The organism is Sphingomonas guangdongensis (assembly GCF_900199185.1).
Lineage (GTDB): Bacteria > Pseudomonadota > Alphaproteobacteria > Sphingomonadales > Sphingomonadaceae > Sphingomonas > Sphingomonas guangdongensis.
On the sequence record NZ_OBMI01000003.1, the window covers coordinates 114,007 to 169,404 of the forward strand.

The 55,398-nt window shown below is 68.8% G+C and carries 57 protein-coding genes (2 of these 57 cut by a window edge); 42 read left to right on the forward strand and 15 right to left on the reverse strand.

From position 1 onward, the window contains the following. Positions 1-77, forward strand: the 3' end of a protein-coding gene (locus tag CRO12_RS12465; RefSeq protein ID WP_097064415.1) for a DUF6445 family protein. 625 nt of this gene lie to the left of the window's left edge; only the last 77 of its 702 coding nucleotides appear in the window; its start codon lies off the left edge, out of view; the stop codon is at positions 75-77. Between the two features lie 68 nt (positions 78-145). Here CRO12_RS12465 and CRO12_RS12470 read toward each other — a convergent pair whose 3' ends face one another. The 4 genes from CRO12_RS12470 to CRO12_RS12485 form a co-directional block, all read right to left on the reverse strand. After that, on the reverse strand, positions 146-3,718 hold the full coding sequence (locus CRO12_RS12470; protein WP_097064416.1) for a TonB-dependent receptor: 3,573 nt from the start codon (positions 3,716-3,718) through the stop codon (positions 146-148). A gap of 120 nt (positions 3,719-3,838) precedes the next feature. After that, positions 3,839-5,518: a cation acetate symporter gene (locus tag CRO12_RS12475; RefSeq protein ID WP_097064417.1), complete on the reverse strand. Its 1,680-nt coding sequence runs from the start codon at positions 5,516-5,518 to the stop codon at positions 3,839-3,841. Beyond that, positions 5,515-5,823 carry a DUF485 domain-containing protein gene (locus tag CRO12_RS12480; RefSeq protein ID WP_097064418.1) on the reverse strand — a complete coding sequence of 103 codons (309 nt, stop codon included), beginning with the start codon at positions 5,821-5,823 and terminating at the stop codon, positions 5,515-5,517. Before CRO12_RS12480 ends, CRO12_RS12475 begins: the two co-directional genes overlap by 4 nt. Before the next feature lie 74 nt (positions 5,824-5,897). Continuing rightward, a complete protein-coding gene (locus tag CRO12_RS12485) occupies positions 5,898-7,289 on the reverse strand; it encodes a helix-turn-helix domain-containing protein (RefSeq protein ID WP_097064419.1) in 1,392 nt (463 codons plus the stop codon). Positions 7,290-7,651: 362 nt separating this feature from the next. Between CRO12_RS12485 and CRO12_RS12490 the strand changes: the two genes are divergently transcribed. From CRO12_RS12490 to bioB, 3 genes are read left to right on the forward strand one after another with little or no spacing between them, the layout of a single operon-like run. Then, positions 7,652-8,017: a lysozyme inhibitor LprI family protein gene (locus tag CRO12_RS12490; protein WP_245858493.1), complete on the forward strand. Its 366-nt coding sequence runs from the start codon at positions 7,652-7,654 to the stop codon at positions 8,015-8,017. Next, positions 8,014-8,370, forward strand: coding sequence for a hypothetical protein (locus CRO12_RS12495; protein WP_097064420.1), 357 nt, complete (start codon positions 8,014-8,016; stop codon positions 8,368-8,370). Before CRO12_RS12490 ends, CRO12_RS12495 begins: the two co-directional genes overlap by 4 nt. Continuing rightward, complete coding sequence (gene bioB / locus CRO12_RS12500; protein WP_097064421.1) at positions 8,367-9,368, forward strand: biotin synthase BioB; 1,002 nt, start codon at positions 8,367-8,369, stop codon at positions 9,366-9,368. The genes CRO12_RS12495 and bioB overlap by 4 nt, the downstream gene beginning before the upstream one ends. Positions 9,369-9,373: 5 nt before the next feature. Here bioB and CRO12_RS12505 read toward each other — a convergent pair whose 3' ends face one another. Next, a complete protein-coding gene (locus CRO12_RS12505; protein WP_179641022.1) occupies positions 9,374-10,687 on the reverse strand; it encodes a methyl-accepting chemotaxis protein in 1,314 nt (437 codons plus the stop codon). A 118-nt stretch (positions 10,688-10,805) separates the two neighbouring features. On the opposite strand from CRO12_RS12505, the gene CRO12_RS12510 reads away from it, so the two are divergent. Further along, positions 10,806-12,302 carry a CoA-acylating methylmalonate-semialdehyde dehydrogenase gene (locus tag CRO12_RS12510; RefSeq protein WP_097064422.1) on the forward strand — a complete coding sequence of 499 codons (1,497 nt, stop codon included), beginning with the start codon at positions 10,806-10,808 and terminating at the stop codon, positions 12,300-12,302. Position 12,303: 1 nt separating this feature from the next. Here the strand turns inward: CRO12_RS12510 and CRO12_RS12515 are convergent, their stop codons facing one another. Beyond that, on the reverse strand, positions 12,304-12,696 hold the full coding sequence (locus tag CRO12_RS12515; protein ID WP_144033607.1) for a hypothetical protein: 393 nt from the start codon (positions 12,694-12,696) through the stop codon (positions 12,304-12,306). 55 nt (positions 12,697-12,751) lie between these two features. Here CRO12_RS12515 and CRO12_RS12520 point away from each other — a divergent pair, with 55 nt between their 5' ends. The 7 genes from CRO12_RS12520 (at position 12,752) to mmsB (ending at position 18,220) form a co-directional block, all read left to right on the forward strand. Then, positions 12,752-13,147: a RidA family protein gene (locus CRO12_RS12520; RefSeq protein WP_097064424.1), complete on the forward strand. Its 396-nt coding sequence runs from the start codon at positions 12,752-12,754 to the stop codon at positions 13,145-13,147. Further along, entirely contained in the window at positions 13,144-14,085 is a 942-nt protein-coding gene (locus CRO12_RS12525) for a polysaccharide deacetylase family protein (RefSeq protein WP_097064425.1), read from the forward strand. The genes CRO12_RS12520 and CRO12_RS12525 overlap by 4 nt, the downstream gene beginning before the upstream one ends. Continuing rightward, positions 14,082-15,227: an acyl-CoA dehydrogenase family protein gene (locus CRO12_RS12530; RefSeq protein ID WP_097064426.1), complete on the forward strand. Its 1,146-nt coding sequence runs from the start codon at positions 14,082-14,084 to the stop codon at positions 15,225-15,227. Before CRO12_RS12525 ends, CRO12_RS12530 begins: the two co-directional genes overlap by 4 nt. After that, positions 15,224-16,267, forward strand: coding sequence for an enoyl-CoA hydratase/isomerase family protein (locus CRO12_RS12535; protein ID WP_097064427.1), 1,044 nt, complete (start codon positions 15,224-15,226; stop codon positions 16,265-16,267). Before CRO12_RS12530 ends, CRO12_RS12535 begins: the two co-directional genes overlap by 4 nt. Next, complete coding sequence (locus CRO12_RS12540) at positions 16,264-17,034, forward strand: enoyl-CoA hydratase (RefSeq protein WP_097065051.1); 771 nt, start codon at positions 16,264-16,266, stop codon at positions 17,032-17,034. Before CRO12_RS12535 ends, CRO12_RS12540 begins: the two co-directional genes overlap by 4 nt. Before the next feature lie 102 nt (positions 17,035-17,136). Then, entirely contained in the window at positions 17,137-17,337 is a 201-nt protein-coding gene (locus CRO12_RS12545; protein WP_097064428.1) for a hypothetical protein, read from the forward strand. A gap of 1 nt (position 17,338) precedes the next feature. Then, the gene (gene mmsB, locus CRO12_RS12550; protein ID WP_097064429.1) at positions 17,339-18,220 is read left to right on the forward strand and encodes a 3-hydroxyisobutyrate dehydrogenase; all 882 of its coding nucleotides are present in this window, start codon (positions 17,339-17,341) and stop codon (positions 18,218-18,220) included. 103 nt (positions 18,221-18,323) lie between these two features. Here the strand turns inward: mmsB and CRO12_RS12555 are convergent, their stop codons facing one another. Beyond that, entirely contained in the window at positions 18,324-19,955 is a 1,632-nt protein-coding gene (locus tag CRO12_RS12555; RefSeq protein WP_245858495.1) for an alkaline phosphatase family protein, read from the reverse strand. A gap of 73 nt (positions 19,956-20,028) precedes the next feature. Between CRO12_RS12555 and CRO12_RS12560 the strand changes: the two genes are divergently transcribed. From CRO12_RS12560 to CRO12_RS12585, 6 genes are all read left to right on the forward strand, one after another. Continuing rightward, a complete protein-coding gene (locus CRO12_RS12560) occupies positions 20,029-22,041 on the forward strand; it encodes a protein-disulfide reductase DsbD family protein (RefSeq protein ID WP_097064431.1) in 2,013 nt (670 codons plus the stop codon). A gap of 12 nt (positions 22,042-22,053) precedes the next feature. Beyond that, on the forward strand, positions 22,054-22,656 hold the full coding sequence (locus tag CRO12_RS12565) for a thioredoxin family protein (RefSeq protein WP_097064432.1): 603 nt from the start codon (positions 22,054-22,056) through the stop codon (positions 22,654-22,656). After that, positions 22,653-23,090: a YybH family protein gene (locus tag CRO12_RS12570; protein ID WP_245858498.1), complete on the forward strand. Its 438-nt coding sequence runs from the start codon at positions 22,653-22,655 to the stop codon at positions 23,088-23,090. The genes CRO12_RS12565 and CRO12_RS12570 overlap by 4 nt, the downstream gene beginning before the upstream one ends. An 88-nt stretch (positions 23,091-23,178) precedes the next feature. Beyond that, a complete protein-coding gene (locus CRO12_RS12575) occupies positions 23,179-24,660 on the forward strand; it encodes a circularly permuted type 2 ATP-grasp protein (RefSeq protein WP_097064433.1) in 1,482 nt (493 codons plus the stop codon). 12 nt (positions 24,661-24,672) lie between these two features. Continuing rightward, positions 24,673-25,608, forward strand: coding sequence for an alpha-E domain-containing protein (locus CRO12_RS12580; protein ID WP_097065053.1), 936 nt, complete (start codon positions 24,673-24,675; stop codon positions 25,606-25,608). Beyond that, positions 25,605-26,411, forward strand: coding sequence for a transglutaminase family protein (locus CRO12_RS12585; RefSeq protein ID WP_097064434.1), 807 nt, complete (start codon positions 25,605-25,607; stop codon positions 26,409-26,411). Before CRO12_RS12580 ends, CRO12_RS12585 begins: the two co-directional genes overlap by 4 nt. 177 nt (positions 26,412-26,588) lie before the next feature. Here CRO12_RS12585 and CRO12_RS12590 read toward each other — a convergent pair whose 3' ends face one another. The 3 genes from CRO12_RS12590 to CRO12_RS12600 form a co-directional block, all read right to left on the reverse strand. Continuing rightward, on the reverse strand, positions 26,589-27,371 hold the full coding sequence (locus CRO12_RS12590) for an arginyltransferase (RefSeq protein ID WP_097064435.1): 783 nt from the start codon (positions 27,369-27,371) through the stop codon (positions 26,589-26,591). A 218-nt stretch (positions 27,372-27,589) separates the two neighbouring features. Then, positions 27,590-28,837 (reverse strand): threonine ammonia-lyase, encoded by a 1,248-nt coding sequence (locus CRO12_RS12595; protein WP_097064436.1) that lies wholly within the window; start codon positions 28,835-28,837, stop codon positions 27,590-27,592. A 38-nt stretch (positions 28,838-28,875) separates the two neighbouring features. Further along, the gene (locus tag CRO12_RS12600; RefSeq protein ID WP_179641024.1) at positions 28,876-29,703 is read right to left on the reverse strand and encodes a DUF4163 domain-containing protein; all 828 of its coding nucleotides are present in this window, start codon (positions 29,701-29,703) and stop codon (positions 28,876-28,878) included. Positions 29,704-29,746: 43 nt separating this feature from the next. Between CRO12_RS12600 and CRO12_RS12605 the strand changes: the two genes are divergently transcribed. Beyond that, the gene (locus tag CRO12_RS12605) at positions 29,747-31,420 is read left to right on the forward strand and encodes an amidohydrolase (RefSeq protein WP_425443025.1); all 1,674 of its coding nucleotides are present in this window, start codon (positions 29,747-29,749) and stop codon (positions 31,418-31,420) included. A gap of 13 nt (positions 31,421-31,433) precedes the next feature. On the opposite strand, the gene CRO12_RS12610 is transcribed toward CRO12_RS12605, so the two are convergent. The 3 genes from CRO12_RS12610 to ctrA form a co-directional block, all read right to left on the reverse strand. Further along, entirely contained in the window at positions 31,434-32,159 is a 726-nt protein-coding gene (locus tag CRO12_RS12610) for a Crp/Fnr family transcriptional regulator (protein ID WP_097064439.1), read from the reverse strand. A gap of 158 nt (positions 32,160-32,317) precedes the next feature. Beyond that, complete coding sequence (locus CRO12_RS12615; protein ID WP_097064440.1) at positions 32,318-32,560, reverse strand: DUF6894 family protein; 243 nt, start codon at positions 32,558-32,560, stop codon at positions 32,318-32,320. A 239-nt stretch (positions 32,561-32,799) separates the two neighbouring features. After that, a complete protein-coding gene (ctrA, locus tag CRO12_RS12620; protein WP_097064441.1) occupies positions 32,800-33,519 on the reverse strand; it encodes a response regulator transcription factor CtrA in 720 nt (239 codons plus the stop codon). A gap of 302 nt (positions 33,520-33,821) precedes the next feature. Between ctrA and CRO12_RS12625 the strand changes: the two genes are divergently transcribed. Further along, on the forward strand, positions 33,822-36,851 hold the full coding sequence (locus CRO12_RS12625; protein WP_097064442.1) for a TonB-dependent receptor domain-containing protein: 3,030 nt from the start codon (positions 33,822-33,824) through the stop codon (positions 36,849-36,851). A 10-nt stretch (positions 36,852-36,861) separates the two neighbouring features. On the opposite strand, the gene CRO12_RS12630 is transcribed toward CRO12_RS12625, so the two are convergent. Then, positions 36,862-37,779 (reverse strand): LysR family transcriptional regulator, encoded by a 918-nt coding sequence (locus tag CRO12_RS12630; protein ID WP_097064443.1) that lies wholly within the window; start codon positions 37,777-37,779, stop codon positions 36,862-36,864. 104 nt (positions 37,780-37,883) lie between these two features. Between CRO12_RS12630 and CRO12_RS12635 the strand changes: the two genes are divergently transcribed. From CRO12_RS12635 to CRO12_RS12665, 7 genes are all read left to right on the forward strand, one after another. Continuing rightward, positions 37,884-38,615, forward strand: a complete 732-nt coding sequence (locus tag CRO12_RS12635) for a pirin family protein (protein ID WP_097064444.1) — start codon at positions 37,884-37,886, stop codon at positions 38,613-38,615. A 19-nt stretch (positions 38,616-38,634) separates the two neighbouring features. Next, positions 38,635-39,237, forward strand: a complete 603-nt coding sequence (gene wrbA / locus CRO12_RS12640) for an NAD(P)H:quinone oxidoreductase (RefSeq protein ID WP_097064445.1) — start codon at positions 38,635-38,637, stop codon at positions 39,235-39,237. A 46-nt stretch (positions 39,238-39,283) separates the two neighbouring features. After that, positions 39,284-39,931, forward strand: coding sequence for an RluA family pseudouridine synthase (locus CRO12_RS12645; RefSeq protein WP_097064446.1), 648 nt, complete (start codon positions 39,284-39,286; stop codon positions 39,929-39,931). Continuing rightward, entirely contained in the window at positions 39,928-40,323 is a 396-nt protein-coding gene (gene arfB, locus CRO12_RS12650) for an alternative ribosome rescue aminoacyl-tRNA hydrolase ArfB (protein WP_097064447.1), read from the forward strand. The genes CRO12_RS12645 and arfB overlap by 4 nt, the downstream gene beginning before the upstream one ends. A 154-nt stretch (positions 40,324-40,477) precedes the next feature. Further along, the gene (locus tag CRO12_RS12655; protein WP_097064448.1) at positions 40,478-40,966 is read left to right on the forward strand and encodes a GAF domain-containing protein; all 489 of its coding nucleotides are present in this window, start codon (positions 40,478-40,480) and stop codon (positions 40,964-40,966) included. 129 nt (positions 40,967-41,095) lie between these two features. Then, positions 41,096-41,725 (forward strand): hypothetical protein, encoded by a 630-nt coding sequence (locus CRO12_RS12660; protein WP_097064449.1) that lies wholly within the window; start codon positions 41,096-41,098, stop codon positions 41,723-41,725. A gap of 21 nt (positions 41,726-41,746) precedes the next feature. Next, positions 41,747-42,385 (forward strand): glycine zipper 2TM domain-containing protein, encoded by a 639-nt coding sequence (locus tag CRO12_RS12665; RefSeq protein WP_097064450.1) that lies wholly within the window; start codon positions 41,747-41,749, stop codon positions 42,383-42,385. 26 nt (positions 42,386-42,411) lie between these two features. Here the strand turns inward: CRO12_RS12665 and CRO12_RS12670 are convergent, their stop codons facing one another. Next, complete coding sequence (locus tag CRO12_RS12670) at positions 42,412-42,867, reverse strand: universal stress protein (protein ID WP_097064451.1); 456 nt, start codon at positions 42,865-42,867, stop codon at positions 42,412-42,414. Positions 42,868-43,019: 152 nt separating this feature from the next. On the opposite strand from CRO12_RS12670, the gene CRO12_RS12675 reads away from it, so the two are divergent. The 15 genes from CRO12_RS12675 to rplD form a co-directional block, all read left to right on the forward strand. After that, positions 43,020-44,405 (forward strand): pyruvate dehydrogenase complex dihydrolipoamide acetyltransferase, encoded by a 1,386-nt coding sequence (locus CRO12_RS12675; RefSeq protein WP_097064452.1) that lies wholly within the window; start codon positions 43,020-43,022, stop codon positions 44,403-44,405. A gap of 16 nt (positions 44,406-44,421) precedes the next feature. Beyond that, a complete protein-coding gene (locus CRO12_RS12680) occupies positions 44,422-44,634 on the forward strand; it encodes a hypothetical protein (protein ID WP_097064453.1) in 213 nt (70 codons plus the stop codon). Then, positions 44,627-45,007, forward strand: a complete 381-nt coding sequence (locus CRO12_RS12685; protein WP_097064454.1) for an acyl-CoA thioesterase — start codon at positions 44,627-44,629, stop codon at positions 45,005-45,007. The genes CRO12_RS12680 and CRO12_RS12685 overlap by 8 nt, the downstream gene beginning before the upstream one ends. After that, positions 45,004-45,423: a hypothetical protein gene (locus tag CRO12_RS12690; protein ID WP_097064455.1), complete on the forward strand. Its 420-nt coding sequence runs from the start codon at positions 45,004-45,006 to the stop codon at positions 45,421-45,423. The genes CRO12_RS12685 and CRO12_RS12690 overlap by 4 nt, the downstream gene beginning before the upstream one ends. A 15-nt stretch (positions 45,424-45,438) precedes the next feature. Then, positions 45,439-46,839: a dihydrolipoyl dehydrogenase gene (lpdA, locus tag CRO12_RS12695; RefSeq protein WP_097064456.1), complete on the forward strand. Its 1,401-nt coding sequence runs from the start codon at positions 45,439-45,441 to the stop codon at positions 46,837-46,839. Between the two features lie 64 nt (positions 46,840-46,903). After that, positions 46,904-47,152 carry a hypothetical protein gene (locus CRO12_RS12700; protein ID WP_097064457.1) on the forward strand — a complete coding sequence of 83 codons (249 nt, stop codon included), beginning with the start codon at positions 46,904-46,906 and terminating at the stop codon, positions 47,150-47,152. A gap of 12 nt (positions 47,153-47,164) precedes the next feature. Then, positions 47,165-47,512: a DUF3140 domain-containing protein gene (locus CRO12_RS12705; protein WP_097064458.1), complete on the forward strand. Its 348-nt coding sequence runs from the start codon at positions 47,165-47,167 to the stop codon at positions 47,510-47,512. A gap of 451 nt (positions 47,513-47,963) precedes the next feature. After that, the gene (rpsL, locus tag CRO12_RS12710) at positions 47,964-48,335 is read left to right on the forward strand and encodes a 30S ribosomal protein S12 (RefSeq protein ID WP_029936467.1); all 372 of its coding nucleotides are present in this window, start codon (positions 47,964-47,966) and stop codon (positions 48,333-48,335) included. Between the two features lie 39 nt (positions 48,336-48,374). Next, positions 48,375-48,845, forward strand: coding sequence for a 30S ribosomal protein S7 (rpsG, locus tag CRO12_RS12715; RefSeq protein WP_097064459.1), 471 nt, complete (start codon positions 48,375-48,377; stop codon positions 48,843-48,845). A gap of 215 nt (positions 48,846-49,060) precedes the next feature. Beyond that, positions 49,061-51,154, forward strand: coding sequence for an elongation factor G (gene fusA / locus CRO12_RS12720; RefSeq protein WP_097064460.1), 2,094 nt, complete (start codon positions 49,061-49,063; stop codon positions 51,152-51,154). 190 nt (positions 51,155-51,344) lie between these two features. Further along, on the forward strand, positions 51,345-52,541 hold the full coding sequence (gene tuf / locus CRO12_RS12725) for an elongation factor Tu (RefSeq protein WP_097064461.1): 1,197 nt from the start codon (positions 51,345-51,347) through the stop codon (positions 52,539-52,541). A 126-nt stretch (positions 52,542-52,667) separates the two neighbouring features. After that, positions 52,668-53,429, forward strand: coding sequence for a hypothetical protein (locus CRO12_RS12730; RefSeq protein ID WP_097064462.1), 762 nt, complete (start codon positions 52,668-52,670; stop codon positions 53,427-53,429). 157 nt (positions 53,430-53,586) lie between these two features. Then, a complete protein-coding gene (gene rpsJ / locus CRO12_RS12735) occupies positions 53,587-53,898 on the forward strand; it encodes a 30S ribosomal protein S10 (protein ID WP_097064463.1) in 312 nt (103 codons plus the stop codon). A 328-nt stretch (positions 53,899-54,226) separates the two neighbouring features. Beyond that, positions 54,227-55,084, forward strand: a complete 858-nt coding sequence (gene rplC / locus CRO12_RS12740; protein WP_097064464.1) for a 50S ribosomal protein L3 — start codon at positions 54,227-54,229, stop codon at positions 55,082-55,084. Between the two features lie 4 nt (positions 55,085-55,088). After that, positions 55,089-55,398 carry the start of a 50S ribosomal protein L4 gene (gene rplD, locus CRO12_RS12745; protein WP_097064465.1) on the forward strand. 320 nt of this gene lie beyond the right edge of the window, so the window shows 310 of its 630 coding nt (coding positions 1-310); the start codon lies at positions 55,089-55,091; its stop codon lies off the right edge, out of view.

The following is a 55,398-nucleotide window of genomic DNA, read 5'->3' on the forward strand; positions in this document are numbered from 1 at the left end:
CGCCCGAACGGCTGTCGGCGGATCCACGTCGCGGCCGCCTGACCGCCAACATCTTCGCGACGTTCCGCCGGGCCTAATCAAGAAAAACCCGCCGGCTGCGCTGAGGCAACCGGCGGGCGAGGTGTGACCGCGAGGAGAACGACGGTCAGAAGTTGAAGCGGACGATCGCGGAGATCCGGCGATCGTTGATGAACCAGCCACGCGGGATGATGCGGATATCGTCCACACCGTCCGGGCCCTGCACCGCGACCGAGGTCTTGGTGAGCGAACTCGTCAGGTTCACGCCCTGCACGCCCAGGCGCAGGTTCTCCGTGACCTGGTAGAAGATCGAGGCGTCGAGCTGGCCGTAGGCCTCCTGGAACACCGGATCGAAGGGCGTGATCACGTCACGCGTGGTAAGCAGATACTGCGAGCGCCACGCATAGGAGGCGCGCAGCGACAGCCCCTTCCAGTCGTAGAAGGGCGTGATGTTGAAGTTGTGCTTCGACAGCCCCTGGAGCGGGAAGCCGGACACGTCGACGTTCGACACCAGGTCGCCCGCCACCGCCGGATCGCCCGCCGCCAGCGTCGGCTGCGACACGCCCGAGCTCTTCACATAGGTGTAGTTCGCCTGGAGGCCGAGCCCGGCGAGCGCGCCCGGCAGGAAGTCGTACGTCTGCTGGTACGCCGCCTCGAGGCCGTAGACTTCGCCGGTGTCGGCTGAGTTGAGCTCGCGCGTGAACACCGTGTCGAACGTCTGCCCGGCGTTGGTGAAGCTCTGCCGCTGCGTGTCGAAGACGACAACGCCCTTCACCCGCTTGTAGAAGCCCGACAGGGTCAGCGAGCCGACCTTGTTGAAGTACCATTCCGCGGTCAGGTCGAAGTTGTCGGAGGTGACCGGCAGCAGGTCCGGCGCACCCCCGCGCACGCCGCGGCCCTCGATCACCACCTGGTTCTCGCCCTGAATGATGCCGTCGTTCGGATCGGCGGTGTTCGTGTTCGGAACCACCGTAAGGAGCGCCCCGACCGGCACCTGAGCACCAATCGTCACGGGCGTGTAGTTGCGGATGTCGCGGGTGTTGGGCGGCGAGATGCCCTTGAAATAGGCGGCGCGGAATTGCAGCCCGTTGCCGACCTCCAGGCGGAGGTTCACCGCGGGTAGCCAGTAATCGTAGTTCGTGTTGACGTCGTTCGCGACCGATGCCGAGTTGGCGAAGGCGCGGGCGTTCGCGCGCAGCTGCGGATTGCTGTACAGGAAGGCGCAACCGGCAGCGATGGTGGGCTGTGCCGGCGGAGTCTCGCCGGCCGCAGGATTGACGATCTGGCGGATCGTCTCCACGCAATTTGCGTCCGGGGTCAGCGGATCGGTCGTCGGGAACTGGACAAAGCCAGTGCTGGTGCGCCGCGTGTCGCTGTAGCGAACGCCGACGTTGCCGTTGAAGCGCATGCCGTTGCCGAACTCGGTATCGAACCGCGCCATGATGTAGGCGGCGTGGTTGGTTTCCTCGATCGGGTTGACCTCACCGGGCAGGTAGTAGGTGCCCTGGATCACGCCGGGCCGCTCGGCGAGCGGCACCCAGCCGGTCGATCCGCCGGTCGGGGTGGGGACGATGCCGGTGGTCGCGTCCGGCGCGAGCCACTCGTCGCGGATCCGCTTGGAAAAGTTGATCAGCTCCTGGTAGTTCGACGCCGGGCGTCCGCCGTAGAACAGACGACCAGTGCCCTGCGCCGGGTTGACGGCCTGACCGCGGAAGAAATTGTCCCAGAAATACGGGCGGTAGGTGCCTTCCTGAGACTGGTTGCCCTGCTGATCGCCGCCGACGCCGCCGGTCGGCTCGTCGAGCCAGACCGGACCGCCGTTGCCCCACTGCTCGGAGAGCACACCCCAATTGTAGGTCGAGTTGCGCGCGACCTGCTTGCGGTTGGCGTAGCGGTAGCCGACCCGCACCGACTTCAGGAACGTGCTCTCCGGGAACGCGTAGTCGGCATCGATCCGGAAGGCGTCGGAGTTGCCCTCCGACTCCTCGACGTGATCCATCGTGTTGCGCCAGAAGCTGTTGGCCGGATCGGTGAAGCTCTGGTTCGCGCCGGTGAAATAGGTCGGGAAGTTGCCGTCTAGGCCAGGCGTGCCCTGGCAGACGCCGGCCGCGTTGGTGAGCGACGTGTCGCAGTTCTGCGGCGGCACGAAGCGGACGATCGGCGTGTCGCTGCCGCGCACGTCGATGAAGGCGTCCTGGTAGGTCGTGGTCCAGAGCGTGTTGTCGACGACCTCACCAGTCGATTCGACGTGGCTGTAGTCGAACACCAGCCCCAGCCGGTCGCTGACGTCCCACTTAAAGTTGAAGCCGTAGTCGTCGGTGACGCTCTTCTCGAGGTGCTCGCGGAACTGGTTGTTCGACTGGAGACCGAAGGCGGGCGTCCGGCGGCCCGCGGGCAGGGTCGCGTTGCCGTTGGTGCCGACGCCGCCGATCGGGCCGGGCTCGTTCTGCTGATCCGCGCGCCAGCCGGTCGGGCCGGTGATCAGGCCCTGGTCGAAGATGTCGTCCTCATCGAAGCTGACCGAGGTACCGGCGCGCGCACGGCTGTCGCCGGCCGCCGTCACGTTGTCGGTCGCGATCTCGATGACGTTCTCGGTCCAGGCGAGCCGAGCGTCCGAGCGGAGGAACTGGAACGCCGCCTCCATCGAGCCGTCGTTGGAGCGCCACTGGAGCGCACCGGCGTAGCCGTAGCGCTCACGATTGCGGTCGTCGCTGCCCATCACGGCGCCGCGCGGGAACAGCCCGGTGCCGCGCTGGGTCGCGCCGTCAAAGGCGACCACGTCGGTGCGGGTGCCGTTGGAGAAGATCGGGCGGTTGCGGAAGCTCGACAGCTGGATGCGGTCGCTGCGGGTGAACAGCTGCGAATAGACGATGCTGCCGAGGATGCCGATGTCGCCGATCCCGGTCTTCCACCTCGTGCTGCCGAGCAGCGACAGGGTCGGTGCCGACTTGCGGACGAAGTCGCCGTAATTGTTCTCGATCGTGCCGGCGATATAAGTGCCGGCGGTGTCGAACGGCTTGCGGGTGCGCAGGTTGACGATGCCCGAGATACCGCCCTCGATCCGGTCGGCGGTCGGCGACTTGAAGACGTCGACGCCGCCGAGCAACTCGGAGGGCACGTCCTGGAAGCCGAGCGAGCGGCCGTTGAGCGCGGAGAACGCCTCGCGGCCGTTGAACTCGGAGCGGACGTAGGTGAGGCCGCGCACCGTCGCGCCGGAGCCTTCGGAGGAGAAGTGGTCGGGGTCGACGCCGGCGGCGAAGCGGCTGATCGACACGCCGGGAATGCGCTGGAGCGTCTCGACCACCGAGCGGTCGGGAAGGGCGCCGATGTCCTCGGCCGTGACCGAATCGACGATCGCGTCCGAGTTGCGCTTGATCTGCTGCGCGCTCTGCAGCGCCTGGCGGTAACCGGTGACGACGATGTCGTCTCCGACCGTCTCGGTCGGGGTGGTCTGCGCTTCCTCCGTGGTGCCGGGCACGTTGTCGACCGGCGTACCCTGACCATCCGGGCTGGAGGACTGGGCGGTGTTCTGCTCCGGCGGGCGCGTGACGGTGGGTGCCTGCGCAGGATCGGCGGCGGGCGGCGTCGTCTGCGCGATGGCGGCAGGTGCGGCCACTGCGGCGGCGAGCGCGATTACCGAAGCGCCGATACGAAGCCGCGTTGCGGCCTGCGCACCGAACAGAGTCGAATTGTCAGTCATGCCCTTGCTGCCCCTCCGAGATGTTAGCGCTATCAACCGTGGCGCCTTGTTCTGTGGCGGTAGCGCTATCGCAAGCTCGACAGCGTTGCAATAGGGCTTGTTGGAACGCTGCCGTGCCGGTCAGTGATCACCGGCGGCGGCGGCCCCGATCCCGGTTTCGGAACGGACGCGTTGCGCGAGGTAATAAGCCCGGTCCGCGTCGGCGCGAGCGCTTCGATCGAGCAGCGAAACCAGCCAGATCACCGCGAACGCCGCAGGTACCGAGATGATCGCCGGCGAGGAGAAGGGAAACACTGGCGCGGCATGGCCGAACACGCCGACCCACACGGCGGGCGATAGGATCGTGAGGACCAGTGCCAGCACCAGGCCGGTCGTGCCCCCGGCGACGATCCCGCGAGTCGTGCAGCCGCGCCACAGGAGCGAGAGGAGCAGGACCGGGAAGTTCCCCGACGCGGCGATCGCGAAGGCGAGGCTGACCATGAAGGCGACGTTCTGCCCCTCAAACGCGATGCCGAGAGCGATCGCCGCGACCGCGAGGACGAGCACGGTGATGCGAGACACGCGGAGCTCGGCCGCGCTGTCCGATCGGTCGCGCCGCAGCACGGTGGCGTAGAGATCGTGGCTGATCGCGGACGCGCCGGAGAGGGTGAGTCCGGCGACGACCGCCAGGATGGTCGCGAACGCGACGGCCGAGACGAAGCCTAGGAACAGGTCGCCGCCGACCGCGTGGGCCAGGTGCATGGCCGCCATGTTGGCGCCGCCGCGCAGCGCGCCGCCGGCGTCGCTGTAGCCTGGCTCGGTTGCGACCAGCACGATCGCGCCGAACCCGATCACGAAGGTCAGCATGTAGAAGTAGCCGATCCACCCCGTCGCCCAGAGCACGGAAGTGCGAGCCGCCCGCGCGTCGGGCACGGTGAAGAACCGCATCAGGATGTGCGGCAGCCCCGCCGTCCCGAACATCAGCGCCAGGCCGAGCGAGATGGCGGAGACCGGGTCCTTGACGAAGCTGCCCGGCGCCATGATCGCGCGGCCGGCGGCGGCATCGGGGCTGCCGGCGGTCGCGGCAAGTCCGCTCTTTACATCGACGGCGCGCGCGAACAGCGCCTCCGGCGAGAAGCCGAAGGGCGCAAGCACGGCCGCCGCCATGAAGCTCGCGCTGCCGAGCAGCAGCGCCGCCTTGATGATCTGCACCCAGGTGGTGGCGGTCATGCCACCGAACAGGACGTAGAGCGTCATCAGCACGCCGACGATCACCACTGCATAGGCGTAAGGCAGCCCGAACAGCAGCGTGATCAGCTGGCCCGCGCCGACCATCTGCGCGATGAGGTAGAACAGCACCACCACCAGCGTGCTGGTCGCGGCGAAGCTGCGCACCGGCGCCTGCGCGAAGCGGAAGGAGGCTACGTCGGCAAAGGTGTAGCGCCCGAGATTGCGGATCCGCTCGGCCATCAGGAACAGGATGATCGGCCAGCCGACCAGGAAGCCGATCGAGTAGATCAGCCCGTCGAAGCCGTCGGCGAAGATCTGCGCGGTGATGCCGAGGAAGGAGGCGGCCGACATATAGTCGCCGGCGATCGCCAGGCCGTTCTGGAACCCGGTGATACCGCCGCCGGCCGTGTAGAAGTCGGCGGCCGTGCGGGTCCGGCGCGCCGCCCAGCGAGTGAGGCCGAGCGTCAGCAGCGCAAAGATCGCGAACATCGCAATCGCGGTCCAGTTGGTCGCGCGCTCGGCCGGCTGGGCGGCGAGCGCGGGGGTCGGCAGCAGCGCCAAGGCAGCGAGGAGAGGGAGCCGTCCTCTCACCGGTCGTGCTCCGCGCGGAGATCGGCGCCGAGCCGGTCAAAGCGACGGTTGGCGGCGCGGACATAGATGCCGGTGACGGCGATGGCGAGCAGGATCAGCGCGAAGCCGAGCACGATTCCGACCGAGGTGACCCCACCCGCGATCGGCCGTCCGAGCGCGGGCTTGGCAAAGGCGACCAGCAGGATGAAGCCGACATAGGCGGCAAGCACCACCGCCGTCAGCACGGCGGCCAGGCGCCCGCGCTCGCGCAGCAGCTGCCGGTAGCGCGGATCGCGGCTGATCGCCTGGTGGTCCGGATCGATCATGCCGACGGCTCCCTCCCCTGTTCCTGGGCCAAGCATCGCCGCGAACCGGCGGGAGCGCCAGCCCCCTTGGCCGATCAGGTGAAGCGGTACGGCACCACTGCGCGCGCGTCGGGATCTACGCTCAGTTCGGTGCCGGCGGGCGGAAAGGCGCGCTGGTCGCAGTCGGTGCGGGGGCAGATGCGGCACGACACGCCGATCGGCGTCGGTTCGGCACCGCGCACCGCGTCGGCGTAGATGAAGTCGGCGGCATCGCTCTCCTCGCACCCGAGCGCGACCGCGTAGCGGCGCGGTGCCCGGGTGAAGCTGCCGGACGGCTTGACCAACCCCTTGGCCATGGAGACGTAGCGGGTGCCGTCCGGCATCTCGGCGCGCTGGACGAGGATGCGGTCGGGGATCGCCACCGCCTCATGCACCACCCACAGCGGGCAGGCGCCGCCGAAGCGCGCGAACTGGAGCGGCGTTGCCGAGTGCCGCTTGGTGATGTTCCCCGCCATGTCGACCCGGAGGAAGAAGGTCGGGATGCCAGCCGCCCCCGGCCGCTGGAGCGTCGACAGCCGGTGGCACGCCTGCTCGAAGCTGACGCCGAACGACTGGCGGAGCCGGTCGATGTCGTGGCGAACCGCCTGTGCCGCGCCGCGAAAGGCGGCATAGGGCATCAGCAACGCGCCCGCGGCATAGTTCGCCAGCCCCTCCGCCAGGAGCTCGCGCGACGCATCGAAGCGCAGCCCGGCGCCCGCCACCTGATCGTCGATCGGCCCGCGCATCTCGATCCGGACCAGCTGCTGCGCGAGCAGGAAGCGTGCGGTCTCCTGCGGCAGCGCGCGGTCGAGCGACAGGCGGCGCGCCTCCGCCTCCCACAGCCGCAGCTGCTTGCCGCCCGTGTCCATGGCGGCGACCTCCACGTCGTGGACGTCCTGCAGGTAGGTCGCGAGGTCATCGCCGATCCGCTTGGCAAGCGTCTCGGCCGCACGATCGAGCGGGTCGATGTAGTTGCCGGCCGCGTGGAACCAGTCGCGCACCTCCTCCCAGGGAAGCCGCGCCGCCTCGCCGCCGCCGGCGTCCATGCGGTCGTCAAGCAGCCGCAGCTGCTCCTGGCTCTGCCGGAACGCGTGGTGGAGCGCGACCAGGCGGCGGGCGAGCTGCGGCTGCTGCTCCACCGCGCGGCGCAGCATCGGATCGGGTACGGCCGGTGCCGCGACGCTGGGGTCGCTGGCGGCGGCCGCGGCGGCGACCACCAGCGGCTCGTCGGCGCCGATCACGCCGCCCCAGGCATCCGGGAAGCTCCGCGCCAGCGCGAGCAGCACCGGCGCGGTCAGCGGGCGATCGTTGCTCTCGATCTGCGACAGATAGGGCACCGAGATGCCGAGCGTGGTCGCGAGCTGCGCCTGGCTGGCGCCGACCGCCGCGCGCAGCTCACGCACCTCCTGCCCGGCAAAGAGGCGGCGCCGCGGTGCGATGGTGTCCATGCGGCGGACATGAGCACGCTCTGGCATATTTTGCAAATAGTGCGAGAGGGCATTTGCAACATAACATTTGCGCCGGAGCCGCGAGCTTGGAAGAAGCGACTCGGCAGTTCGCAGACGGCGACGCGATCCCGCACGAACGGGTTGCGCACCGGTTTCTTTCGTCGCCGGCCCCGATGTAGTGAAGACCGTGACAAACGAGATCGACACGCAGGAGGATAGGGGTTTGCCGGAGACGTGCCGAGCGGGGTCGCGGTCCGACGCAGGGACCGCGGCCCCATCACTGCTAGCCGTTCCGCCGCAATGTGGCTTCCGGTCCGCCGCACGGGCATAGCCGTTACTCATCGCGGAAAGGCAGCACGCTCATGAGAACGATCGCCATGCTTGTCGCTGCGCTGCTTGCCAGCCCGGCGGCGGCGCAGACCCAGGTCCAGGTGAACGAGGCCGCGGCGCGTGCCTATGCACGGGCGGACGCCGCGATGACGCGCGAGTGGCGGCTGACCTACGCCGCGATGAAGCGCATGGACGCGGCGAACCGCGGCGGCTTCCGCTATGCGGCGGCCACGCTCGCGAGCCAGCGCGCCTGGCTCGCGTTCCGCGATGCCGAGTGCGCCATCGAGGGCGGCGAGTTCGCCGGTGGATCATTGCAGTCGATGGCGGAGTCGCAGTGCCGCGCGCGCCTGACGAACGATCGCGCGGCGCAGCTGCGTTCGCTCAGGTGGCAACGATGATCGACGAGGATGAGGTGGGCGTGGGTGAGCAGCCGTTCGCGCGCTCCTACGACTCGTTCAAGCACATGACCGGCGTCGCGCTGCTGTCGCTCGGCGGCGTGTTCGCGTTCACCGATGGCAGCGGTGGCATGCAGTTCGACCGCAAGCAGATCGTTGTCATCCTCAGCTGCTTCCTGGTTGCCGCCGTCACCAGCGTGCTGATGGCCGGATCGCTCGCCGCGCTGGAGGTGAAGCCGGAGCCGCGCGCGGTGGTCGCGCGGCGGATCAGGATCGGATCGATCGTGGTCGGGATGGCGCTGTCGGGCGGACTCGGCGGCTTCACCTACAACTTCATCGCGGGCCTGCTGAAATGACGCGAACCGACTGGTCCCGCACCGAAATCGCCGCGCTGTTCGACCTTCCGTTCACCGAGCTGATGTTCCAGGCGGCCACCGTCCACCGCGCGCACCACGCCGCCGATCAGGTCCAACTCTCCACGCTGCTGTCGATCAAGACCGGCGGCTGCCCGGAGGATTGCGGCTACTGCTCGCAATCGGTCCACGCCGACACGGGGCTGAAGGCGACCAGGCTGATGGACGTGCCCGCCGTGCTCCAGGCGGCGGCGCAGGCGAAGGATCACGGCTCCACCCGCTTCTGCATGGGGGCGGCGTGGCGCAACCCCAAGGACCGCGACATGGACGCGATCTGCGCGATGGTGGAGGGCGTACGCGGAATGGGGCTGGAGACCTGCATGACGCTCGGCATGCTGAGCCCCGCCCAGGCGGCGCGCCTCGGCGACGCCGGACTCGACTATTACAATCACAACATCGACACGTCGCCGGAACGCTACCGCGACGTGATCACGACGCGCAGCTTCGCCGACCGGCTCGACACGCTGGAGCATGTTCGCGCGACTGGCATCAACGTGTGCTGCGGCGGGATCGTCGGCATGGGGGAAACGCGCGACGACCGCGTCGGCTTCATCCACGCGCTCGCGACCCTGCCCGAGCATCCGGGCAGCGTGCCGATCAACGCGCTCGTTCCGGTTAAGGGCACGGTGCTCGGCGACATGCTTGCCGACACGCCGCTCGCCAGGCTCGACGACATCGAATTCGTCCGCACGGTCGCGGTTGCGCGCATCACCATGCCGCAGTCGATGGTTCGGCTGAGCGCCGGGCGCGAGAGCATGGGGGAGGCGACTCAGGCGTTGTGCTTCCTTGCCGGCGCGAACTCGATCTTCACCGGCGACACGCTGCTGACCGCCCGCAACGCGGGTGACGATGCCGATGCGGCGCTGCTGGCGAAGCTCGGCCTTTCCGCGATGCCGATCGCGGCGGCAGAGCCGATGGCGACGGAAGGACCGGTCGCCTGATGCGCTCAGCCGTGCCGCACCTCGTCAAGGAACGCCGTCAATTCGTTCGAGACGGTGGCGGCGGTGGCGTTCAGGCGCTGCGCAAAGGTGCGCAGCGTGTCGGCAGCTCGGGCGGCGTCGCCGGCACTGTCGCCGATGCTCGCCACGTCGTCGCGGATCGCGCTCGCGGCGCTGGCGGCCTCATCGATGCTGCGGCTGATCCCGGCGGCGGCAAGGCGGTGGCTCGCGACCGCCGCGGTGACACGCGAGGTGACGTCCCCGACGGCGTCGATCGCCTGCGCCACGCCGCGATGTTCGCCCGCGACGTCGCCCACCGCGGTGCGGATCAGGCCTACCCGGTCGGCGATTGCGGCGGCGGCACGGGTCGTCTGCGCGGACAATTGCTTCACCTCCGTCGCGACCACCGCGAAGCCGCGGCCGGCCTCGCCTGCGCGGCTCGCCTCGATCGTGGCGTTGAGTGCGAGCAGCGTGACCTGTGCGGCAATCCCGGCGATCTCCTCCACCGCGCCGTCGATGGCGCCGGCAGCGTCGGACAGCGCGGCGATGCGCTCGCTGCCTCGCCGCACCAGCGTCGTCGCGCCGCCGGCGTGGGAGCGGGCGATGGCGGACGCCTCCTCCACCTCGCCAAGCGCGCGCGACAGCTCGCGCTCATGCTCGGCGACGGCGCAGACCGCCTGCGTGGTCTGGACGGTCGCCGCGGCGACGGCAGTCGCGCGCGCCCCCGTGTCGACCGCACGGTCGGCGGTGGCGGCGGCCTGATGCTCGACCGTGTCGGCAACGGCAGCAAGGTCGGCCGCGAGCGATCCGGTCTGCCGCTCGAACCGGGCGACGGCGTCGGCCAGGCGGCGGGCGCGTTCGAGCTCCTGTTGCGTGGCGGTGAGCCGGCGGTCGCTTTCCATTGCCGCGAGCCGGCGATGCGCGATAACTGCGAACAGCCGGCCGTGCTGCGTCACGATCATCCCCTCCGTGCCATCGACGCGCGCGTAGAGGTCGAGCAAGCCGTCGCGGCCGAGCGCGATCTCGCCGCTTGGACACGGCCTGACGTGTCCGGCGAGGCTGCGGCCGTAGGCGGGATTGCGCATCAGCGCGTGGCCGAACGGGTTGGCCAGCAGCCGGCGCATGTCGCGCTCGAAGATGGCACCGACCGGGCGGCGATCGGGCGTGAGCACCGGCAGCAGGCGGAGGTCGGGATCGTCGCGGAAGCAGTCAACGCCGCCGAGCAGGGTCGCACCCTCATCCAGCCACGGCGGTGCGCGCTCGGCATCGAGCAGCCACGCCGCATCGGAGGGATCGGGAGCGGTGAGCGCGTCGGCGAGCATGGTGCGGATCGCTATGCCCGGTTGGTTAACAGAGGCTTTGCCGTTGATGACGGCCGCGTGACAAACGTCGGAAAAGCGTCGCTTTCGCGACGAACAGAGCGAAATGGGGAGAGTTCGGGTGCGTGACATCGATCATGTGATCGCAGGCGGTGGCGGATCGGCCGCACGGTTCGGGGAGGTGTTCGACCCGAACACCGGGCAGGTGCAGGCACGCGTGGGGCTCGGCACGGCGGCCGATCTCGACCGGGCGGTGGCGGCGGCGCAAGCCGCGCAGCCGGCCTGGGCGGCGACCAACCCGCAGCGCCGGGCGCGCGTCTTGTTCCGCTTCAAGGAGCTGGTCGAGTCGAACCTGGACGCGCTCGCCCACCTGCTGTCCTCCGAGCACGGCAAGGTGGTGGCGGACGCGAAGGGCGACATCCAGCGCGGACTGGAGGTGATCGAGTTCGCCTGCGGCATCCCCCACGTCCTGAAGGGCGAGTACACGCAGGGCGCCGGGCCGGGCATCGACGTCTACTCCATGCGTGAGCCGATCGGCATTGGCGCGGGTATAACGCCCTTCAACTTTCCGGCGATGATCCCGCTGTGGATGTCGGGTGTCGCGATCGCGTGCGGCAACGCGTTCATCCTGAAGCCCTCCGAGCGCGACCCGTCGGTGCCGGTCCGCCTCGCCGAGCTGTTCCGCGAGGCGGGACTGCCCGAGGGCATCCTCCAGGTCGTCCACGGCGACAAGGAGATGGTCGACGCGATCCTCGACCATCCCGCGATCGGCGCGGTGAGCTTTGTCGGCTCGTCGGACATCGCGCACTATGTCTACCAGCGTGGCGTCGCGGCGGGGAAGCGGGTTCAGGCCATGGGCGGGGCCAAGAACCACGGCATCGTCATGCCCGACGCCGACCTGGACCAGGTCGTCGCCGACCTGTCGGGTGCGGCGTTCGGGAGTGCGGGCGAGCGCTGCATGGCGCTGCCGGTCGTGGTTCCGGTCGGCGACAAGACCGCCGATGCGCTGCGCGAGAAGCTGCTGCCGGCGATTGCGGCGCTGCGGGTCGGCGTGTCGACCGACGCGGAGGCGCACTATGGCCCGGTCGTAAATGCCCAGCACAGGCAGCGAGTGGAGAACTGGATCCAGACGGGTGTGGACGAAGGCGCCGAGCTGGTGGTCGATGGCCGTGGCTTCACATTGCAGGGGCACGAGCAGGGTTTCTTCATCGGCCCGTCGCTGTTCGACCGCGTGACGCCGCAGATGCGGAGCTACCAGGAGGAGATCTTCGGCCCCGTCCTCCAGATCGTCCGCGCGCCCGACTTCGAGACGGCGGTTCGGCTGCCCTCCGAGCACCAGTATGGCAACGGCGTCGCGATCTTCACTCGCAACGGCCACGCCGCGCGCGAGTTCGCCGCGCGGGTGAACGTCGGCATGGTGGGGATCAACGTGCCGATACCGGTGCCGGTCGCCTATCACAGCTTCGGCGGGTGGAAGCGTTCGGGCTTCGGCGACCACAACCAGCACGGGATGGAGGGCGTACGCTTCTGGACGCGGGTCAAGACAGTCACGCAGCGCTGGCCGAATGGCGGGGTGGGTGACGGGGGCAACGCCTTCGTCATTCCGACGATGGGGTGACCTATCGCAGCAGCGCCAGCAATCGCATGAGCAGCGCGGCCGGCCACATCGGTCCGCTCGCCCGCACCGTGGCGGTGAGCAGGAGGAGCGCGATGCCGACGGCTACCGTCAGGATCGCGCGGCCGGTCCCGTCCAGCACTTTCCACATCTGACCCACATGGTCGACGATGGTGAAGAGGAAGACGAAGGCGGTCAGCCACAGCATGCCCGGGAAGCTGCGGTTGAACAGCTTAAGCAAGCCGACGGATACTGCGAGAGAGATCAGGACGAGGAGCCAGGCCGGGACATAGGCCGAGAGAGCCCATTGCAGCGCGACGCGGGGAAGGGCGACCATGGCAGCCGCGACCAGCCCCACGCCGAGAATCAGGACGGCGTAGAATAGAAGTACCGACATCGCCGCGGCAGCGTAGCGGCGACTGGTTGCGAAAGGTTGGACGGGAAGGAACAGGATGAGCGGGACCGATCGCCAGCGAACGCAGAGCACGTCGCCCTATGAGGCGAGCATCGGCTTCGCGCGCGCGGTCCGGGTGGGAAGTCGCATCCTCGTGTCCGGCACGGCGCCGGTCGAGGATGACGGTAGCTCGACCGACGGCGATGCCGAGGCGCAGGCCGAGCGCTGCTTCGCGGTCATCGTTCGCGCGATCGAGCAGTTGGGCGGCGCGGCGGAGGACGTGGTTCGCACCCGCATGCTGCTGATCGACGCCGCGGACGCCGACGCGGTCGGCCGCGCGCATGGCCGCTGGTTCGCCGACGTGCGCCCGACCGCGACGATGGTGGTGGTCGCGGGCCTGCTCCGCCCGGAGTGGCGGGTCGAGATCGAAGCGGAAGCGGAGGTGACGGCGTGAGGTGGCTGCTCGCCCTCCTCGCGCTCCTGAGCGTGCCCGCGGCGGCGCAGAAGCGGATCGCGCTGACGTTCGACGACGTGCCGCGTGGGAGAGGCGCGTTCCTGTCGCCGGATGAGCGTACCCGGCTGCTGATCGCCGGGCTGCGCCGGGCCGGCGTGCGACAGGCCGCGTTCTTCGTGAACTCGGGCAAGATGACCGATCCCGCCGCCGACCAGCGCCGCATCAACTCCTATGCTGCGGCGGGGCACGTGCTCGCGAACCACAGCGCGACGCACCCGGCGCTCTCGGATGTGACCCCGCAAGCGTACCTCGCCGACATCGATCGCGCCGAGCTGTGGCTCAGGACACAGAAGGGGCATCGCGCCTGGTTTCGCTACCCGTATCTGAACGAGGGGCGGAAGGATAAGGCGAAGCGCGACGCCGTGCGTGCGGGGCTCGCCGCACGGGGGCTCCGCAACGGCTATGTTACCGCGGACGGCTACGACTGGCATCTCGAGGCGCTGGCGGTGAAGGCGGTTGCGGACGGAAAGTCAATCGATCGCGCCGCTCTACGCAACCTCTATGTCGAGACGCAGGTCGGTGCCGCCGAGTTCGCCGACGCGCTCGCCCGCAAGGCGACCGGAGGGTCGCCCGCGCATGTCCTGCTGCTGCACGAGACCGACCTCGCCGCGCTCTACATCGGCGATCTCGTGGCGGCGCTGAAGTCGAAGGGCTGGCAGATCGTCACCGCCGATGCCGCCTATGCCGATCCGATCGCGGAGGAAGCGACGCGGTACGACACGCCGTCAGCGCAGGGAACGCTGACCGAGATGCTCGCGTGGGCGAAGGGCCTGCCCGCGCCGCGCTGGTACGAGCGCAACGACGAGGCGCTGCTGACCCGCCTGTTCGACGACCGCGTGCTGCACGCGCCCACACCCACCACGAGTGCCAAGCCATGACCGACCAGTTCGACCTGACCGACGACCAGCGCGAGGTGCAGGAACTCGCGCGGCGCTTCACCGCCGACCGGATCACGCCCTTCGCCGCCGAGTGGGACGAGCGGAGCCACTATCCGGTGGATGTCTGGAAGGCGGCGGGCGAGCTCGGCTTCGGCGCGATCTACGTGAGCGAAGACGCGGGCGGGATCGGGCTCGGACGGCTGGAGGCGGCGCTGATCATGGAGGCGATGGCCTACGGCTGCCCCGCCACCTCCGCCTTCATCTCGATCCACAACATGGCGGTGTGGATGATCGAGCGATTCGGCGGCGCGGAGCTCAAGGCCCGCTTCCTGCCCGAACTGGTCACGATGGCGAAGATCGGCAGCTACTGCCTGACCGAGCCGGGGTCGGGCTCCGACGCCGCGGCGCTGAAGGCGACCGCGCGGCGTGACGGCGACCACTACGTCCTTAACGGCACCAAGCAGTTCATCTCGGGTGCCGGCTACAACGACGTCTACGTCTGCATGGTCCGCACGGGGGAGGAGAAGTCGCGCGGCATCAGCTGCATCGTGTTGGAGAAGGATACGCCCGGCCTGTCGTTCGGTGCGCCGGAGAAGAAGCTCGGGTGGAATGCGTCACCGACCGCGCAGGTGATCTTCGAGGACTGCCGCGTGCCCGCCACCAACCTGGTCGGCGCGGAAGGTGAGGGCTTCCGGATCGCGATGTCGGGGCTGGACGGCGGGCGGCTCAACATCGGCGCCTGCTCGCTGGGCGGGGCGCAGCGGTGCCTGGACGAGTCGATCCGGTATACGAAGGAGCGGCAGCAGTTCGGGCAGCCGGTTGCCGAGTTCCAGAACACGCAGTTCACGCTCGCCGATATGGCGACCGACCTGGAAGCGGCGCGCGCGCTGCTCTATCTGGCGGCGGCGAAGGTGAACGCGAACGCGCCCGACAAGTCGCGCTTCTCGGCAATGGCGAAGCGGCTGGCGACCGACAATGGTTCGAGCATCGTCGATCGCGCGCTGCAGCTGCACGGCGGCTACGGCTACCTGCGCGACTACCCGATCGAGCGGTTCTGGCGCGACCTGCGCGTCCACTCGATTCTGGAAGGGACGAACCAGGTTATGCGGATGATCGTCGGGCGCGAGCTGGTGCGGCAATGACCGACGAGGTGTTGATCGAGGTCGAGGGCAAGATCGGGCGCATTCGGCTGAACCGGCCTAGGGCGCTCCATGCGCTGACTATGGACATGTGCCGTGCGATGCTCGCGGCAGTGCAGGCGTGGCGCGAGGAGACGAGCGTCGAGACGATCATCATCGACCATGCGGAGGGCCGCGGCTTCTGCGCCGGGGGTGACATTCGCGCGATCGCCGACAGCGCGCGGGGTGACGCGCGTCACGCGCGCGACTTCTTCCGCGTGGAATATCAACTAAACCACGCGCTGTTCACCTGCGCAAAGCCGATCGTCGCGGTCATGGACGGCATCGTGATGGGGGGCGGCGTCGGCATCTCCGCACCCGCTCGGTTCCGAGTGGCGACGGAGAACACGCGCTTCGCCATGCCCGAGACGGGGATCGGGCTGTTCCCCGACGTTGGCGGCGGCTGGTACCTGTCGCGCCTGCCGGGGCGGATGGGGGAGTATCTGGGGCTGACTGGCCACCGGCTGAACGGGGCGGAGTGCGTCGCGCTCGGGCTGGCGACCCACTACGTCGCGAGCGACGAGGTTCCCGGTCTGAGGCATCAGCTTGCCGAGCGTCCGAGTGAGATCGAGTCGATCCTCGACGGCTTGGCGACTCCCATCGGTGAGGCGTCCGTCCTCGCGCATCAGGCCGACATCGATCGCCTGTTCGCCGGCGAGACGGTCGAGGACATCATGGCCGCGCTGGCGGCGGACGGAAGCGCGTGGGCGGCGGAGCAGCAGGCGGTGCTCGCCGCCAAGTCGCCGCAGTCGCTGAAGGTTTCGCTGCGCGTCGTGCGCGAGGGCCGCGGCCGCGCGACCTTCGAAGACGAAATGGCGGCCGAGTACGGCGTCGTCTGCCACGTCGTCCAGCGCCTCGACTTCGTCGAGGGCGTCCGCGCGCTGATCGTCGACAAGGACAACCAGCCGCGCTGGGACCCGTCGACGCTGGAAGCGGTCAGCGAGCACCTGATCGACCGCATCTTCGAACCCCTGCCTGCTTCCGAGGAGTGGACCCCCGCATGACCGAGACCCTCATCGTCGAACGGCGCGACGCCGTGACGCTGGTGACGCTTAATCGCCCCAAGGCGCTAAACGCGCTGAACAGCCAGGTGCTTGCCGAACTGCTGGAGGTGACCCGCGCCTACGATGCGGACGCGGGTCAGGGCTGCATGGTCATCACCGGCAGCGAGAAGGCGTTCGCCGCCGGCGCCGACATCAAGGAGATGCAGGCGCAAGGCTTTGCGGACATGTATTCCCACGACTTCTTCGCCGGCTGGGATGCGTTCACCCGCACCCGCAAGCCGATCATCGCGGCTGTCGCCGGTTACGCGCTGGGCGGCGGCTGCGAGCTCGCGATGATGTGCGACTTCATCCTGGCGGCGGACACGGCGAAGTTCGGTCAGCCCGAGATCAAGCTGGCGGTGACGCCTGGCATGGGTGGGTCGCAGCGGCTCGCTCACGCTGTCGGCAAGGCGAAGGCGATGGAGATGTGCTTGACCGGCCGGATGATGGACGCGGCCGAAGCCGAACGCGCCGGTTTGGTCAGCCGCGTCGTGCCCGCCGGCGAGCTGGTCGAGGAAGCGGTAAAGACCGCCGCCACGGTCGCTGCGATGGCGCCGCTGGCGGTCAAGGCCAACAAGGAGATGGTCAACGCCGCATTCGACATGGGGCTGACGCAGGGCGTGCAGTTTGAACGCCGCCTGTTCCACGCCCTGTTCGGGACCGAGGACCAGAACGAGGGCATGGCGGCATTCGTCGAGAAGCGTGCCGGAAAGTGGACGGGGCGCTAGCGACATGGAGGATACTGCCCCCACACTGTTTTTGCGCGGCATCCTGATCGGAGGCGCGATCCTGGGCCTGATTGGCAGGTTGGTAAGCAGCAGGCGGGGTGGGTGATCGTCTTGGCCGTGTCGCTGCTTCTGACTGGCGCGGTTACCTTGATCAGCGCGCTTGATGCGGTGCCGATCTGGAGCCCTGGCTTCCTCACAATCGCCGTAGCTTGCGGGGTTCTATCGCTGATGACCGCGCCCGCCGGTACGGCAGTGGGTGCGATCATCCTCAAGTGGCGGCGTTCACGCAATACGGAGTATTGACATGGCACGGGTGGCGGTGATCGGCCTCGGCAACATGGGCGGCGGAATGGCGGCCAACCTGGCAGAGGCTGGGCACGACGTGCGCGCGTTCGACCTGTCGGCGGAAGCGCTGGAGCGCGCCAGAAGTGCAGGCTGCCTGCCCGCCGGGAGCGCGGCGGCGGCGTGCGAGGGCGTGGAAGCGGTGATAACCATGCTGCCCGCCGGGCGGCACGTGGAGGCGGTCTACACCGGCGAGGTGCTGGGTGCGGCGCCCTTATCCGCGATCCTGATCGACTCCTCGACGATAGACGTCGCGACCGCGCGCGGGGTGGGAGAGCTGGCGAGTGCGGCCGGCTACACCATGGTCGACGCGCCCGTGTCCGGCGGCATCGCGGCGGCTGCGGCGGGGACGCTCACCTTCATGGTCGGCGGCTCGGCGGCGGGGTTTGCGCGCGCCGAGCCGTTCCTGACCGACATGGGCAAGGCGGTGATCCACGCGGGGGCGAGCGGCAGCGGACAGGCGGCAAAGGTGTGCAACAACCTGCTGCTCGCCTCCTCCATGATCGCGACGTGCGAGGCGCTGACGCTGGCGGCGAAGCTCGGGCTCGATCCGCAGAAGTTCTACGACATCGCGAGCGTCAGCACGGGATCGTGCTGGTCGCTCAACGCCTACGCGCCGCTGCCGGGCGTCGGGCCCGTGACGCCGGCCGACAACGATTATCAGGGCGGCTTCGCGAGCGCGCTGATGCTGAAGGACTTGCGCCTCGCGCTCGACGCGGCGGCGAGCGTCGATGCCGACACGCCGCTGGGGGCCAGGGCGACCGAGCTCTACGACAGCTTTGTGGAGGCGGGGAACGGCGCGGTCGATTTTTCCGGGATCATCCGGATGCTGGATCGGCATTGATCGTCATGCCAGCGGAGGCTGGCATCCATGTCTGTTTCGCTCGCGCGCTAGGTCAGCCTATCTCACCAGCAGACATGGACGCCAGCCGTGTTTGGGGTGACGGCTAATTGGTAGCCGGGCACGACGTCCCCGCGCCGGCGACCAGATCGAGGCAGCGGCCGTCCATCTCCCCGGCGCGGACCGGCAGGCCGATGAGCCCCGCAAGGGTCGGGGCGATGTCCACCGTCTCGACCGAGAGCGGCTGCTCGAACGGCGTCATCCCCTTGCGCCAGAAAAGGATGGGCACGCGGCGGTCATAGTCCCAGAAGCTGCCGTGGGTCGCGACATACCCCTTCGACCCGTCGGCGATCGGTGTAACCCGGGGCTTAAGTGCGACCACAAACGCACCGGAGCGCTGCGGATTGTAGCCGGCGCGGGCGCGCTGGAGTAGCGTCCAGGTCTCGGGCGGGGTGGTCGGCACGGGCACGGCCATGATCTGCTCGGCGGTGAACACCGCCTCGACCTGGCGATGCGCGGCGAAGGCCTTCACGCCCTCCGCGATGACCTGCCGCCGCTGCGCTGCGGTAAGCCTGGGATCGACCCAGATGTCGCCAAAGCTGCCGCCCCACAGCAGCTGGCCCGAGAGGCCGAGCCGGGCAGCAATCCCCTCGCCGATCGTCTTGGCAGTGAGCGCCGGATCGACCCGCTCGGCGGTCGGCATCCCGTTCTCGCGGAGGCGTTCGGGCAGGTCCTGCCCGCCGTGATCGGCGGTGAGCGCGACGGCGTAGTCGATCCCCGACTGGTCAAGCACCGCGAAGAAGTCGCCCAGGTCACGGTCGAGCGAGAGCAGGTGGGTGCACATCTCGACACCCTCCGAGCCATAGGTATGGCCGACATAGTCGGTCGCGGACGCGCCGACCGAGATGATGTCGGGCGCGGTTCCTTGCCCGAGCTTCATGTCGCGGATCAGGCCGGCGGCGAGCGTCAGCGTCGCCCCGTCGAACTCGGGGGAAGCGCGGTACAGCCGCGCGTCGTTCCCGCCGCGTGCGAAATGGTGCGTGCCAACGGTCTTGCCGCCGCCCACGTCGATCGCCCGCTCACGCGCGGTGCAGACGGCGGGCACTGGCAGCGCCGGCGTGGGCGCGGCATAGCGGGTGCCGACCACTTCGTTCACTCGCGCGACTACCGGCGGCACCGCGCGCCCGGCGTAGGAGCGGTAGGCGTTCCCCTCCCACCACCAGAGCTCGTCGACGCGGTGACCGCCCATCATCACCGCCGCCCGGTCCTTGCCGGCGACCGAGACGACGCGGCTCGCCGGGTTGGCCGCCTTCATCCGCTCGCCGAGCGTCGGCACCAGCAGGTGCTTGTCCGACACCGTGTACTTGGACGAGGTCGAGCCCGAGACGCTCTCATCCTCCGCGCAGTAGACCGTCTTGTCGGTGCGGGTTGTCTTCAGGTCGATCCAGTCGTTCGCGATGATGCCGGTGCGCGCCGGGTGCATGCCGGTGGTGATCGTCGAGTGACCGGGACACGTCTCGGTCGCGGCGTGGCTCTGGTAGCCGCTCGGGAACACCGCACCGCCCTGCAGCCGCTTCAGCCCGCCGCTGAACTGCGCGCGGTACTCCGCGAACAGGTCGGCGGAGAACTGGTCGATGGAGATGACGACCAGCAGCCGGGGCGGGGGCGGCGGCGCGGCGGTCTGCGCCGCGGCAGGGGTCGCCGCGGCAAGGACGAGAGCGAGGGGAGCGAGCTTCACGCGGAGCCTCCGATCGGGCAAGGGAGATGCGCCGGTCGCTAGGCAAGCGGCGCGGCGGCGGCAAGGGACGCGCATGCGGCTGATCCATTTCGTGCTGATGACATTGGCGATGCTGCTGGTGCTGCCGGCGGCGGCGCAAGCGCCGGGCGAGCGCCACGTCGCGATCGAGCTGGTGCCGGAGACGGCGGTGCCGCGCGCGGGGGGCGAGGTCCAGCTCGCCTTTGTCTCGCGGCCGCAGCCGGGCTGGCACGGCTATTGGAAGAACCCGGGTGATGCGGGGGTGGAGACAACGGCGGCCTGGACGCTGCCGGCAGGCGTGACGGCCGAGCCGATCGCCTATCCGGTGCCGCACCGCCTGCTGATCGCCGGCCTGATGAACTACGTCTACGAGGGGCCGTTCACACAATTCGTCACGCTGAAGCTGGCGGCGGGGCTGGCGGCCGGCACGGCGCTGCCGGTGTCGGTCAAGCTCGACTACCTGGTCTGCACGAACGAGGTCTGCGTACCCGAGAGCGCGACGCTGCAAACAGCGCTGACGGTCGGCGACGGCGCGGTCGCGCCCGATCGTCGCGCGCAGTTCGACGAGTGGCGGCGCGCGCTGCCCAAGCCGCTCGGCAGCCCGGCGACCTATGCGGTCGAGAACGGGCTCCTGCGGATCGCGGTACCGTTCCCGGCGAGCGCCGACGCCGCCGACCCGTACTTCTTTCCGCTCACCGACGGCGTGCTAGACTATGCGGCGCCGCAGACCGTGACGCGCGAAGGCGACACGCTGCTGATCGAGACGGCCGCGAAGACCGGGCGACCGGCGCGCCTGGAAGGCGTGCTCGCGACCGGGGGGCGGGGCTTCGCGGTCGCGGCTGCTCCCGGCGTCGTCGCGTCGGCGAGCGGCGGCGGTGCAGCCGACCTTGGCACGCTGTTCCTTGCCCTCGGCGGAGCGGTGCTGGGTGGGCTGCTGCTCAACATCATGCCCTGCGTCTTCCCGATCCTGAGCCTCAAGGCGCTGAGCCTCGCCAAGGGCGGCGGCGCGGGCGCGCGGGGCGAGGCGGTGGCCTATACCGCGGGCGTGGTGCTGGTGTGCCTGGCGCTCGGCGCGGCGTTGCTGGCGCTCCGGGCGGGCGGGGCGAGTGTCGGCTGGGCATTCCAGCTGACCGACCCGCGCGTCATCTTCGTGCTGCTGCTGCTGGTCACCGCGATCGCCTTCAATCTTGCCGGGTTGTTCGAGCTTGCCGCGCCGGCCGCCGCCAACCGGCTGGCGGGGGAGGGTCGGGGCGGCGCGTTCGGGACTGGCGCGCTCGCGGCCTTCGTGGCGACGCCGTGTACCGGACCGTTCATGGGCGCGGCCATGGGTACCGCGCTGCTGCTGCCGTGGTGGGGGGCGCTTGCCGTGTTCGGCGGGCTGGGGCTCGGGCTTGCGCTGCCGTTTCTGCTCATCGGCTTCGTGCCCGCGCTCCGCCGCGCGCTGCCGAAGCCGGGCGCGTGGATGGCGACATTCCGCCATGTCTTGTCGATCCCGATGTTCGCGACCGCCCTTGCGCTCGCCTGGGTGCTGGGGCGGCAGGCGGGGGTAGACGGCATGACGCTCGGCCTCGCCGCCGCCGCGCTGCTCGCCGCCGGGTTGTGGTGGACGGGGGTGCGGCAGGGCCGCGGCCGGGGGGCTGCGTGGGTGCCCGGTGCCGTTGCCGCACTGCTGGCGCTGGCGGTCACGACGACGATTACCCGGGCGCCGGTGCAAGCGACCGAGGTCGCCGGCGGCGAGCGGTTCAGCGAGCAGCGGCTGGCCGAGCTGCAGGCCAGTGGACGGCCGGTCTTCGCCTATTTCACCGCCGACTGGTGCGTGACCTGCAAGGTCAACGAAAAGGCGGTGATCGAGACGGCGGACGTCCGCGCGGCGCTGAAGGGCGGCGAGGTTGCGACGCTCGTCGGCGACTGGACCGACGGCGATCCCGCGCTCGGCCGCTTCATCGAGCGGCACAACCGCGCGGGCGTTCCGCTCTACCTGTGGTACAAGCCGGGGAGCGCGACGCCGGAGGTCTTGCCTCAACTGCTGACCCGCGCGATGCTGATGGACCGAGCCGGGGGAAGCTGAAGGAGAGTCGCGATGCGCCTGTTCGCCGTTGTTCTCGCCACCACCGTCGCCGCGACGCCGCTCGCCGCGCAGCAGACGATCGGCCAGCCGGCCGGCAACTTCCGCCTGACCGATGTCAGCGGCAAGAACGTGTCGCTGGCCGACTATCGCGGCAGGCCGGTCGTGATCGAGTGGAACAATCCCGGCTGCCCGTTTGTGCAGAAGCACTACAACAGCGGCAACATGCAGAAGACGCAGGCGCAGGCGCGCGCCGGCGGCGCGGTGTGGCTGACGGTGAACTCGTCCGCGCCGGGCAAGCAGGGCCACATGACGCCGGCGGAGGCGCAGGCGTTCGTCGCGAGCGCCAAGGCAACGCCGACCAACTACCTGCTCGATCCCAAGGGTGTGGTCGGCAAGGGCTATGGCGCGAAGACCACGCCGCACCTCTACATCGTCGATGGCACGGGCAGGCTCGTCTACCAGGGCGGTATCGACGACAAGCCGACGTCTAACGCCTCGGACATCGCTGGCGCCCGCAACCATGTGCTGGCGGCGCTCGGCGAGATGAAGGCGGGCAAGCCGGTGTCGGTGGCCGAGACCCGGCCGTACGGCTGCTCGGTCAAATACGCCGAGTGACGCTGCTCGCAACGATCGTCCTTCTCGCGCCTGCGCTTGCCGCCGCCGCCGAAACCCCGGCGGCGGTCGAGCGGGCGATCGCCGGTGCGATGGAGGACAGCGCGGCGGGTTGGAACGCTGGCGACGTTGATCGCTTCATGAAGGTCTACTCGTCGCGCGCCGCGGCAAGCTTCGTCACGCGCGAGGGGCTGGTGCGCGGCAAGCCCGCAATGATCGAGCGCTATCGCGAGACCTACGACTTCGCCGACGCGGCGAAGCGCGGCCAACTGAGCTTCGCGCAGGCCGACTTCCGGATGCTGGGGTCCGGGCACGCGCTCTACGTTGCCCGCTACACGCTGAGCTACCCGAGCGCCAAGCCGGTGAGCGGCTACACCAGCCTGGTGTTCGCGCGCGAGGCGGGCGGGTGGAAGATCGTTGCCGATCACAGCAGCTGACGGCGGTCAATCGCGCGATTGGCGCTTGTGCAGCGCACAATCCTTGCCCACCATGCAACTTATGACGGACACGTTACTTTAGCCTGTAATGGCAGCGGGGCAGGCGTTCGACGAAATCCGCGGGCAGGACGGCCCTGACGCCATCCGCCCCGAGTTCGCCGCCCTCGGCGCCTGGCTGGACCGCACGCCGCAAGCCGACCTCGAACGCCGCCTCGAAGCGGCGGAGGCGACGTTCCGCCAGCTTGGCATCACCTTCGCCGTGTACGGCGACGCCGACGCGGCGGAGCGGATCATCCCCTTTGACATCGTGCCGCGGGTGTTCACCGCGTCGGAGTGGGCGGGCCTGAGCGAAGGACTGGTCCAGCGGGTCGATGCGATAAATGCCTTCCTGGACGACATCTATGGCGCGCGCGAGATCCTGCGCGCGGGCGTGCTGCCGGAGGAGCTGATCCTCGGCAATCCGCAGTTCCGCCCGGAAGTGGTCGGCACGCGCCCCCCGCACGGCATCTGGGCGCACATCTGCGGGATCGATTGCGTGCGGACCGGACCGGACGAGTTCTTCGTGCTGGAGGACAACGCGCGCACGCCGTCCGGGGTGTCGTACATGCTGGAGAATCGCGAGGCGATGATCCGGCTGTGCCCGGAGCTGTTCCGCGACTTCCGCGTGGCGGCGGTCGACAGCTATCCCGACATGCTGTTGGAGACGATGCGCTCGGTCGCGCCGGCGAGTGCCGGTGCGGAGCCGGTCTGCGTCGTGCTGACCCCCGGACACTTCAACTCCGCTTATTACGAGCACAGCTTCCTCGCCGACTCGATGGGGGTCGAGCTGGTCGAGGCGGCCGACCTGGTCGTCGACGACGACGTGGTCTGGATGCGGACGATCGGCGGGCGCGTGCGGGTCGACGTCATCTACCGAAGGATCGATGACGACTATCTCGATCCGTTGGTTTTCCGCCCGGATTCGCTGCTGGGTGTGCCCGGCATCATGGCGGCGTACCGTGCGGGTAACGTCGCGCTGATCAACGCGCCGGGGAACGGCATCGCCGACGACAAGGCGATCTACAGCTACATGCCCGAGATCGTCCGCTTCTACTCGGGCGCGGATGCCAAGCTGCCGAACGTGCAGACCTTTCGCTGCCGCGAGCCGGACGCGCTGCGCTACGTGCTCGACCATCTCGACCAGCTGGTGGTCAAGCTGGTCGACGGTTCCGGCGGGTACGGGATGCTGGTGGGCCCGACCGCGTCGAGTGCGGAGATAGAGGGGTTCCGCGCCGCGCTGATGGCGACGCCCGAGCGCTACATCGCGCAGCCGACGCTCGCGCTATCGACCGTGCCGACGCTGACCGAGCGCGGCCTGGCGCCGCGCCACGTCGACTTCCGCCCGTTCGTGCTGAGCGGGCGCGGGGGCGTGAAAGTAGTGCCGGGCGGCCTCACCCGCGTGGCGCTCAAGGAAGGGTCGCTGGTGGTCAATTCCAGCCAGGGCGGCGGTACCAAGGACAGCTTCGTACTGATGGGCGACGCCCCCGCGCAGCAGCAGACGCTCGGCGCCATGACGCAGCGGCAGGGATAGCGCGCCGTGCCGATGCTCTCCCGCACCGCCGCGTCGCTCTACTGGCTCGGCCGCTATGTCGAGCGGGCGGACTTCGTGGCGCGGCTGGTGGAGGCGACGATCCGGCTCGACGCGCTGTCGCCGCGTCCGGCGGGCGAGGCGGCCTGGGCCTCTGCGCTCTCGGTTACCTATTCCGATGACGGCTTCGCCGCGACGGGCGCCGAGACGGCGGCGATGGAGGTTGCGCGCTTCCTGACGCTCGACCCGGCCAACCCGGGGTCGATCGTTGCCTGCCTCGATGCGGCGCGCAACAACGCCAAGGCGGTGCGCACCGCGCTCACCCGCGATGCCTGGACTGCGATCAACCGGGCGTGGCTGATCTTCAACGGCCGCGGCAAGCCCGCGACCACCATGGAGACGCTGACCCTGGTCGAGGCGGTCAAGGCGGAGACCCGCGGGTTTGAGGGGGCGATTCACTGGATGATGCGCAACCAAGCGACGTGGTTCATCCGGCTGGGCGCCGCGATCGAGCGCGCGGACAACACCGCGCGGCTGCTCGACGTTAAATACCACCTGTTGCTGCCGAAGGGGGAGCGGGTCGGCGGCACCGTCGATCGCGACCAGTGGACCACCATCCTCCAGACCGTGTCGGCGGTCACCGCCTATCGCTGGCTGTATAGCGAGGGCCTGAAGCCCGCGCTGGTCATCGACCTGCTGACCACCCGCTTCGAGCTGCCGCGCAGCCTGGCGGGTTGCATCGAGGAGACGGTGGAGGTCATGACCCTGCTCGGCAAGCGCACCGGCCTGCACGGCGAGGCGGACCGGATGGCGCGCGCGCGGCTCGCGGCGATGCAGCGGACCCGCTCCGGCGACGTGATCGTGCGCGGGCTCCACGAGTATCTGACCGCGTTCATTCGCGAGAACGGACTGCTCCACGCCGCCATCGCCCGGCAGTTCCGTTTCTCATGAGGATCGCGGTCGACCATCGCACGCGGTATCGCTTCACCGAGCCGCAGGTGCGGCTGGTGCAGCTGCTACGGCTGACACCGCAGGACTCGATTGACCAGACCGTGGTCAACTGGCACATCGGCGTCGACTGCGACGCGCGGCTGCGCGAGGCGGTGGACGGCTTCGGCAATCGCACCACCATGCTCTACTGCGAGGGACCGATCGACGCGATCGAGATCACCGTCCACGGCGAGGTGCTGACCGCCGGGGACGCGGGTCTCGTCCGCGGCGTGATCGAGCCGCTGCCGCCGGCGCTGTTTCTTCGGGTGACCGACCGGACCCGCGCGTCCGCGGCGATGCGCGACTTCGCGCAGGAGATCGCGCCGGGCGAGGACAGGATCGCCCGGCTCCATGCGCTCAACAGCGCGCTCCACGCCCGCTTCGCGTGCCGTGAAGAGCGCAACGACACCGGGCTGAGTGCGGAGGCCGCGTTCCGGCGCGAGCACGCGAGCCCGCGCGATTTGGCCCACCTGCTGGTGGCCCTTGCCCGGGCGGAGGGCGTGCCGGCACGCTACGTGTCGGGCTATCACACCCGCGAGGACGGCGAGGGACACGCACCGCACGCCTGGGCGGAGGCCCATGTCGACGCGCTGGGATGGCTCGCCTTTGATCCGTCGCGCGGCCTGTCGAGCGATGAGCACTATGTCCGGGTGGCGGTGGCGCTGGATGCGGCGGGTGCGGCGCCGGTCGCGGGATCGCGGCTCGGCGAGGGGCGCGAGTGCCTGGACGTCGACGTGCAGGTCGCCGAGCTGGGGCGGCAGTAGACCCGCGCTCCACCACTCCGTTCGTGATGAGTAGCGACTGAGTAGCTGCGGAACGCAGCGTCGCGAAGGTCCGTATCGAAGCATGGCCGCACGAACCCGTACTTCGATACGCGCCTTCACCTTGGCTCAGTCGCTACTCAGCACGAACGGGGATGGGCTCAGCGAGCGGCTAAACCGCTAGACCAATTCGCGCATCCGCGGGGCATGATCCGGCACGATGTCGCTGTCCGGGTCGAACGCGCTCCAGCCATCGGGGCCGAGCACTTCGAGCGGGCGGTAGCGGGTCTTGTACGCCATCCGGTCCGACCCCTTCACCCAGTAACCCAGGTAGACATAGGCGAGACCCGCGGCGCGCGCGCGCAGGATATGATCCATGATGATGTAGTTGCCGAGCCCCGGGCGGCTGGTGTCGTCGGCATCGAAGAAGCTGTAGATCATCGACAGACCATCAGCCTGCTGGTCGGTGATGCACGCACCGACGAGGCGGCCGCGGCCGCCGTCGATCCCGGGCTCGCGGTACTCGATCACGAAGCTGTTGACCGGCGACTGCTCGACCATGTCGGCGTAGTCGCTCTCGTCCATCGCCGCCATGCCGCCGCCGGGATGACGTGCGGAGAGGTAGCGGCGGAGCAGCTGGAACTGCTCGCCCGTCGCCCAGGGTCGGCAGGCGTGCACCTCCAGGTCGGAATGGCGCTTCAACAGCTTGCGCTGGGTGGCGTTGGGGCGGAAGCCGTCGTTGACCACGCGGACGGAGACGCAGGCGGTGCACCCCGCGCAGGAGGGGCGGTAGGCGACCGACTGGCTGCGCCGAAAGCCGATCCGGCCGAGCGCGTCGTTCAGCTCGCTCGCGTGCTGCCCGTTCAGCTCGGTGAAGACCTTCCGCTCCTCCCGGCCCGGGAGGTAGGGGCAGGGCGAGGGGCTGGTGACGAAGAAGCGCGGGTAGCGGAAGGGTGCGGTCACGCGTCTGTCATCCCGGCTGGCGCCCCCTCGGCGCCGCATCCCGACGTTATGGGGGCAGGCGGCAGGGATGAAAAGCCGCTTTACCAAGAAAGAGAGTTAACGATTCACCGCTTCGTCGCAGGCGCGGGCCGGCAGCGGCGCACGGCCATTATCAGGCGAACGGCGTCGGGCGACCAGCGGCGGAACAACGGCTCGTCGCTGCCAGCGACCGGCTCGACTCAGGCGAGTTCGACCATGCTGACTTCGTAATGCTCGTGACGGAGCGCCGCGAGCAGCCGGTCGAGGTGGGCGCGGTCGCGGGTCTCGCACTCGACGTCGAGGCTCAGGCCTTTGGCGGGCAGGTTGGTGAAGATGCGCTGGTGCGACAGTTCCAGGATGTTGACGCGCTGCTCGTCGAAGATGCGCGCGACCTGGAACAGCGCGCCGGGACGATCCTGCAGGCGGATGCGCAGCCGCGCGAGCCGGCCCGACCGCGCGAGATCGCGCAGGAGGACGTTGGCAAGGAGGCGTGTGTCGATGTTGCCGCCGCAGATGACGATCCCGACCGTGCGTCCGCGGAACCGGTCGCGGAACGCGAGCAGCGCGGCGAGCCCGGCGGCACCAGCGCCCTCCGCCACCGTCTTCTCGATCTGGAGCAGCAGGCTGACCGCCTCCTCCAGCCGGCGCTCGCCGACCAGCACGACATCGTCGACCAGCGCCTCCACCACCTGCGCGGTGAGCGTGCCCGGCTGCTTGACCGCGATCCCCTCCGCCAGCGTGTCGCCGCTGCAGGCCATGCTGGTGCCGTGCAGCCGGTTGTACATGGAGGGGTAGAGCTCGGCCTGGACGCCCACGACCTGGATCTCGCGGGAGGCTGCGCGGGCGACCGTCGCCATCCCCGAAATGAGACCGCCGCCGCCGATCGGGACGACCAGCGTGTCGATCTCCGGCGCGTCCTCCAGCATCTCGAGCGCGACGGTGCCCTGCCCGGCGATGATTCGCGGATCGTCGAACGGATGGACGAAGGTCAGCCCGCGCTCCGCCTCCAGCGTGCGGGCGTGGGCGTAAGCGGCGTCATAGGTCTCGCCCTCCAGGATCACGGTCGCGCCGTGCCCTTCGGTCTGCATCACCTTAACCGTCGGGGTCAGACGCGGCATGACGATGGTCACGGGGATGCCTAGGCGGTTGCCGTGATAGGCGAGACCCTGCGCATGGTTGCCCGCCGATGCGGCGATCACGCCGGTCGCCGCGGTTGCGGGATCGAGCTGGAGCAGCGTGTTGAGCGCGCCGCGCTCCTTGTAGGCGGCGGTGAACTGCAGGTTCTCGAACTTGATCCACACGCTGGCGCCGGTCAGCGCCGACAGCGTCTTCGAGTGAAGCGTCGGCGTGCGCACCACGGAGCCGCGAATCCGCTCGGCCGCGGCCCGGACATCGGCTCGGCTGACGGGGAGCAGCGGCTGCTCGGGCGTGCGCGGTAGGGTGGCCATGGCCTAAGCGCCTATCGCATCCGGCGCACGGGGGGAAGTTAGGGCGCGGCGAAGGCGTCGCGGTAGGCGGGCTTCACGGCGGCGAGCAAGGCGGGCGTGATGGGGAAGGTGAGGTCGTAGCTTCCCTCCGCATAGGACCCGGCGACATAGGGACCGACCAGCAACCCGACCCGGTCGATCGCGCGTTTGCTGCGCGATCCAAGGATCAGCGTCGCCTCGTTCACCCGTGGGCACTCGTCGAACATGTCGCCCGACGCACGGTCGACCGGCTCACCGCGGCGCTTCGCGCGCTCCGCGTCGAGCGCCGTGCAGAAGTCAGCGCCGAGCGCCTCCTGGAGCGCCGCTTCCGACTGAAACAGCGCGGTCGGCTTTAGCCGTCGGCCCGCCGTCTTGTCCCACACCAGCGCGCCGAAGCCGGGCGAGCCGTGCGCGCCGCCCGTATAGTCGTTGGTCAGGGCCGACAGGCTGAGCAGTCGCGGCGTGTCGGCCACCACGCTCCAGGCGACGCTGGTCGTGTACTTGCGAAAGGGCGTGTCGTCCGCCTCCCGCTCCGCGCGAAAGGCCGCGCTCTCCTTTGCCACCTGCGCGCGCGCCCGGGCGCGATCGGCTTCGAACCAGGCGGCCAGACCGGGGATCGCGGCGGCGGCCGAGGGAAAGCTGTAGCTGAACTCGTAATCCTCGGTTTCTTCCGCCACGCTGGCTGTGACCGGCGACGGGCTGGGCGTCGGCGTTGGCGTTGGCAGCGGTGGCAGCGGCGTTTCCGCCACCACGTTCCCGTTCGGCGAGGCGTTGCCGCTCTCCCAGTCGGCGCTGCCGCAGCCGGCCAGGAGCAGCGTGGCGGTCAGGGCAGGCGGCAGTCGGCGCATGTCGTCCCTCGTCAAATCGGCGTGCGCACCATAAGGCAGCGACATGAACGTCCGTCAAATGCGTCGCCGCGCCCTGGCGCTCCTAGCCCCGATTTCCGTGCTCCTCGGCGCGAGCCCGGCGCTCGCCGACGCGCTGGTCGACAACGTCGACGGGGTGGCGCTCGACAAGCAGGGGCGGGTGGTGCGCTTCACCGGCATCCTGCTGACCCTGGACGGCAAGGTCACGCGGCTGCTGGCGCGCGGCGACAAGCGGCCGGAGCGGCTCGACTGGCGCGCGGACATGAAGGGGCGGGTGGCGATCCCCGGCATGATCGATGCCCACGGCCACGTCATGGACCTCGGCATCCGCGCGCTCAGCCTGGATCTGTTCACGACCAGGTCGCTCGCCGAGGCGACCAGCCGGGTCGCCGCTTTCGCCGCCGCCAACCCGCAGCGCCCCTGGATCCTGGGCGGCGGGTGGAACCAGGAAGTGTGGCAGCTCGGCCGCTTTCCGAGCGCGGCCGAGCTCGACGCTATCGTCGCCGACCGCCCCGTCTGGCTGGAGCGGGCGGACGGGCACGCCGGCTGGGCCAACAGCGCGGCGATGCGCGCGGCCGGCATCACGGCGAAGACGGTGGCACCAGCCGGCGGGCGCATCGAGAAGGGCGCGAACGGTCAGCCCTCCGGCGTGTTCGTGGACGGTGCGATGGAGCTGATCACCCGCCACATCCCGCAGCCGACACCGCGCGACCGCAACGCCGCATTCCTGAAGGCGCAGGAGGCGCTGCTCTCCGCCGGGATCACCGCCACCGCCGACATGGGAACCAAGGTCGAGGACTGGCTGACCTATCGTCGGATGGGCGACCAGGGTCTGCTGCGCGTCCGTATCATGGCCTACGCCGCCGGCGTCGACCCGGCGATTGCGATCGGCGGCACCCAGCCGACGCCGTGGCTCTACGCCGACAAGCTCCGCATGGGCGGCATCAAGCTCTACAGCGACGGCGCGCTCGGCTCGCGGGGTGCGTGGTTGAAGGCGCCCTATGCGGACGCCCCGGGCAACACCGGGCTGCCGTTCCTCAAGGACGATCAGCTGCTCAACCTGATGAGCCGGGGCGCGATGGACGGGTTCCAGATCGCGGTGCACGCGATCGGTGATCGCGCCAACCAGCAGGTGCTTGACGCCGTCGACGAGCTTGCCGTGACCTACAAGGGCGACCGGCGCTGGCGGATCGAGCACGCGCAGGTGGTCGACCCGGCCGACCTGCCGCGCTTCGGCAGGAACGGCGTGATTGCCTCGATGCAGCCGATCCATGAGGCAAGCGACTGGCGGATGGCGGAGGCGCGGCTGGGCGCGGCGCGGCTGACCGGCAGCTATGCCTGGGCGTCGATGCTGCGCGTCGGCAGCCGCCTCGCCTTCGGGTCCGACTATCCGGTCGAGAACCCCAACCCGTTCGTCAACTGGGCGACCGCGATCACCCGCGAGGATGCGAGCGGGCAGCCGTTCGGCGGCTGGCACCCGGAAGAGCGGGTCAGCCGCGAACAGGCGTGGCGCGCCTTCACCAGCGATGCCGCCTATGCCGGCTTTGCGGAGGATCGCTTCGGTACCTTGGCGCCGGGGCAGCGCGCCGACTTCCTGATCGTCGACCGCGATCCCACAATGGCGAGCCCGGTCGAGCTGCGTCAGCTGCGGGTGCTGGAAACCTGGGTCGGCGGCGAGAAGGTATGGGAGCGCCGCTGAAGCCCCGTCGGGTTCACGCCGCGAGCTGGAGATAGCCGGGGCGGAAGTCGCCGGCGTGGCGCAGCCGCTCCCAGTCGATGATCGTCACGCGCTGCTTGGCGAGCGCGATCAGCTTGTCGCCGCGCAGACCCTGGAGCACGCGGTTGACGTGGACGGACGTGAGCCCGGTGCTGTCGCCGAGCTGCTCCTGCGTCAGCGGCATGACGTAGTCGGCACCGCAGCTGACGCCCAGGTCTCGCTGCCGGGCGGCGATCTCGCAGATCAGGTGGCTGATCCGCCCGCGTGCACTGCGTCGCCCGACGTTGGTCAGCCACTCGCCAAGCATTGCGGCGTTACGCGCGGTCAGCCGCCACAAGGCGGCGGCGATGGCCGGGTGGTCGTGCGCCAGCGCGCACAGGTCGTCGCGCGACAGGTCGGCGGTGACGATGGGGGTGAGCGCCTGGACGTTACACTGTGCGTCGCTGCCCGAGCAGCCGGCGATGTCGAGGGGATCGCCCTCCATGTGGAGCGCGAGCACCGCGCGCGCGCCATCGGAGCAGACCTTGGAGGAGAAGGCGTAGCCTGACAGAAGAATGTTGCAGCGATGCGGACGATCGCCCTCCCGCACCACGAAGCCGCCCCGCTCCATCCGTCGGAGACGAAATGGCAGGGAGCGCACTGCCCGCCGGTCCGCCAAGCCGAGCGTCTCACCCAAGTGTAGCTTGTCGATGAAAGCGTCGAGCGAGTGCGATTCCGTCATGATCTTCCCTTCGCTTCGGGACGAAGGAAGACATCCCTCGGCCACCTGTGCCCAAGGCAAATTCCGGCGACTAACAAGCCAACGTTTGTACGGTAGCGATCGTTCAACCTAGACGAGCTTTTATCTTCCTAATCTATGTCAGGAGAAGGTGCGACGGTTCAGTGGCAGTTCACGGCTCCGTCGGTTGCGAAGAAGGTGAGGCTGAACAGCGTGAGATCGTTCGCGTCGGTGACGCGGAGCACCCATTTGGTGCCGTCCCAGGCGGTGTCGGGCTGATCGGAGAGCAGGTGTCCGGCGAATTGCACGGCCTCGCGCTTGGCGGCATGGATGTCGGCGAGCTCGGTGCCCTGCAGGTCGACAAAGGTCTGACCGTCACGGATATAAAAGAAATAGCGGAGCATCGGCACTGCTCCTGATCAGGGCGAGGCGGGAACACGCTCACTTTCAGCCGCAGGCGCCTTGGAGCGGAACTCAGCCTGCAAAGGCGCGCTCCAGCACGCTTGATCCAGATCAAGCAGTCAGTTCTGACTAAAGAATGTTAGTTCAACCAACATTGGTACGCTACCGATGCTGCGCGAACGGAAAGGGGCCGCCGTCCCGAGTGGACAGCGGCCCCTTACCTGCGCTTTCGCGCGGTTCGTCAGGCGACGGCTACGGCAACCGGGCTCGTCGTTGCGCCGGCCTCGTCGGGCTCGCGCAGCACATAGCCGCGGCCCCAGACCGTCTCGATGTAGTTATCGCCGTCACACGCCATGCTGAGCTTCTTGCGCAGCTTGCAGATGAACACGTCGATGATCTTCAGCTCGGGCTCGTCCATGCCGCCGTAGAGGTGGTTGAGGAACATCTCCTTGGTGAGCGTCGTGCCCTTGCGGAGCGAAAGCAGCTCCAGCATCGCATATTCCTTGCCGGTCAGGTGGACGCGGGCACCGTCGACCTCGACGGTCTTGGCATCCAGGTTGACCGCCAGCTTGCCGGTCTTGATCACCGACTGCGAATGGCCCTTCGACCGACGGACAACGGCGTGGATGCGCGCGGTCAGCTCTTCGCGGTGGAACGGCTTGGTGACGTAATCGTCGGCGCCGAAGCCGAACGAGCGCACCTTTGAGTCCATCTCGTTGATGCCCGACAGGATCAGCACCGGCGTCTGAACGCGAGCGACGCGCAGCTTCTTCAGCACGTCATAGCCGTGCATGTCCGGCAGGTTCAGGTCGAGCAGGATGATGTCGTAGTCGTAGAGCTTGCCGAGGTCCAAGCCCTCTTCGCCCAGGTCCGTCGTGTAGACGTTAAAGCCCTCGGTCGTGAGCATCAGCTCGATCGCCTTGGCGGTGGTCGGCTCGTCCTCGATCAACAGCACGCGCATGTGGCATTCCCCTTGCCGGCAACGCCCATGCGACCCCCTCTGGCCACCGAACGTCCAAGCGAACTTACGCTAAGCACCTCTGAAGGCAAAAGGTTAATTAGTCGCTAAGCCGGCATTAAGATCGGTAACGGAGCCGTCGCAACGAGCGCGAGCCGCGGGGCTGTTGCTTGATTGCTGCACCTGTGACGGACTTGCCGAGCGTCAAGCGGTTTAGCCGTTGCCAAGTGTCATCGCCGTGATAGCCTCCCTGTCACAAAAACGACGCGGATCAAGCGTCGAAACTCAGGTGATCGGGGGCAGACATGAAGATCAAGGCCGCGCTATTCCTGTCGGCGACGATGCTGGCGACCCCGGCCTGGGCACAGGACCAACCGGTAAGCGCAACCCCCGAGCTCCAGAACCCGGCCGCGCAGCGCGACGAGCAGGAGGGCGAGGGTGCGCGCGACATCGTGGTCACCGGATCGCGCATCGTCCGTTCCGGATTCGAGACGCCCAATCCCGTCACCGTGCTGTCGCTGGAGGACATCCAGAACAGCTCGCCGTCGAACAACATCGCCGACTTCGTCAACCAGCTGCCCTCGCTCGCGGGCTCCACCCGGCCTTCCAACTCGCGCCTAAACCTCAGCAGCGGGCAGGCGGGCATCAACGCGCTCAACCTGCGCAACCTGGGCGCGGAGCGGACGCTGGTGCTGGTCAACGGTCGCCGCTCGGTCGGCTCGACGGTGACCGGGCTGGTCGACGTCAACACCATCCCGCAGGCGCTGATCCGGAGCGTGGAGGTAAGCACCGGTGGCGCCTCGTCGGCCTATGGTTCGGACGCGGTCGCGGGCGTGGTCAATTTCCTGCTCGACAACAAGTTCACGGGCGTCCGGCTGCAGGGCGACAGCGGCATCACCGAGGAAGGCGACGGCTTCAACTACTCGGGCAGCGTGCTCGGCGGAGTGTCGTTCGCGGGCGGCCGCGGCCACCTGCTGCTGAGCGGCGAGGTCGCGCACCGCGACGGCATCCTGAGCATCGACCGCGACTGGAACGCGACCGGCTATGTCCGCATCCAGGACCCGAACTGGACGACCGCGAGCACTACGCCGCGCTACCTGATCCGGCGTCAGGTCGGCGCGGCCAACTCGACGCCGGGCGGTCTCGTAACCGGATCGGCGGGCGGTACCGCCAACCGCCTGCGCGGGCTCTACTTCGGCCAGGGCGGGCAGATCCTGCAGTACCAGTATGGCGCGCTGACCTTCCCATCGCCGACCGGCACGGCCGCGCCGACGCTGACCCAGGGCGGTTCGTGGCAGGTGAACGATTCCGGTCGCCGTATCGGCCTCGACCCAGAGGACGACCGCGCCGGCGTGTTCGGGCGCCTTAGCTTCGAGGTGGCGGACGGTGTCGAGCTGTTCGCCGAGGCCGCGTACAACAAGCAGAACATCTACTTCAATGCAGGGCCCAACCTGTCGACCGGCGTCGCGCTGACCGCCACCGGCTGCGGCACTGCGGCGAGCGCCGCGACCGCGCCGCTCACGTGCAACGCCTTCCTCTACAATACGCTCGGACCCGCGCGGCTCGCCGGCATCACCAGCGTGACGATCGCGACAACGGCCGCCGACCTGCCGTTCCGCGCGATCGACAACCGGCGCGAGGTGCAGCGCTACCTCGTCGGCGCGGAAGGCGAGACCGAGCTGTTCGGCAATCGCGCAACCTGGGACATCTACGGCCAGTACGGCCGCGCCGAGCTGCGCGAGCAGCTGCGCGGGATCATGAACATACAGCGCATGAACAATGCGACCGCGGTCGCCTTCGCCCCCGCCGGCAACGCGGGCGGCTATGCGGCCGGATCGATCCAGTGCCTGATCAACGTGGATGCGAGCGCCACCAACAACGATCCCGCCTGCGTGCCGCTCAACCGGCTGGGGCTCGGCGTCGCGAACCCGGCCGCCTTCGGCTATGTGCTGGGCGATCCGTACCGCGACGAGGTGGTCGAGCAGTGGGTCGCCGGGCTCAACGCCGCGATCACGCCGTTCGCCACCTGGGCGGGCGACATCAGCGTCGCGTTCGGTGGCGAGTACCGCAAGGAGCAGATCCGCGGGTTCGTGCCCCCTGAGTTCCAGCCGCTCGCGACCGTGGACGCAACCGGGCGCCCGACAACGAGCAACCGCTGGTCGGTCGGCAACTTCCTGCCCACCAACGGCGAGTATGACGTCAAGGAAGCCTATCTGGAGACGGTTGTGCCGCTCGGCCTGGGGCTGGAGTTCAACGGCGCGGTGCGCATCACCGACTATTCCACCGCCGGCAACGTGACGACGTGGAAGCTCGGCGGATCGTGGCAGCCGATCCCGGACATCCGGGTGCGCGTGACCCGCTCACGCGACATCCGCGCGCCCAACCTCAACGACCTGTTCCAGGGCGGATCGGCCAACAGCGACTCGATCCGGAACCCGATCTACAGCGCGACCAACCCGGCGAACGGCCCCGCCACCTACGGCTACTCGGGCTTCACCACCGGCAATCCCGACCTGCGGCCGGAGAAGGCCAATAGCTGGAACATCGGCGCGGTGGCATCGCCGCGTTTCCTGCCCGGCTTCAACCTGTCGGTCGACTATTTCCGGATCAACCTGCGCGACGGGATCAACACCTTCGCCGCGCAGAGCATCGCCGACCTCTGCTACCTCCAGCAGCAGCAGAGCTTCTGCGATGCGATCACGACCGATCCGGCGCGGTCGACGCCGGGCCAGCCCTATCTGCTGATCCGCAGCCAGCCGTTCAACGCGGCAAGCCAGCTGGTGCGCGGCGTCGACATCGACGCGAGCTACCGCTTGCCGCTCAACCAGCTGTTCGACGCGGCGCCGGGCGCGATCTCGATTCGCGGCGTGGCGACCCGCTACATCGACAACCTGTTCAACAGCGGGGTGCCCGGCACGGTCGTGCTCGACTCGGTCGGGGTCAACGGCGGGCAGTTCTCGACGCCCAAGTGGCTGTTCCGCGGCAGCGTCGCGTACGACAACGACAGCTTCTCGGTCACGGCGGTGGGTCGCGGGGTGAGTGCGGGCAAGTATGCCGCGAACGGCATCGAGTGCTCGACCGCGTGCCCGCCCGACAACCCCAACTTCTTCACCTATGACGACAATCGGGTGTCCGGCGTGTTCTACGCCGACCTGAACCTCACGCAGAAGATCCGCTTCGGCGACAAGCAGGAGGCGCAGTTCTTCATGAACGTGACCAACCTGTTCGATCGCTGGCCGCTGCTGCTGCCGGAAACGGGACTGGCGGCGAACAGCACCTATTCGGACCTGCTCGGCCGGCAGTTCCGGTTCGGCGTGCGGTTCGAGATGCGCTGAGCCGGCGCGCTCAGGCGGCGCGCTTGCTCTCGACCGCGCAGATTTGGCGGAAGCGGTCGGCGAGGAACGCGATCGTCGCTTCCACCCGCGCCGGGCGCAGCGTGCCGGGCGGGGTCAGCAGGTGGAGCGCGATGCTTGCCGAGCGCCAGTCGGCCAGCACCTCGACCAGCCGGCCGCTGGCGATCTCCTCGTCGACGATGAAGTCGGGCAGACGCGCGATGCCGAGCCCGGCCCTGAGCGCCGGGAGCATCGCGTCGCCGTTGTCGGTGACGAGCGGCCCCTGCGGGCGGACGGCGGCTTCCTCGCCCGAGCGATGGCTGAAGTGCCAGGTGCCGATCGCGTTGGCGTAGCCGAAGCAGGCATGGTCGGCGAGGTGCGCGGGGTGGGTCGGGGTGCCCGCTCGCGCCAGATAGGCGGGTGCCGCCACCACCCGCACGGTGACCGGCGCGAGCCGTCGCGCCCTGAGCGAGCTGTCGGGCAGCTCGGCGACCCTGAGCGCGATGTCGAAGCCGTCGGCGACGATGTCGACTCGTGCGTCCGACAGCCGGAGATCGATCTCCAGGCCGGGGTGCAGCGCGATCAGATCGGCGATCGCCGGTGCGACGAAGCGGATGCCGAAGGTGATGGGGGCGGCGATCCGGACGGTGCCGCTCGGGTTGCTTGCCGCATCGCGGGCGTGCTCCTCGGCCGCGCGCGCCTCCGCTACCATCCGCTGCGCACGCTCCGCGAGCGCCTGGCCGCTGTCGGTGAGCGACAGCCGGCGTGACGTGCGGTGGAACAGGCTGGTGCCGAGCGACGCCTCCAGCCTGGTGATCGCCTTCGACACCGTTCCCTTGGACAGCCCGATCGCCTCGGCCGCCGCGCTGAACGAGCGCTGCTCGGCGACGCAGGCGAAGATCGCCCAGGCCTCGAAGTCGGGAAGCCGCATGGTGCCAGCCTAATACCAGCGTTGATCCGAAACAATGTGTTTCGGATGTTTCCATTTACGCGAGCGGCGGCGGTCTTATCTTCGGGGCAATAAAGGAGGCAGCCATGCTGGATACCACCACCGCCACGATCGAGCGTCGTCCGTTCGAGAGCCTCGGCCACGCCAACCACGGCTGGCTGAACGCGCGTCACCATTTCAGCTTCGCCAACTATTACGACCCGGAGCGGATGAGTTGGGGCGCAATCCGCGTCTGGAACGACGACGAGATCGCCGCCAACAGCGGCTTCCCGCCGCACCCGCACCGCGACATGGAGATCATCACCTATGTCCGCTCGGGCGCGATCACGCACCAGGACTCGATGGGCAACCAGGGCCGCACCGGGGCGGGCGATGTACAGGTGATGAGCGCCGGCACCGGCGTGCGCCACGCCGAGTATAATCTGGAGGGCGAGACCACCACGCTGTTCCAGATCTGGATCGAGCCGCGCAGTGCCGGCGGTGCGCCGTCCTGGGGCGCGAAGCCGTTCCCGAAGGGCGACCGCTCCGGCCGGTTCGTGACCCTCGCCAGCGGCTTCGCCGAGGACGCCGATGCGCTGCCGATCCGGGCCGATGCCCGCGTGATGGGTGCGACACTGAGGGCGGGCGAGAGCGTCACCCACACCGTCGGTGCGAATCGTCACGCCTATCTGGTCGCCGCGACCGGCGCGCTGACGCTCGCGGGATTGGACACGACGGTACGGCTGTCGACCCGCGACGGCGCGGCACTTTCGGGCGGGCAGAGCGTCACGATCACCGCGGACGAGGACGCCGAGATCGTCCTGGTCGATTCCGAATAACGCCAAAGGAGTACGCACAATGGCCAAGGTTCTGGTTCTCTATTATTCCTCCTACGGGCACATCGCGAAGATGGCCGATGCGTTCGCCGTCGGCGCCCGCGAGGCGGGTGCCGAGGTGGACGTTCGCCGGGTCGAGGAAACCGTTCCGCCGGAGGTCGCCGCATCGTCGGGTTACGTCGTCAACGAGGCGCACGCGGTGCTGAGCGATCCGCAGGAGCTGACCAACTACGACGCGATCGTCGTCGGAACGGGCACGCGCTACGGCCGGATCTCTAGCCAGATGGCGGCCTTTTGGGACAAGGCGGGCGGTGTCTGGGCGTCGGGCGCGCTGAACGGCAAGGTCGGTGCCGCCTTTGCCTCGACCGCCACCCAGCACGGCGGGCAGGAGACGACGATCTTCTCCATCATCACCAACCTGCTCCACTTCGGGCTGGTGATCGTCGGGCTCGACTATGGCTACGACGGGCACGGCAGCGCCACCGAAGTGCACGGCAGCACGCCCTATGGTGCGAGCACGATCGCCGGCCAGGACGGCAGCCGCCAGCCGAGCGAGACCGACCTGAACGGCGCCCGCTACCAGGGCCGCCGGGTCGCAGAGGTTGCCGCCAAGCTCAGCGTCTGAGGGCATCGCGCTTCCCCTCTGCCACCGCTGGTGGCAGAGGGGCGGCATGATCGCGGATCGTGTCATTTTCCTCGACGGCGAGGCGATCGTCCTCGACAAGCCCGCCGGCCTGCCCGTCGACGCGCCGCGCGATCGGTCGCCCAGCGTCGAGTCGATGCTGGAGGAGATCACCTTCGGCTTCCACCGGTTGCCGCAACCCGTTCACCGGATCGACCGGGACACCAGCGGGTGCCTGCTGCTCGCGCGCAATGCCGGCGCGGCCAAGCGCTTCGGCCAGGCCTTCGAGGGCGCGCTGGTCCGTAAGCGCTACCTGGCGGTGGTCGCGGGCGTGCCGGAGGGCGATGCCGGCACGATCGACCTGCCGCTCGCCAAGGTGAGCACGCGGGAGGCGGGGTGGCGGATCGTGCCCAGCCCGCAGGGCAAGGTGGCCCGGACCGCGTGGCGCACGCTCTCGGTTGTCGACGGACGCGCGCTCGTCGAGTTCGTCCCGGCGACCGGGCGCACCCATCAGCTCCGCGTCCACGCGGCGAGCGGGCTAGGGCTGCCGATCGTCGGCGACCGGGTCTATGGCACGCCTGGCGAGCACATGATGCTCCACGCCGCCGCCATCGCGCTGCCGCGCGCGAACAAGCCGGAGGTAGCGGCGAAAGCAGCGCTGCCGCCACACTTCGCCGCGCTCGGCTTCGCTGCGTGATCCCCGAAGAAGCGGTTGTTGAGGAGAAGTTCCTGGCCGCGACCGGGCCGGGCGGGCAGAACGTCAACAAGGTCGCGACCGCGGTGCAGCTGCGCATCGACGTGTTCCGCCTGCGCCTGCCGCCCTACGCCTATCAGCAGCTGAAGGCGCTCGCCGGCAGCAAGCTGACCGCAGCGGGCGAGCTGCTGATCACCGCCCGCCGTTTCCGCACGCAGGAGGCGAACCGCGAGGACGCGCGCGCGCGGGCGGCGGAACTGATCTCCGCGGCCCATGTCCGCCAGCCGAAGCGCGTCAAGACGAAGCCGAGCAAGGCGGCCAAGGCGCGGCGGGTGGACGAGAAGAAGGGGCGCAGCGCGGTGAAGGCAGCGCGGGGGAAGGTGCGGGTGGATTGACTGTCACCCCAGCGCAGGCTGGCATCCATGCCTGTGTCGAGGATCGATGACGCGTCGATCCTGATCGACAGACATGGACCCCAGCCTTCGCTGGGGTGACGACAAGATGAGGTTGCCCTTCCCACAGCACTCTCGACACGCCACATCGCGCGGCATGTACGACTTCGCCATTGCTGCGGGCTCCAAGAGTGAGCTCTACCACGACCTCACAGCCGCGCTCGACGCGCTGACCGCCGACGAGCCGGACGCGGTCGCCAACATGGCGAATGCCGCAGCCTTGATCTGGCAGTATCTGCCCGACCTGAACTGGGCCGGGTTCTACCGGATGGTGAACGGCGAGCTGGTGCTCGGGCCGTTCCAGGGCAAGCCCGCCTGCATCCGAATCGCGCTCGGCAAGGGGGTGTGCGGCACGGCGGCGGCGACACGGGAGACGCAGCTGGTTGCCGACGTGCATGCGTTTCCCGGCCACATCGCCTGCGACGCGGCAAGCCGGTCGGAGCTGGTGGTGCCGATCGTCCATGCGGGCACGCTCATCGGCGTGCTCGATCTCGACAGCCCGCTGCCCGCGCGGTTCGACCACGGCGATGCCGCGGGGTGCGAGGCGCTGGTGCGGCTGCTCGCGCCGCGGCTGGTCACCGGCTGAGGCGCTGCCCCGGAACGGGACGGGCGGCGAGCGCCTGATGCTGTGAACCACTGCCGTGCTGGCGTATTATGGTGAGGCAAACGTAAATGAGTGGTGCGGAGGGCTGCACCAGCCGGCAAGAGGTCATCGATGCGCAAGGTCCTGATCGCCACCACTGCCTCGGTCGCGCTTCTCAGCGCCGGCGGCGCGCACGGGCAGGCACGCTCGGGCGCGTCTAGCGTCAGCGGTCGTGGGCCGACCTTCGCCCGCGCGAGTGCCGGGCCGGGCGGTGCCTTCTCGCACGCGCAGAGCGGTCCGGCCCGCATCGCGCCACCCAGTGGCGGTTGGAACGGCGGCGGCGTTCGACCCATGACGCTGCGTCCGAGCGGTTGGAACGGTGGCGCCGTCCGTCCGGTAACGCCGCGCCCGGGCGGCTGGAACAACGGGAGCGTCCGCCCGGTGACGCCGCGCCCAGGCGGCTGGAACAACGGTGGCGTGCGCCCGAACCATCCCTACGCCTCGTCCTGGTCTTCGAGCCGGTCGCAGAGCTGGAGCGGCCCGCGCGGGCAGTGGAACGGCGGGCGCTGGACCGGCGGTTCGCGGTGGGGTGGCCGCGTCGGCGGGCGCTGGCACTCTGGCTATTACGCGCCGGGCGGCTGGAACGCCTATCGCCGGCCGTATCGCGGCTGGCAGCTGCCGAGCTACTGGTACGCGCCAAGCTTCTTCATCAACGACTGGTCGTTCTTCGGGCTGGGCGCGCCGCCCTACGGCTACACCTGATAGCGCTACTACGACGATGCGGTGCTGCTCGACCCGCGCGGGCGGGTCTATGACAGCGTCAGCGGCGTCAACTGGGACGGCTACGCCGGCGCCTACGACGATGAGGCCTACTACGACGACCGCGACTACGACGACGGCTACGACGGCGAGCCGCCGGTCGCGCCGGATTATGGCTATGACGATGGCGGCTATGCGCCGGCGCGGCGCGACAATGGCGTCGGCGGCGCGATCATCGGTGGCGCGGTCGGGGCCGGGGTCGGCAACCTCGTCGCGGGCCGCGGCGACCGGCTCGGCGGCACCCTGATCGGGGCGGGCGTTGGTGCGATCGCCGGCGCGGCCATCGACCGGGCGGAGGATCGCGGCCGGCGTGCTCCGCCCTCGCGCTACGGCGCGCCCTATGCTCCGCCGCCACCGGGTGGTTATGCGCCACCACCACCACCGCCGGTCGACGTGGTCGAGGGCGGCTACGGTACGCGCGTCTATCACTCGGGCGGGGGCTACTACGGCGGCGGCTACATCGGCGGCACTACCGTGGTCGTGCAGCCGACCACGACCACGACGACCAAAACCACCTACGTGTACGAGGACGTTGCGCCGACCTACAAGGTCGTCAAGCGCCGCTACAGCGCCAAGCCGAAGTGCAAGTGCGCCTGGCGCTGAGCTGATCCGGCCGGCCGGGGGGCGCGTCAGCTGACCCGGTCGATCTCCTCGCGGGTGAGCGAGCCCGGGATGATCATGATCGGCACGTTGAGCGCCCCGGCGTCGGCTCCGGCGAAGTGCGTGACGAGCGGCCCCGGCGGGCCGCTGGCCGCGGCGCCCAGCACCAGCGCGGCGACGTCCGGATTCTCAACGATCATCTCGCGCACCACCTTTGGACCGTCGCCCTGCCGCACGGTGATCGACGGGGTGACGCCCGATTCCGACAGCAGCGTGCCGGCCGCGGCGGTAACGATCGCTTCCGCCTGAACGCGCGCCTCCTCCTCGATCGTCGCCTGAACCCCGCCCCACTGGACGAACTCGGCAGGCGGGATCAGCGCCAGGATCTCGACGCCGCCGCCGGTCTTCACCGCGCGGCGCGCGGCGAAGCGGAGCGCAATCTCCGCCTCCGGGCTGTCGTCGACCACCACCAGATAGATGCGCACCCGCCATCCCCTCCACTTGTCCGCCAGGTCTTGTTGGCCGTTGCCGAGCCTGCCGGAGCGGCGGCGCTACCGCAAGTCGCCGCGCGGCCCTTGACCCCGGCGGGCACGGCGGCAAAGGAGTGCGCCGTCTCCCGAACACGCTAGGATGCCCCATGGCGATCGAACTCAAGATGCCCGCGCTGTCGCCCACGATGGAGGAGGGCACGCTGGCCAAGTGGCTGGTGAAGGAAGGCGACACGGTCAAGGCAGGCGACCTGCTCGCGGAGATCGAGACGGACAAGGCGACCATGGAGTTCGAGGCGGTGGACGAGGGCACCGTTGCCCAGATCCTGGTCGCCGAGGGCACCGACAATGTGAAGGTCGGCACCGTCATCGCGATGATCGCCGGCGAGGGCGAGGACGCGTCGGCTGCCTCCACTCCAGCCCCGGCCGCGCCCGCCAAGGCGGCGCCAGCGGCAGAGCAGACATCGCCCGGTCCGGTCGACCGCACGCTCGCGCAGGCCGAGGATCACGGCCTGCCGCCGCAGAACAGCGCCGGCAGCGGTGAGGCGAAGGGCACGACCACCGCCTCCGCTCCGAGCAGCTCCGGCGGTGATCGGGTCAAGGCATCCCCGCTCGCCCGCCGCCTCGCCGCCGAGAAGGGCGTCGAGTTGTCCGGCGTGACCGGCTCCGGCCCGAACGGCCGCATCGTCAAGGCGGACGTCGAGGGCGCGGAGGCCGGCGCACCCGCCGCTGCCGCCGCGACCCCGGCGCCGGCACCCGCCACGTCGGCGGCCACTCCCACGCCGGCACCGGCCGCTTCGTCACCGCCGGCAGCGGCGCCGGCAAAGGTGTGGTGGGACGAGAGCATCCCGCACGAGGTCGAGAAACTCAGCAACATCCGCAAGACCATCGCGCGCCGCCTGACGGAGTCGAAGCAGACGGTGCCGCACATCTATCTGACCGTCGACGTCCGGCTGGACGCGCTGCTGAAGCTGCGCGGCGACCTCAACAAGGCGCTGGACGCGCGGGGCGTGAAGCTGTCGGTCAACGATTTGCTGATCAAGGCGCTGGGCGTTGCGCTGGAAGCCACGCCCAAGTGCAACGTCACCTACACGGGCGACAGCCTGATCAGCTACAAGCGCGCGGACGTGTCGGTCGCGGTATCCACCCCGACCGGGCTGATTACCCCGATCATCCGCGACGCGGCGAACGCCAGCGTGTCGGCGATCTCGACCCAGATGAAGGAGCTGGCCGGGCGCGCCAAGGACAACAAGCTGAAGCCCGAGGAGTACCAGGGCGGCACGGCGTCGCTCAGCAACATGGGCATGTTCGGGATCAAGCAGTTCGAGGCGGTGATCAATCCGCCTCAGGGCATGATCATGGCGATCGGCGCGGGCGAGAAGCGCCCCTACATCGTCGACGATGCGCTGGGCGTCGCGACGGTGATGACCGCGACGGGCAGCTTCGATCACCGCGCGATCGACGGCGCCGACGGCGCCCAGCTGATGAAGGCGTTCAAGGAGCTGGTCGAGGCTCCGCTCGGCATGATCGCCTGAGGCGGAGCGTACGCCCGTGCCGAGCCGCACCCTGGTCGAGCTGCTCCACATCGCGGCAGGGCTCGTCGCCACGGTGTTGATCGTGCGGCTGGCGGCCTGGGGCTACCCGCTGGCGCGCGGCACGTTTAATGCGCTGGGCTGGGTAGCCGGGGCGGCGGTCATGCTGATGGGGATGGGACCCTTGCGCAAGGCGTGGCGGATCGATCAGCGGAGACGCGAGCATGACTGAAGCCCCGCCCGACCAGCAACCGGCGATCCGCGTCACCACCATGCCGGCCGACGCCAACCCGTACGGCGACATCTTCGGCGGGTGGCTGATGAGCCAGATGGACATGGCCGCGGGGCTGGTCGCGTCGCGTCACTCGCACGGCCGCGCGGTCACGATCGCGGTGGAGGGCATGAAGTTCCACGCCCCCGTCGCGGTCGGTGACGAGGTGTCGGTCTACGCCGACCTGGTCCGGGTCGGGCGCACGTCCATGACCATCGACGTCCAGGCCTGGCGTCGCGGCCGCCATGTCGAGGAGCGCTGCCTGGTCACGCAGGCGCAGTTCGTGTTCGTCGCGATCGACGAGCACCGCCAGCCGCGCGCGGTGCAGGGGTGAGCTTCCTGTTCGCCTGTCTGGTCGCGCTCGCGGCATCGCTGCCTACGACGCTGATGACGCTGGGAGTCTGGACCGCCTACGGCCGGCTGGTCGATGGACACGCGACCGATACCGTCTTCCTGGCGCTGGTGTTCCTGTTCGTGCCGCTGATCTTCTTCGTGTCGATCGCGAGCAATCTGGCGGCGGTGCTCCTGGGTCAGTTGCTGGCGTTGACGGTGGACGACGTCGCCGGCTGGGCCACCGTGGCGCTCGCGGGTGCGCTCGTTGTGCTGCTGTGCGCCTGGACGCAGCGGGGGGTGGGGTTCGGCCGCATCTCCGCGCCCGTATCGCCGCTGCCGGTCGCGCTGTTCGCGGCGATCGACGCCGTTCTTCTGTGTGCCGGGCTGCAGCTGCTGCCGGGCGATCGCCTCTTCTGACGGGAGTTAAGTTCCTTGGCTGACACCTACGACCTGATCGTCCTCGGCTCCGGGCCGGGCGGCTATGTTGCGGCGATCCGGGCCGCGCAGCTGGGGCTGAAGACCGCGATCGTGGAACGCGAGAACCTGGGCGGCATCTGCCTCAACTGGGGCTGCATCCCGACCAAGGCGCTGCTGCGCTCGGCCGAGATCTTCCACTACATGCAGCACGCCGGCGACTACGGCCTGGTCGCGGAGAAGATCAGCGCGGACCTGGCCGCCGTGGTGAAGCGCTCGCGCGGGGTCGCCAAGCAGCTGAACCAGGGCGTCACGCACCTGATGAAGAAGAACAAGATCGCGGTGCACATGGGCGAGGGGAGGCTGCTCGCGCCAGGCAAGCTCTCCGTCACCGACAAGGACGGCAAGAAGACGGAGCTGTCGGCCAAGAACATCATCGTCGCGACCGGCGCGCGTGCCCGCGACCTGCCGAACCTGCCCGCCGACGGCAAGCGGGTGTGGACCTATCGCCACGCGATGACGCCGGCGGAGCTGCCGACCAAGCTGCTGGTCATCGGATCGGGCGCGATCGGGATCGAGTTCGCAAGCTTCTACAACGACATGGGTGCCGAGGTGACGGTGATCGAGATGCTCGACCGGATCGTGCCGGTCGAGGACGCGGACGTGTCGGCATTCCTCGAAAAGGCGCTGAAGAAGCAGGGCATGACGATCATGACCGGCGCCAAGATCGACAAGATCGCGGCGAGCGGCAGCGGCGTGTCCGCCACGATCACGGCGAAGGACGGCAAGGCCGCCACCGCCGAGTACAGCCACGTCATCGTCGCGATCGGTATCGTGCCGAACACGGGCGACATCGGGTTGAAGGAGCTGGGCGTCGCGACCGACGATCGCGGCTTCGTGAAGACGGACGCCGCCTGCAAGACCAACGTGCCGGGCGTGTGGGCGATCGGCGACATCACCGCACCACCCTGGCTCGCGCACAAGGCGAGCCACGAGGGCGTGATCGCAGTGGAAGCGATCGCGGGCAACCACCCGCACGCCATGGACGTCCGCAACATCCCGGGCTGCACCTACTGCCACCCACAGGTCGCCAGCGTGGGCCTGACCGAGGCAAAGGCGAAGGAGGCCGGCTACCAGGTCAAGGTCGGCAATTTTCCGTTCATCGGCAACGGCAAGGCGATTGCGCTCGGCGAAGCGGAGGGCTTCATCAAGACCGTTTTCGACGCGAAGACCGGCGAGCTGCTCGGTGCGCACATGATCGGGGCGGAGGTGACCGAGCTCATCCAGGGTTACGCGGTCGGCAAGACGCTGGAGACAACGGAGGCCGAGCTGATGGAGACGGTCTTCCCGCACCCGACGCTGAGCGAGATGATGCACGAGAGCGTGCTGGGCGCGTACGGCAAGGCGCTTCATATCTGATTGTTGCCGGCGGAACAGGGCGGGGCGGGCCTGCGTTGCGGCGCAAAGCCTAGGAGATGGTCTCATGAAGCGCACCGCCCTGTTTGCATCGCTCGCCTCGCTCAGCCTGCTTGCGGCGTGCGGCGGCGACGACATCGTCGTCACCAACGAAAACAATGTCGTGCTGAACGACGCCATCGAGAACTACGCGGTCACCAACGACGGCGAAGTGGCCGCGAACGACGCGGCGCCGATGAACGCGACCGACGGCAACATGATGATGTCGAACAACAGCGCCATGAACGGAACCGAGCCGACCGCGAACGCGATGTAGGACACGCGAGCGATGGACAAGGATGAAGCCGCGGAGGTCCGCCGGGACTTCGATGAGGCGGTGAACATGACGCCCAAGGAGCTAGAGGACTGGCTCGAGACTGATGACAGCAAGCGCGTCGGCTGGAAGGGCGAGGATGGGAAGGGCGACGGCGAAAGCGTCGGCCATCACTCCGGGCGGCGGATCGTCGCGATCAAGCGCAAGAAGGTCTCCGAACTCAGCGACGACGATCTCGCCCACATGCGGAAGGTTCACTCCTACGTCGCGCGCCACTCGGCCCAGCGGCCAGACGGGGGCGTGAGCGAGACCAACTGGCGCTACTCGCTGATGAACTGGGGGCATGATCCGCTGAAGGATTGATGCTCCTTCGTTTATGTCCACCCCGGCGAGGGCCGGGGTCCAGTTCGGAGCCTCGCAGACGTGCTCCGGCGCAGGCGGTAGCCACGGCGGAAAGCAGCCGGCCCCCGCTCCTCCCGGCTCCAGCCCATCTATGCGGTAGCGACGCGTGAGTGTCGCCAGCGTTCCGTAGCTGGACCCCGGCCTTCGCCGGGGTGACAGGCTCGGCACTTAGACGCCTCCGCGCACCCCTGTTGACCCCAACCCGCCCGCTGGGTATAGGCGCCCCCGTTCCTGCGGAGGTGGCCGTTCGTCCTCGACCGGCGCCGCGTGGTGGACAGAGCTGAACGTTGCTGGTGACTGACGGGCCCGGGGGGCAGGCGCTCCCTTCGGCCCTTCTGCCGTTTCAGGCTTTATCGACTCCAGCAAAGTAACCGCCGGCGCAGTTGCCGGTAACACAAAGGTGAAGGGCTTCATGCCAACGATCAACCAGCTGGTCCGCAAGGGCCGCGAACCGCAGAAGGCCAAGTCGAAGGTCCCTGCGATGGAGCAGAACCCGCAGAAGCGCGGCGTCTGCACCCGCGTCTACACGACGACGCCGAAGAAGCCGAACTCGGCGCTGCGCAAGGTGGCCAAGGTCCGCCTGACCAACCAGCGCGAGGTCATCAGCTACATCCCGGGCGAGGGCCACAACCTCCAGGAGCACTCGGTGGTGCTGATCCGCGGCGGCCGTGTGCGCGATCTGCCGGGCGTGCGCTACCACGTGCTGCGCGGCGTGCTCGACACGCAGGGCGTCAAGGATCGCCGCCAGTCGCGCTCCAAGTACGGGGCGAAGCGGCCCAAGTAAGCCGCGCCTCCGTTTTCAGCTGATTGAAAGGTATTCCACATGGCGCGTCGTCGTCGTCCCGAGAAGCGGGAAATCCTGCCTGACCCCAAGTTCGGGGATGAGGTCCTGTCGAAGTTCATGAACAGCGTGATGCTCGACGGCAAGAAGGCCGTCGCCGAGGGCATCGTCTACTCCGCGATGGAGACGGTCGAGAGCCGCGCGAAGAAGGACCCGATCGGCGTGTTCCACGACGCGCTGAACAACATCAAGCCGGGCATCGAGGTCCGCAGCCGCCGCGTCGGTGGTGCGACCTACCAGGTGCCGGTCGAGGTCCGTCCGGAGCGCGCGCAGGCGCTGGCGATCCGCTGGCTGATCTCGGCCGCCCGCAACCGCAGCGAGCACACCATGTCGGCGCGCCTGTCGGGCGAGCTGCTCGATGCGTCGAACAACCGCGGCAATGCGGTGAAGAAGCGCGAGGACACGCACCGCATGGCGGAAGCGAACCGCGCCTTCAGCCACTACCGCTGGTAAGTTCCGTTACTACATGGGGAGTTCGGGCCTTCGGTCCGGCTCCCCGACGACCGTTCGCCCTGAGTAGGGGCTGAGCCTGCCGAAGGCCCGTATCGAAGGGCATGCTTCGATACGCCAATTCGACTTCGCTCAATGGCTACTCAGCACGAACGGGCGGGGGGCGATCCCCACAGCTTTCTTGCACCGCCGACCCGTCGGCACAGGAGTGATTGATCATGGCCCGCAGCCATCCGCTCGAGCGTTACCGCAATATCGGCATCATGGCGCACATCGACGCCGGCAAGACGACGACGACCGAGCGTATCCTCTACTACACCGGCAAGTCCTACAAGATCGGCGAGGTCCACGAGGGCACCGCGACCATGGACTGGATGGAGCAGGAGCAGGAGCGCGGGATCACGATCACGTCGGCCGCGACGACCTGCAAGTGGCGCGCCGAAGAGGGCAAGGGTGAGGAGCACCTCATCAACATCATCGACACGCCTGGCCACGTCGACTTCACCATCGAGGTCGAGCGTTCGCTGCGCGTGCTCGACGGCGCGGTTGCGTGCTTCGACGGCGTCGCAGGCGTCGAGCCGCAGTCGGAGACGGTGTGGCGTCAGGCGGAGAAGTACAAGGTTCCGCGGATGTGCTTCGTCAACAAGCTCGACCGCACGGGCGCCGACTTCTATTTCTGCGTGAACTCGATCATCGAGCGTCTCGGCGCGCGCCCGGCCGTGCTGTACCTGCCGATCGGCATGGAAGGCGGCTTCAAGGGCCTGGTCGACCTGGTCGAGAACCGCGCGATCATCTGGCTCGAGGAGTCGCTCGGCGCGAAGTTCGAGTACCAGGCGATCCCCGACGATCTGGCGGAGAAGGCCGCCAAGTACCGCAGCGACCTGATCGAGATGGCCGTCGAGCAGGACGACGACCTGATGGAGGCGTATCTCGAGGGCAACGAGCCGTCGACCGCCGACCTCAAGAAGCTGATCCGCAAGGGTACGCTGAACTTCTCGTTCGTGCCGATCGTCTGCGGCTCCGCGTTCAAGAACAAGGGCGTCCAGCCGCTGCTCGACGCGGTGGTCGACTATCTGCCGAGCCCGCTCGACATCCCGGACGTCGAGGGCGTGAAGCTCGACGGCACGACCCCGGACTCGCGCCCCGCGTCCGACACGGCGCCGCTGTCGCTGCTCGCGTTCAAGATCATGAACGATCCGTTCGTGGGCTCGCTCACCTTTGCCCGCATCTACTCGGGCACCCTCACCAAGGGTTCGTACCTGAACTCGGTGAAGGACAAGAAGGAGAAGATCGGCCGCATGCTCCTGATGCATGCGAACAGCCGCGAGGACATCGAGGAGGCACGCGCCGGCGACATCGTCGCGATCGCGGGTCTGAAGGAGACCACGACCGGCGACACGCTGTGCGATCCGGCGAACCCGATCATCCTGGAGCGTATGGAGTTCCCGGAGCCGGTGATCGAGCTGTCGGTGGAGCCGAAGACCAAGGCCGACCAGGAGAAGATGGGCATCGCGCTCAACCGCCTGGCTGCCGAGGATCCCTCGTTCCGCGTGTCCACGGACCATGAGTCGGGCCAGACCATCATCAAGGGGATGGGCGAGCTCCACCTCGAGATCCTGGTCGATCGCATGAAGCGCGAGTTCAAGGTCGAGGCGAACGTCGGTGCCCCGCAGGTGGCATATCGCGAGTACCTCGCGAAGAAGGTCGACATCGACTACACGCACAAGAAGCAGTCGGGCGGCTCCGGCCAGTTCGGCCGCGTCAAGGTGACGGTGGTGCCGGGCGAGCGCGGCTCGGGCTTCCAGTTCATGGACGAGATCAAGGGCGGCAACATTCCGCGCGAGTACATCCCGTCGGTCGAGAAGGGCTTCCGCGAGACCGCCGAGACGGGGTCGCTGATCGGCTTCCCGATCATCGACTTCGAGGTGCACCTGACCGACGGCGCGTACCACGACGTCGACTCCTCAGCGCTGGCGTTCGAGATCTGCGCGCGCGGCGCGATGCGCGAGGCCGCGCAGAAGGCCGGCATCAAGCTGCTCGAGCCGGTGATGAAGGTCGAGGTGGTGACGCCGGAGGATTACCTGGGCGACGTGATCGGCGACATGAACAGCCGCCGCGGACAGATCCAGGGCACCGACACGCGCGGCAACGCGCAGGCGGTGACGGCGATGGTGCCGCTCGCCAACATGTTCGGTTACGTGAACCAGCTCCGCTCGTTCACCCAGGGCCGTGCGAACTACTCCATGCAGTTCTCGCACTATGACGAGGTGCCCGCGAACGTCGCCGAGGAAGTCAAGGCGAAGATGGCCTGAGGCGGGCGGGGTCAAGGCGACTTGGCCCCACCCCCTGTCAGGCGGGCCACGCCGGATGTCGTTGGTGGCGGATCAACGCCGCCGCGCCGTCCCGGTGGGGGTAGCGTAAGCGTCAATCACTCGCTATGGGGCCGGGTCCTTTCCGCGGCTCCGCCGGCGAACAGACAATCAGACTAGAAGGTAGGGAACAATGGCCAAGGCTAAGTTTGAGCGGAACAAGCCGCACCTGAACATCGGCACCATCGGTCACGTCGACCATGGCAAGACCTCGCTGACCGCCGCCATCACCAAGGTGCTGGCCGAGAACGTCGCGGGCAACGCCGCCGTCGACTTCGCCAACATCGACAAGGCGCCGGAAGAGCGCGAGCGCGGCATCACCATCTCGACCGCGCACGTCGAGTATGAGACCGACGCGCGCCACTACGCGCACGTCGACTGCCCGGGCCACGCCGACTATGTGAAGAACATGATCACCGGTGCCGCCCAGATGGACGGCGCGATCCTGGTGGTCGCCGCGACCGACGGCCCGATGCCGCAGACCAAGGAGCACATCCTGCTCGCGCGTCAGGTCGGCGTGCCGACCATGGTCGTGTTCCTCAACAAGGTCGACCTGGTCGACGACGAGGAGATCCTGGAGCTCGTCGAGATGGAGATCCGCGAGGAGCTTTCCAAGCGCGAGTTCGACGGTGACAACATCCCGATCATCCGCGGCTCGGCAACGGCCGCGCTGTCGGGCTCCGACGAGAAGCTCGGCAAGGACGCGATCCTGGCGCTGATGGCCGCGGTCGACGAGTCGATCCCGCAGCCGGAGCGTCCGCTGGACAAGCCGTTCATGATGCCGATCGAGGATGTGTTCTCGATCTCGGGTCGCGGCACCGTGGTCACCGGCCGCGTCGAGACCGGCGTGGTGAAGGTCGGCGAGGAAGTCGAGATCGTCGGCATCCAGGAGTCGGTCCGCAAGACCACTGTCACCGGTGTTGAGATGTTCCGCAAGCTGCTCGACCAGGGCCAGGCCGGCGACAACATCGGCGCGCTGATCCGCGGCGTCGGTCGCGACGAGGTGGAGCGCGGCCAGGTGCTCGCGAAGCCGGGTTCGATCAAGCCGCACACCGACTTCCAGTCGTCGGTCTACGTGCTCTCGAAGGACGAGGGCGGCCGTCACACGCCGTTCTTCGGCAACTACCGTCCGCAGTTCTACTTCCGCACGACGGACGTGACCGGCACGATCGAGCTGCCCGAGGGCACCGAGATGGTCATGCCGGGCGACGAGGTCGCGCTGGGCGTCAAGCTCATCGCACCGATCGCGATGGACGTGGGTCAGCGCTTCACCATCCGTGAGGGCGGTCGTACCGTCGGCGCGGGCGTGGTCAGCGAGATCAACAAGTAAGACCAGCCGATAGGCTGATCCAGGAGGACCCGGGTTCCCGAAGCGGAGCCCGGGTCCTTTTGCGTCTTGCGCCCGCAGCGCTGATACGGACTATGCGCCGTGACAGGTGCGTGGCGGGGGCGCAGGATGGTCGAGGAAACGGCGCGGACGCGGCGGCTCGCGTTTGCGGCACATTGGACGATGGAAGTGATCGTCGTCGTGGTCGGCGTGCTGGTCGCGCTGGCGGTTCAGCAGTGGGCCGAACAGCGGGCGGCACGCGAGCGAGCCGATGCGGCGCGTGGCCGATTGCGCGAGGAGGTCGTCGGAAACACGACCAACCTGATCGAGCGGATAGCGGTCACGCCATGTCTGACGGCAAGGCTCCGCTATTTGAGCGACCGGCTGGAGCGTGCCGACCAGGATCGTGGGGCGATCACCGGCTTCCTGGCTCCGAGCGCGAGTGGGGTGCGCCGCATCTATGCGGCGCCGGTGCGGATCGCGGCGCGCGACGTCCTGACGGGTGCGCTGAACAGCGGGGATCTCGCCGTGCTCCCGGCCGGTCAGGTTGCGGCGCTCGGGGCGGCGTACAGCGCCTTTGATGCCTTTGCTCTCGCAAACCGCGAGGAGTTCGCGCTGCTCGCGGCCTTGGCGCCGCTGCGGATCGGCGTGCCCGGCGACGGCGCGCGTCGCGACGCGCTCTATACAACGGTTGAGCGTCTCCGCGGGCTCAACAGCGTGATGAAGGCGGTGGCGGACGATGGCGTGAAGACAGCCGCGGCGGCCGGCTTCGCGCTCACTCCAGCCGAACGGCGCTCGATGCGCAGCGACACGCTCCTGCCGCTGCGGAAGGTCTACGGGCAGTGCGTCGACGTGACGATATCGTCGCGCCTGCCGCGAACGGGGGTCTGAACCGGACGCAGCGCCGCCGCCGGGCCACCGCAACGAAGAGGGGCGCGGATAGGGACTTGCCCTGCCTGCGTCAGGCGTGTAGGGGCCCGCTTCGCTTTTCAGAAGAACGCAGCAAGAGCCGCTCCAGGCGGCCCGCTCTTTCGCATCGGTAGGGTACATGGAAACGCAGAATATCCGCATTCGCCTGAAGGCGTTCGATCACCGCGTGCTGGACAGCGCGACGGGTGAGATCGCCGACACCGCGCGCCGCACCGGTGCGCTCATCCGTGGCCCCATCCCGCTGCCCACGCGCATCGAGAAGTTCACGGTCAACCGTGGTCCGCACATCGACAAGAAGAGCCGCGAGCAGTTCGAGGTGCGCACCTACAAGCGCATGCTCGACATCGTGCAGCCGACCGCCAACACGGTCGACGCGCTGATGAAGCTGGATCTGGCGGCCGGCGTGGACGTCGAGATCAAGCTGGCGTAATTGCCAGCGGTCGTTCCGGCACAGTCCGGAACGGCCGACGAGGGGGCTGTTGACGGAAGCCTGCGCTTCCACTAATGGCGCCTCTCCCGCCGGGGCTTCAGTCCCACGGCGTGCTGGTCCGGCCGACAGGTCGGGCCGAGAAAGCAGGGATACCGGCCAGTTCGACTGGCGCCTGAGTCCCCGTCTTTCGCTTTATGATGAAGCGAAACAAACGGCCCTGACGGGGGCACTTGTACTCATGGGCTGGCCCTCTGGCGGTGACGTCGGGGGGTCTTTTCGTTGGCACGCTCCTCACAAGGGAGCCTCTGTTTGGGAAGGAATACGCATCATGCGCACAGGCGTGATCGCGAAGAAGATGGGCATGACACGCCTGTTCCAGGACGACGGGCGCCACGTGCCCGTGACCGTCCTGCAGCTCGACGGCCTGCAGGTCGTCGGCCGCAAGGAGCAGGATCGCGACGGCTATGTCGCCGTCCAGCTGGGCGCCGGTTCGGCCAAGGCCAAGAACGTCGCCAAGCCGCAGCGCGGCATGTTCGGCAAGGCCGAGGTGGAGCCGAAGGCGATCCTGGCCGAGTTCCGCGTCTCCGAGGACAACCTCCTCGACGTTGGCGCCGAGCTGTCGGCCGAGCACTACGTTGCCGGCCAGTACGTCGACGTGCAGGGCACGACGCAGGGCAAGGGCTTCGCCGGCGCGATGAAGCGCTGGGGCTTCGGCGGTCTGCGCGCGACCCACGGCGTGTCGGTCAGCCACCGTTCGCACGGTTCGACGGGTAACCGTCAGGATCCGGGCCGCGTCTTCAAGAACAAGAAGATGGCCGGCCACATGGGTGCCCGCACCCGCACGCAGCAGAACCTAGAGATCGTCTCCACCGACGCGGCTCGTGGTCTGATCTTCGTCAAGGGCTCGGTCCCGGGCTCGAAGGGCGGGTGGCTGCTGGTCAAGGACGCGGTGAAGGTCTCGGCACATGCCGACGCGCCGTACCCGGCCGCTCTGCGTCCGGTCGCGCATGACGAAGCGCCGCACGTGCCGGTGGTCGAAGAGGGCGCGGTTCATGAGCTGCCGCCGTTGCCGAGCGCGGAAGAGGTGCAGGCCGGTGTTGCCGCATCGGACGCCGCCGGCGCCGGTGAGGTCGATCCGGGCAGCGTGCCGCCGGCCGATGGCGCCAACACGAGCCAGGAGGGCTGACAAAGTGAAGGTCAATGTTCAATCCTTCGACGCTGCCGCGAGCGCGACTGACGTTGAGCTGAGCGACGAGATCTTCGGTCTCGAGCCCCGCGCCGACGTGCTGCACCGCGTGGTCACCTGGCAGCTGGAGAAGCGTCGCGGCACCGCCCGCGGCACCCGCGAGCGCAGCGATGTGGCGCGTACGGGCAAGAAGTTCGGTCGCCAGAAGGGCGGCGGTACGGCTCGCCACGGCGATCGCCGCGCGCCGGTGTTCATCGGTGGTGGTAAGGCGCACGGCGCTCGCGTCCGCGACTTCAATCCCTCGCTGAACAAGA

Coding starts and splice junctions, on each gene's coding strand:
- CRO12_RS12470 (WP_097064416.1), bottom strand. CDS start 3,718: ATGACTGACAATTCGACTCTGTTCGGTGCGCAGGCCGCAACGCGGCTT.
- CRO12_RS12480 (WP_097064418.1), bottom strand. CDS start 5,823: ATGATCGATCCGGACCACCAGGCGATCAGCCGCGATCCGCGCTACCGG.
- CRO12_RS12485 (WP_097064419.1), bottom strand. CDS start 7,289: ATGGACACCATCGCACCGCGGCGCCGCCTCTTTGCCGGGCAGGAGGTG.
- CRO12_RS12490 (WP_245858493.1), top strand. CDS start 7,652: ATGAGAACGATCGCCATGCTTGTCGCTGCGCTGCTTGCCAGCCCGGCG.
- CRO12_RS12495 (WP_097064420.1), top strand. CDS start 8,014: ATGATCGACGAGGATGAGGTGGGCGTGGGTGAGCAGCCGTTCGCGCGC.
- bioB (WP_097064421.1), top strand. CDS start 8,367: ATGACGCGAACCGACTGGTCCCGCACCGAAATCGCCGCGCTGTTCGAC.
- CRO12_RS12505 (WP_179641022.1), bottom strand. CDS start 10,687: ATGCTCGCCGACGCGCTCACCGCTCCCGATCCCTCCGATGCGGCGTGG.
- CRO12_RS12515 (WP_144033607.1), bottom strand. CDS start 12,696: ATGTCGGTACTTCTATTCTACGCCGTCCTGATTCTCGGCGTGGGGCTG.
- CRO12_RS12520 (WP_097064424.1), top strand. CDS start 12,752: ATGAGCGGGACCGATCGCCAGCGAACGCAGAGCACGTCGCCCTATGAG.
- CRO12_RS12530 (WP_097064426.1), top strand. CDS start 14,082: ATGACCGACCAGTTCGACCTGACCGACGACCAGCGCGAGGTGCAGGAA.
- CRO12_RS12535 (WP_097064427.1), top strand. CDS start 15,224: ATGACCGACGAGGTGTTGATCGAGGTCGAGGGCAAGATCGGGCGCATT.
- CRO12_RS12540 (WP_097065051.1), top strand. CDS start 16,264: ATGACCGAGACCCTCATCGTCGAACGGCGCGACGCCGTGACGCTGGTG.
- mmsB (WP_097064429.1), top strand. CDS start 17,339: ATGGCACGGGTGGCGGTGATCGGCCTCGGCAACATGGGCGGCGGAATG.
- CRO12_RS12560 (WP_097064431.1), top strand. CDS start 20,029: ATGCGGCTGATCCATTTCGTGCTGATGACATTGGCGATGCTGCTGGTG.
- CRO12_RS12565 (WP_097064432.1), top strand. CDS start 22,054: ATGCGCCTGTTCGCCGTTGTTCTCGCCACCACCGTCGCCGCGACGCCG.
- CRO12_RS12575 (WP_097064433.1), top strand. CDS start 23,179: ATGGCAGCGGGGCAGGCGTTCGACGAAATCCGCGGGCAGGACGGCCCT.
- CRO12_RS12580 (WP_097065053.1), top strand. CDS start 24,673: ATGCTCTCCCGCACCGCCGCGTCGCTCTACTGGCTCGGCCGCTATGTC.
- CRO12_RS12585 (WP_097064434.1), top strand. CDS start 25,605: ATGAGGATCGCGGTCGACCATCGCACGCGGTATCGCTTCACCGAGCCG.
- CRO12_RS12595 (WP_097064436.1), bottom strand. CDS start 28,837: ATGGCCACCCTACCGCGCACGCCCGAGCAGCCGCTGCTCCCCGTCAGC.
- CRO12_RS12600 (WP_179641024.1), bottom strand. CDS start 29,703: ATGCGCCGACTGCCGCCTGCCCTGACCGCCACGCTGCTCCTGGCCGGC.
- CRO12_RS12605 (WP_425443025.1), top strand. CDS start 29,747: ATGAACGTCCGTCAAATGCGTCGCCGCGCCCTGGCGCTCCTAGCCCCG.
- CRO12_RS12610 (WP_097064439.1), bottom strand. CDS start 32,159: ATGACGGAATCGCACTCGCTCGACGCTTTCATCGACAAGCTACACTTG.
- CRO12_RS12615 (WP_097064440.1), bottom strand. CDS start 32,560: ATGCTCCGCTATTTCTTTTATATCCGTGACGGTCAGACCTTTGTCGAC.
- ctrA (WP_097064441.1), bottom strand. CDS start 33,519: ATGCGCGTGCTGTTGATCGAGGACGAGCCGACCACCGCCAAGGCGATC.
- CRO12_RS12625 (WP_097064442.1), top strand. CDS start 33,822: ATGAAGATCAAGGCCGCGCTATTCCTGTCGGCGACGATGCTGGCGACC.
- CRO12_RS12630 (WP_097064443.1), bottom strand. CDS start 37,779: ATGCGGCTTCCCGACTTCGAGGCCTGGGCGATCTTCGCCTGCGTCGCC.
- CRO12_RS12635 (WP_097064444.1), top strand. CDS start 37,884: ATGCTGGATACCACCACCGCCACGATCGAGCGTCGTCCGTTCGAGAGC.
- wrbA (WP_097064445.1), top strand. CDS start 38,635: ATGGCCAAGGTTCTGGTTCTCTATTATTCCTCCTACGGGCACATCGCG.
- CRO12_RS12645 (WP_097064446.1), top strand. CDS start 39,284: ATGATCGCGGATCGTGTCATTTTCCTCGACGGCGAGGCGATCGTCCTC.
- CRO12_RS12655 (WP_097064448.1), top strand. CDS start 40,478: ATGTACGACTTCGCCATTGCTGCGGGCTCCAAGAGTGAGCTCTACCAC.
- CRO12_RS12660 (WP_097064449.1), top strand. CDS start 41,096: ATGCGCAAGGTCCTGATCGCCACCACTGCCTCGGTCGCGCTTCTCAGC.
- CRO12_RS12675 (WP_097064452.1), top strand. CDS start 43,020: ATGGCGATCGAACTCAAGATGCCCGCGCTGTCGCCCACGATGGAGGAG.
- CRO12_RS12685 (WP_097064454.1), top strand. CDS start 44,627: ATGACTGAAGCCCCGCCCGACCAGCAACCGGCGATCCGCGTCACCACC.
- CRO12_RS12700 (WP_097064457.1), top strand. CDS start 46,904: ATGAAGCGCACCGCCCTGTTTGCATCGCTCGCCTCGCTCAGCCTGCTT.
- CRO12_RS12705 (WP_097064458.1), top strand. CDS start 47,165: ATGGACAAGGATGAAGCCGCGGAGGTCCGCCGGGACTTCGATGAGGCG.
- rpsL (WP_029936467.1), top strand. CDS start 47,964: ATGCCAACGATCAACCAGCTGGTCCGCAAGGGCCGCGAACCGCAGAAG.
- rpsG (WP_097064459.1), top strand. CDS start 48,375: ATGGCGCGTCGTCGTCGTCCCGAGAAGCGGGAAATCCTGCCTGACCCC.
- fusA (WP_097064460.1), top strand. CDS start 49,061: ATGGCCCGCAGCCATCCGCTCGAGCGTTACCGCAATATCGGCATCATG.
- tuf (WP_097064461.1), top strand. CDS start 51,345: ATGGCCAAGGCTAAGTTTGAGCGGAACAAGCCGCACCTGAACATCGGC.
- CRO12_RS12730 (WP_097064462.1), top strand. CDS start 52,668: ATGGTCGAGGAAACGGCGCGGACGCGGCGGCTCGCGTTTGCGGCACAT.
- rpsJ (WP_097064463.1), top strand. CDS start 53,587: ATGGAAACGCAGAATATCCGCATTCGCCTGAAGGCGTTCGATCACCGC.
- rplC (WP_097064464.1), top strand. CDS start 54,227: ATGCGCACAGGCGTGATCGCGAAGAAGATGGGCATGACACGCCTGTTC.